59 protein-coding genes, 1 tRNA gene, 1 pseudogene and 1 riboswitch (1 of these 62 cut by a window edge) are annotated in these 56,787 nt (G+C 43.4%); of the genes and pseudogenes, 34 read left to right on the forward strand and 27 right to left on the reverse strand.

What is annotated here, in order from left to right:
- Window positions 1–850 precede the first annotated feature (850 nt).
- The 7 genes from AOC29_RS09850 to AOC29_RS09880 form a co-directional block, all read right to left on the reverse strand.
- The gene (locus AOC29_RS09850) at window positions 851–1,228 is read right to left on the reverse strand and encodes a hypothetical protein (RefSeq protein WP_215295815.1); all 378 of its coding nucleotides are present in this window, start codon (window positions 1,226–1,228) and stop codon (window positions 851–853) included.
- Window positions 1,225–1,791, reverse strand: coding sequence for a hypothetical protein (locus AOC29_RS09855; protein WP_215295816.1), 567 nt, complete (start codon window positions 1,789–1,791; stop codon window positions 1,225–1,227). The genes AOC29_RS09850 and AOC29_RS09855 overlap by 4 nt, the downstream gene beginning before the upstream one ends.
- A complete protein-coding gene (locus AOC29_RS09860; RefSeq protein ID WP_215295817.1) occupies window positions 1,788–2,210 on the reverse strand; it encodes a hypothetical protein in 423 nt (140 codons plus the stop codon). The genes AOC29_RS09855 and AOC29_RS09860 overlap by 4 nt, the downstream gene beginning before the upstream one ends.
- A gap of 39 nt (window positions 2,211–2,249) precedes the next feature.
- Window positions 2,250–2,675, reverse strand: coding sequence for a hypothetical protein (locus AOC29_RS09865; RefSeq protein ID WP_215295818.1), 426 nt, complete (start codon window positions 2,673–2,675; stop codon window positions 2,250–2,252).
- Window positions 2,676–2,682: 7 nt separating this feature from the next.
- Window positions 2,683–3,135 carry a hypothetical protein gene (locus tag AOC29_RS09870; protein ID WP_215295819.1) on the reverse strand — a complete coding sequence of 151 codons (453 nt, stop codon included), beginning with the start codon at window positions 3,133–3,135 and terminating at the stop codon, window positions 2,683–2,685.
- Entirely contained in the window at window positions 3,132–3,437 is a 306-nt protein-coding gene (locus tag AOC29_RS09875; RefSeq protein WP_215295820.1) for a hypothetical protein, read from the reverse strand. The genes AOC29_RS09870 and AOC29_RS09875 overlap by 4 nt, the downstream gene beginning before the upstream one ends.
- 336 nt (window positions 3,438–3,773) lie before the next feature.
- Window positions 3,774–3,873: riboswitch (SAM-I-IV-variant riboswitch) on the reverse strand.
- A gap of 48 nt (window positions 3,874–3,921) precedes the next feature.
- Entirely contained in the window at window positions 3,922–4,380 is a 459-nt protein-coding gene (locus tag AOC29_RS09880) for a hypothetical protein (RefSeq protein WP_215295821.1), read from the reverse strand.
- 356 nt (window positions 4,381–4,736) lie between these two features.
- Here AOC29_RS09880 and AOC29_RS09885 point away from each other — a divergent pair, with 356 nt between their 5' ends.
- Together AOC29_RS09885 and AOC29_RS09890 are read left to right on the forward strand one after the other, a co-directional pair.
- Entirely contained in the window at window positions 4,737–5,018 is a 282-nt protein-coding gene (locus tag AOC29_RS09885) for a hypothetical protein (protein ID WP_215295822.1), read from the forward strand.
- A gap of 2 nt (window positions 5,019–5,020) precedes the next feature.
- Window positions 5,021–5,374 (forward strand): hypothetical protein, encoded by a 354-nt coding sequence (locus tag AOC29_RS09890; RefSeq protein WP_215295823.1) that lies wholly within the window; start codon window positions 5,021–5,023, stop codon window positions 5,372–5,374.
- Here AOC29_RS09890 and AOC29_RS09895 read toward each other — a convergent pair.
- Together AOC29_RS09895 and AOC29_RS09900 are read right to left on the reverse strand one after the other, a co-directional pair.
- Window positions 5,359–5,940: a recombinase family protein gene (locus AOC29_RS09895; protein ID WP_215295824.1), complete on the reverse strand. Its 582-nt coding sequence runs from the start codon at window positions 5,938–5,940 to the stop codon at window positions 5,359–5,361. The two genes, AOC29_RS09890 and AOC29_RS09895, sit on opposite strands and share 16 nt — an antisense overlap.
- Before the next feature lie 222 nt (window positions 5,941–6,162).
- A tRNA-Met gene (locus AOC29_RS09900) sits at window positions 6,163–6,239 on the reverse strand.
- A gap of 190 nt (window positions 6,240–6,429) precedes the next feature.
- Here AOC29_RS09900 and AOC29_RS09905 point away from each other — a divergent pair.
- Window positions 6,430–6,819 carry a hypothetical protein gene (locus tag AOC29_RS09905; protein WP_215295825.1) on the forward strand — a complete coding sequence of 130 codons (390 nt, stop codon included), beginning with the start codon at window positions 6,430–6,432 and terminating at the stop codon, window positions 6,817–6,819.
- Window positions 6,820–6,833: 14 nt separating this feature from the next.
- Here AOC29_RS09905 and AOC29_RS09910 read toward each other — a convergent pair whose 3' ends face one another.
- Window positions 6,834–7,403 (reverse strand): SRPBCC family protein, encoded by a 570-nt coding sequence (locus AOC29_RS09910; RefSeq protein WP_251369989.1) that lies wholly within the window; start codon window positions 7,401–7,403, stop codon window positions 6,834–6,836.
- A 277-nt stretch (window positions 7,404–7,680) separates the two neighbouring features.
- Here AOC29_RS09910 and AOC29_RS09915 point away from each other — a divergent pair, with 277 nt between their 5' ends.
- Together AOC29_RS09915 and AOC29_RS09920 are read left to right on the forward strand one after the other, a co-directional pair.
- Entirely contained in the window at window positions 7,681–8,001 is a 321-nt protein-coding gene (locus tag AOC29_RS09915) for a DUF6150 family protein (protein WP_215295826.1), read from the forward strand.
- 16 nt (window positions 8,002–8,017) lie between these two features.
- Window positions 8,018–8,629, forward strand: coding sequence for an MOSC domain-containing protein (locus AOC29_RS09920; protein WP_215295827.1), 612 nt, complete (start codon window positions 8,018–8,020; stop codon window positions 8,627–8,629).
- A gap of 64 nt (window positions 8,630–8,693) precedes the next feature.
- Here the strand turns inward: AOC29_RS09920 and AOC29_RS09925 are convergent, their stop codons facing one another.
- Window positions 8,694–10,364: an MFS transporter gene (locus AOC29_RS09925; RefSeq protein WP_215295828.1), complete on the reverse strand. Its 1,671-nt coding sequence runs from the start codon at window positions 10,362–10,364 to the stop codon at window positions 8,694–8,696.
- Between the two features lie 331 nt (window positions 10,365–10,695).
- Here AOC29_RS09925 and AOC29_RS09930 point away from each other — a divergent pair, with 331 nt between their 5' ends.
- The 4 genes from AOC29_RS09930 to ggt are packed head-to-tail and all read left to right on the forward strand — an operon-like array spanning window position 10,696 to window position 15,420.
- Complete coding sequence (locus AOC29_RS09930) at window positions 10,696–11,781, forward strand: TRAP transporter substrate-binding protein (RefSeq protein ID WP_215295829.1); 1,086 nt, start codon at window positions 10,696–10,698, stop codon at window positions 11,779–11,781.
- Between the two features lie 20 nt (window positions 11,782–11,801).
- Complete coding sequence (locus tag AOC29_RS09935) at window positions 11,802–12,344, forward strand: TRAP transporter small permease subunit (RefSeq protein WP_215295830.1); 543 nt, start codon at window positions 11,802–11,804, stop codon at window positions 12,342–12,344.
- Complete coding sequence (locus AOC29_RS09940; RefSeq protein WP_215295831.1) at window positions 12,341–13,786, forward strand: TRAP transporter large permease subunit; 1,446 nt, start codon at window positions 12,341–12,343, stop codon at window positions 13,784–13,786. The genes AOC29_RS09935 and AOC29_RS09940 overlap by 4 nt, the downstream gene beginning before the upstream one ends.
- A 35-nt stretch (window positions 13,787–13,821) precedes the next feature.
- Window positions 13,822–15,420: a gamma-glutamyltransferase gene (ggt, locus tag AOC29_RS09945; protein ID WP_215295832.1), complete on the forward strand. Its 1,599-nt coding sequence runs from the start codon at window positions 13,822–13,824 to the stop codon at window positions 15,418–15,420.
- Here the strand turns inward: ggt and AOC29_RS09950 are convergent.
- Complete coding sequence (locus AOC29_RS09950) at window positions 15,407–16,036, reverse strand: trimeric intracellular cation channel family protein (protein ID WP_215295833.1); 630 nt, start codon at window positions 16,034–16,036, stop codon at window positions 15,407–15,409. The genes ggt and AOC29_RS09950 overlap by 14 nt on opposite strands.
- Window positions 16,037–16,125: 89 nt before the next feature.
- Between AOC29_RS09950 and maiA the strand changes: the two genes are divergently transcribed.
- A complete protein-coding gene (gene maiA, locus AOC29_RS09955) occupies window positions 16,126–16,794 on the forward strand; it encodes a maleylacetoacetate isomerase (protein WP_215295834.1) in 669 nt (222 codons plus the stop codon).
- Here maiA and AOC29_RS09960 read toward each other — a convergent pair.
- The 4 genes from AOC29_RS09960 to AOC29_RS09975 form a co-directional block, all read right to left on the reverse strand.
- Window positions 16,787–17,731 carry a ketopantoate reductase family protein gene (locus AOC29_RS09960; RefSeq protein ID WP_215295835.1) on the reverse strand — a complete coding sequence of 315 codons (945 nt, stop codon included), beginning with the start codon at window positions 17,729–17,731 and terminating at the stop codon, window positions 16,787–16,789. The two genes, maiA and AOC29_RS09960, sit on opposite strands and share 8 nt — an antisense overlap.
- Entirely contained in the window at window positions 17,721–18,008 is a 288-nt protein-coding gene (locus AOC29_RS09965; RefSeq protein WP_215295836.1) for a 2Fe-2S iron-sulfur cluster-binding protein, read from the reverse strand. The genes AOC29_RS09960 and AOC29_RS09965 overlap by 11 nt, the downstream gene beginning before the upstream one ends.
- Window positions 18,009–18,072: 64 nt before the next feature.
- Entirely contained in the window at window positions 18,073–19,629 is a 1,557-nt protein-coding gene (locus AOC29_RS09970; RefSeq protein ID WP_215295837.1) for a Rieske 2Fe-2S domain-containing protein, read from the reverse strand.
- A 44-nt stretch (window positions 19,630–19,673) separates the two neighbouring features.
- Window positions 19,674–20,513, reverse strand: coding sequence for a class II aldolase/adducin family protein (locus AOC29_RS09975; RefSeq protein WP_215295838.1), 840 nt, complete (start codon window positions 20,511–20,513; stop codon window positions 19,674–19,676).
- A 150-nt stretch (window positions 20,514–20,663) separates the two neighbouring features.
- Between AOC29_RS09975 and AOC29_RS09980 the strand changes: the two genes are divergently transcribed.
- Window positions 20,664–21,560, forward strand: a complete 897-nt coding sequence (locus AOC29_RS09980; RefSeq protein WP_251369990.1) for a LysR substrate-binding domain-containing protein — start codon at window positions 20,664–20,666, stop codon at window positions 21,558–21,560.
- A gap of 16 nt (window positions 21,561–21,576) precedes the next feature.
- On the opposite strand, the gene AOC29_RS09985 is transcribed toward AOC29_RS09980, so the two are convergent.
- The 3 genes and pseudogenes from AOC29_RS09985 to AOC29_RS09995 all read right to left on the reverse strand — a co-directional run.
- Window positions 21,577–22,914 carry an NAD(P)H-dependent oxidoreductase gene (locus AOC29_RS09985; protein WP_215295840.1) on the reverse strand — a complete coding sequence of 446 codons (1,338 nt, stop codon included), beginning with the start codon at window positions 22,912–22,914 and terminating at the stop codon, window positions 21,577–21,579.
- Between the two features lie 67 nt (window positions 22,915–22,981).
- On the reverse strand, window positions 22,982–25,621 hold the full coding sequence (gene mdeB / locus AOC29_RS09990; RefSeq protein WP_215295841.1) for an alpha-ketoglutarate dehydrogenase: 2,640 nt from the start codon (window positions 25,619–25,621) through the stop codon (window positions 22,982–22,984).
- 34 nt (window positions 25,622–25,655) lie between these two features.
- Window positions 25,656–26,558: pseudogene (locus AOC29_RS09995) on the reverse strand (2-oxo acid dehydrogenase subunit E2); the annotation flags it as partial.
- A 219-nt stretch (window positions 26,559–26,777) separates the two neighbouring features.
- Between AOC29_RS09995 and AOC29_RS10000 the strand changes: the two are divergent.
- Genes AOC29_RS10000 through AOC29_RS10010 form a run of 3 tightly spaced genes read left to right on the forward strand, consistent with a single transcriptional unit; the run spans window position 26,778 to window position 29,076 of the window.
- Window positions 26,778–27,242, forward strand: coding sequence for an Lrp/AsnC family transcriptional regulator (locus AOC29_RS10000; protein ID WP_215295842.1), 465 nt, complete (start codon window positions 26,778–26,780; stop codon window positions 27,240–27,242).
- A gap of 49 nt (window positions 27,243–27,291) precedes the next feature.
- Window positions 27,292–28,050: an SDR family oxidoreductase gene (locus AOC29_RS10005; protein ID WP_215295843.1), complete on the forward strand. Its 759-nt coding sequence runs from the start codon at window positions 27,292–27,294 to the stop codon at window positions 28,048–28,050.
- Between the two features lie 42 nt (window positions 28,051–28,092).
- Window positions 28,093–29,076 carry a tripartite tricarboxylate transporter substrate binding protein gene (locus AOC29_RS10010; RefSeq protein WP_215295844.1) on the forward strand — a complete coding sequence of 328 codons (984 nt, stop codon included), beginning with the start codon at window positions 28,093–28,095 and terminating at the stop codon, window positions 29,074–29,076.
- Window positions 29,077–29,084: 8 nt separating this feature from the next.
- On the opposite strand, the gene AOC29_RS10015 is transcribed toward AOC29_RS10010, so the two are convergent.
- Both AOC29_RS10015 and AOC29_RS10020 read right to left on the reverse strand, forming a co-directional pair.
- Complete coding sequence (locus AOC29_RS10015) at window positions 29,085–29,609, reverse strand: gamma carbonic anhydrase family protein (RefSeq protein WP_215295845.1); 525 nt, start codon at window positions 29,607–29,609, stop codon at window positions 29,085–29,087.
- A 65-nt stretch (window positions 29,610–29,674) separates the two neighbouring features.
- Window positions 29,675–30,877 (reverse strand): ammonium transporter, encoded by a 1,203-nt coding sequence (locus AOC29_RS10020; RefSeq protein WP_215295846.1) that lies wholly within the window; start codon window positions 30,875–30,877, stop codon window positions 29,675–29,677.
- A gap of 137 nt (window positions 30,878–31,014) precedes the next feature.
- Here AOC29_RS10020 and AOC29_RS10025 point away from each other — a divergent pair, with 137 nt between their 5' ends.
- Window positions 31,015–31,383, forward strand: a complete 369-nt coding sequence (locus tag AOC29_RS10025) for a Rap1a/Tai family immunity protein (protein ID WP_215295847.1) — start codon at window positions 31,015–31,017, stop codon at window positions 31,381–31,383.
- Window positions 31,384–31,428: 45 nt separating this feature from the next.
- Window positions 31,429–31,716, forward strand: coding sequence for a membrane lipoprotein lipid attachment site-containing protein (locus AOC29_RS10030; protein ID WP_251369991.1), 288 nt, complete (start codon window positions 31,429–31,431; stop codon window positions 31,714–31,716).
- A 56-nt stretch (window positions 31,717–31,772) separates the two neighbouring features.
- Here the strand turns inward: AOC29_RS10030 and AOC29_RS10035 are convergent, their stop codons facing one another.
- Complete coding sequence (locus tag AOC29_RS10035; RefSeq protein WP_251369992.1) at window positions 31,773–32,165, reverse strand: OsmC family protein; 393 nt, start codon at window positions 32,163–32,165, stop codon at window positions 31,773–31,775.
- Window positions 32,166–32,209: 44 nt separating this feature from the next.
- The gene (locus tag AOC29_RS10040; RefSeq protein WP_215295848.1) at window positions 32,210–32,620 is read right to left on the reverse strand and encodes a rhodanese-like domain-containing protein; all 411 of its coding nucleotides are present in this window, start codon (window positions 32,618–32,620) and stop codon (window positions 32,210–32,212) included.
- 58 nt (window positions 32,621–32,678) lie between these two features.
- Between AOC29_RS10040 and AOC29_RS10045 the strand changes: the two genes are divergently transcribed.
- The 9 genes from AOC29_RS10045 (at window position 32,679) to AOC29_RS10085 (ending at window position 42,622) form a co-directional block, all read left to right on the forward strand.
- Window positions 32,679–33,941, forward strand: coding sequence for a putative Na+/H+ antiporter (locus AOC29_RS10045; RefSeq protein ID WP_215295849.1), 1,263 nt, complete (start codon window positions 32,679–32,681; stop codon window positions 33,939–33,941).
- 66 nt (window positions 33,942–34,007) lie between these two features.
- The gene (gene miaB, locus AOC29_RS10050; RefSeq protein ID WP_215295850.1) at window positions 34,008–35,354 is read left to right on the forward strand and encodes a tRNA (N6-isopentenyl adenosine(37)-C2)-methylthiotransferase MiaB; all 1,347 of its coding nucleotides are present in this window, start codon (window positions 34,008–34,010) and stop codon (window positions 35,352–35,354) included.
- Window positions 35,344–35,823 (forward strand): rRNA maturation RNase YbeY, encoded by a 480-nt coding sequence (gene ybeY, locus AOC29_RS10055; RefSeq protein WP_215295851.1) that lies wholly within the window; start codon window positions 35,344–35,346, stop codon window positions 35,821–35,823. The genes miaB and ybeY overlap by 11 nt, the downstream gene beginning before the upstream one ends.
- Before the next feature lie 37 nt (window positions 35,824–35,860).
- Window positions 35,861–36,697, forward strand: coding sequence for an HlyC/CorC family transporter (locus tag AOC29_RS10060; protein ID WP_215295852.1), 837 nt, complete (start codon window positions 35,861–35,863; stop codon window positions 36,695–36,697).
- Window positions 36,698–36,705: 8 nt separating this feature from the next.
- The gene (lnt, locus tag AOC29_RS10065) at window positions 36,706–38,232 is read left to right on the forward strand and encodes an apolipoprotein N-acyltransferase (protein WP_215295853.1); all 1,527 of its coding nucleotides are present in this window, start codon (window positions 36,706–36,708) and stop codon (window positions 38,230–38,232) included.
- A 59-nt stretch (window positions 38,233–38,291) separates the two neighbouring features.
- Window positions 38,292–39,176: a glycine--tRNA ligase subunit alpha gene (gene glyQ, locus AOC29_RS10070; RefSeq protein ID WP_215295854.1), complete on the forward strand. Its 885-nt coding sequence runs from the start codon at window positions 38,292–38,294 to the stop codon at window positions 39,174–39,176.
- Window positions 39,173–41,311, forward strand: a complete 2,139-nt coding sequence (gene glyS / locus AOC29_RS10075) for a glycine--tRNA ligase subunit beta (RefSeq protein WP_215295855.1) — start codon at window positions 39,173–39,175, stop codon at window positions 41,309–41,311. The genes glyQ and glyS overlap by 4 nt, the downstream gene beginning before the upstream one ends.
- On the forward strand, window positions 41,308–41,880 hold the full coding sequence (gene gmhB / locus AOC29_RS10080) for a D-glycero-beta-D-manno-heptose 1,7-bisphosphate 7-phosphatase (protein WP_215295856.1): 573 nt from the start codon (window positions 41,308–41,310) through the stop codon (window positions 41,878–41,880). Before glyS ends, gmhB begins: the two co-directional genes overlap by 4 nt.
- Before the next feature lie 7 nt (window positions 41,881–41,887).
- Entirely contained in the window at window positions 41,888–42,622 is a 735-nt protein-coding gene (locus tag AOC29_RS10085) for a 1-acyl-sn-glycerol-3-phosphate acyltransferase (RefSeq protein ID WP_215295857.1), read from the forward strand.
- Between the two features lie 20 nt (window positions 42,623–42,642).
- Here the strand turns inward: AOC29_RS10085 and rsmA are convergent, their stop codons facing one another.
- The 4 genes from rsmA to AOC29_RS10105 form a co-directional block, all read right to left on the reverse strand.
- On the reverse strand, window positions 42,643–43,419 hold the full coding sequence (rsmA, locus tag AOC29_RS10090) for a 16S rRNA (adenine(1518)-N(6)/adenine(1519)-N(6))-dimethyltransferase RsmA (protein ID WP_215295858.1): 777 nt from the start codon (window positions 43,417–43,419) through the stop codon (window positions 42,643–42,645).
- Window positions 43,420–43,422: 3 nt separating this feature from the next.
- The gene (gene pdxA / locus AOC29_RS10095) at window positions 43,423–44,433 is read right to left on the reverse strand and encodes a 4-hydroxythreonine-4-phosphate dehydrogenase PdxA (RefSeq protein ID WP_215295859.1); all 1,011 of its coding nucleotides are present in this window, start codon (window positions 44,431–44,433) and stop codon (window positions 43,423–43,425) included.
- Window positions 44,405–45,751 (reverse strand): peptidylprolyl isomerase, encoded by a 1,347-nt coding sequence (locus tag AOC29_RS10100; RefSeq protein ID WP_251369993.1) that lies wholly within the window; start codon window positions 45,749–45,751, stop codon window positions 44,405–44,407. The genes pdxA and AOC29_RS10100 overlap by 29 nt, the downstream gene beginning before the upstream one ends.
- A 107-nt stretch (window positions 45,752–45,858) precedes the next feature.
- Entirely contained in the window at window positions 45,859–48,381 is a 2,523-nt protein-coding gene (locus AOC29_RS10105) for an LPS-assembly protein LptD (RefSeq protein WP_215295861.1), read from the reverse strand.
- Between the two features lie 33 nt (window positions 48,382–48,414).
- Between AOC29_RS10105 and AOC29_RS10110 the strand changes: the two genes are divergently transcribed.
- The 9 genes from AOC29_RS10110 to ruvA all read left to right on the forward strand — a co-directional run.
- Window positions 48,415–49,416: an aminoglycoside phosphotransferase family protein gene (locus AOC29_RS10110; protein WP_215295862.1), complete on the forward strand. Its 1,002-nt coding sequence runs from the start codon at window positions 48,415–48,417 to the stop codon at window positions 49,414–49,416.
- Between the two features lie 10 nt (window positions 49,417–49,426).
- A complete protein-coding gene (gene murU / locus AOC29_RS10115; RefSeq protein ID WP_215295863.1) occupies window positions 49,427–50,143 on the forward strand; it encodes an N-acetylmuramate alpha-1-phosphate uridylyltransferase MurU in 717 nt (238 codons plus the stop codon).
- Window positions 50,136–51,500, forward strand: coding sequence for an aminopeptidase P N-terminal domain-containing protein (locus AOC29_RS10120; RefSeq protein WP_215295864.1), 1,365 nt, complete (start codon window positions 50,136–50,138; stop codon window positions 51,498–51,500). The genes murU and AOC29_RS10120 overlap by 8 nt, the downstream gene beginning before the upstream one ends.
- A gap of 3 nt (window positions 51,501–51,503) precedes the next feature.
- Complete coding sequence (locus AOC29_RS10125) at window positions 51,504–52,661, forward strand: FAD-dependent monooxygenase (protein WP_215295865.1); 1,158 nt, start codon at window positions 51,504–51,506, stop codon at window positions 52,659–52,661.
- A 144-nt stretch (window positions 52,662–52,805) separates the two neighbouring features.
- Window positions 52,806–53,822, forward strand: a complete 1,017-nt coding sequence (dusB, locus tag AOC29_RS10130; RefSeq protein WP_215295866.1) for a tRNA dihydrouridine synthase DusB — start codon at window positions 52,806–52,808, stop codon at window positions 53,820–53,822.
- Between the two features lie 43 nt (window positions 53,823–53,865).
- Window positions 53,866–54,105 (forward strand): helix-turn-helix domain-containing protein, encoded by a 240-nt coding sequence (locus tag AOC29_RS10135; RefSeq protein ID WP_215295867.1) that lies wholly within the window; start codon window positions 53,866–53,868, stop codon window positions 54,103–54,105.
- Between the two features lie 29 nt (window positions 54,106–54,134).
- Window positions 54,135–55,715 carry a bifunctional phosphoribosylaminoimidazolecarboxamide formyltransferase/IMP cyclohydrolase gene (gene purH / locus AOC29_RS10140; protein ID WP_215295868.1) on the forward strand — a complete coding sequence of 527 codons (1,581 nt, stop codon included), beginning with the start codon at window positions 54,135–54,137 and terminating at the stop codon, window positions 55,713–55,715.
- A 21-nt stretch (window positions 55,716–55,736) separates the two neighbouring features.
- The gene (gene ruvC / locus AOC29_RS10145) at window positions 55,737–56,255 is read left to right on the forward strand and encodes a crossover junction endodeoxyribonuclease RuvC (protein ID WP_215295869.1); all 519 of its coding nucleotides are present in this window, start codon (window positions 55,737–55,739) and stop codon (window positions 56,253–56,255) included.
- A gap of 29 nt (window positions 56,256–56,284) precedes the next feature.
- Window positions 56,285–56,787: the 5' portion of a Holliday junction branch migration protein RuvA gene (gene ruvA / locus AOC29_RS10150; RefSeq protein ID WP_215295870.1), read on the forward strand. 79 nt of this gene lie beyond the right edge of the window; 503 of the gene's 582 nt are visible here — the first part of the coding sequence; the start codon lies at window positions 56,285–56,287; the stop codon falls past the right edge of the window.

Genomic DNA, 56,787 nt, shown 5'->3' on the forward strand with positions numbered 1-56,787 from the left:
AGTTAACAATAAATATACCGACTATTGAAAAAAGGATGACGTAGACTAAAATTGTGACAAATTCGGTTCCTGGTTGATATCCAACAATGAAAAAAAGTACCAAAAGAAATAATAACAATGCATTTGTAACTCTTTTAAAAAACATTACCCCCTCCTATTCCTCAACTCATCCTCGACAGACTCTTTAAACTCTTTCTTACGTTTCTCTGATTCCTTGAGATTGTGAATCACTTCTTTACCTGTAATTACAATCTTATCTTCAAGAAGGTCTGTTAAGGACTTCTTAGGTTGTTTAAACGTACTCACAAGACTCACTTTCTCAACCTTTTTTAATTTTCATAACTAAGAAAGTTGCTAGTGATAGCAATGGAATAAACAGATAACCCAAAATAAGTTGAAGTTTTTGTTCTCTAAACATAAATTCAGTCACCATCAACTGAAGAAACCAAACCCCACCAATTGAACCAATATAAAAGGAATAGGTAAATATTTTTGAAAAGTTCAGGTTTAGTTTTTGTAGGACAACATATAGACCAAAAAATAGTGTGTAAATTAAGAATCCGTACCCCACCAACTTGAAATCGTTATCATTAAGAAAAATTGTGTTTTGATAGTAAATACTCTTAATACAAACCCAAACAACAGATGAAAGGTAAAAAGATCCAACAGTTAAACTTAAAGTAAGAATTATAAAAAAAATAATTCTGAGTAGTTTTAAATAATTTTTTAGTAAAAATTCCATAATTTAAGTCAATCAAGAAGGTTCAATTAAGGTGCTTGGGAAATATACTTTTTTTGTATCTGGGAGATGGACTTTTAACTAGTACTTTAAGTTTCAATAAACAGTTGTTTATTGAATTAATTGACAGTTCCAAATAATAGGTCCTTGATTCCAATAAACCAATGAACCACTGATAGGATCAAACTGAATTTTCAACCCTTGATCACAAGAAGTTTCACCAAATGTCACACTATTACCTGAAACACTACAAAGTATTGGTAGATCATAAGTGGAGAACTTTAATTGACTATTTGATTTCACTGGAAACTTTTTTTGTTTTGAATCAGATGAATCAAATTTAAAAAATAATGACCGTTTAAACCCTGGTGAATAATTGGAATCATTGGTTCCGCAAATATATTCTTTTTCGGTAATTTTTGACTCAACACCACAACCAACAAGAATCAAAAAAGTTGATAGCAATACCAAAAGATTTATGTTTTTCATTTATTACTGCTCTTTTTCTCTGGTATCAACCCGTTATTCATGTACCAGAAATAATAAAACATAACATCTTGTCCATTTCTATCCGTAACTTCAGTTGGAATTTCTCTAACAGAAACTTCTTTATACGAATTACCAAATAACTTATATTCAACATTCCTATACTTGTATCCCATTCGTTCATACACAACTAAGGTATTTGACTTACTTGGTACAGGAAAAAATATAAATCCACCAAAAATATCTACCAACTTCTTCCACGAAGTACCGTTCTGTTGAAGAACTATAGTGTTCAAACCCCCAGAACCACCAACACCTTCCTGAAGAATTATTTCAACTGAATCTTTCGATGTGATGTGAACTCGACTCCATCTAATTGGTGGATTTTCACTAGGTAATTCTTTTACCCAGTCCTTATAAACCTTACTATCAGTAATATCCTTTGGTGGATCAGTTCTAACCCATTTTATATTTGATGGTGAAAGATGAAAATCGTAGTCCTGAATCTCAGAACCTTGAACAAAACTATAAAAAAATACTAAGACTAAAAGAAGTAATTTTTTCATTGTTTTACTCTTCGTGATTCTACAAACTCAAACTCAAATAAAGACTCCATATGTTGACCCACTTTATTGATGATTTCATCGTTTATAAAGATTCGTCCGTTTGTATTCACTTTTTCTAAGTACTCACCGTGATATATCAATTTTGGATAGGTATTACCATTCAGATCGTAGGTTCCATAAGTTACCGTTGGACCTGTAACCCTTTCACCAAGAACACTAATAAAAAATAGTTCCGTAAACGTGGAACCTTCGTCATTACGAAATTTCATAAGTGTCTCAAACATTGCTCTGAACTCAATAATTCTTACTTCTTCGTATGTATAACCATAACGAATACATATGTCGTTAACGTTCTTTTCACACTTTTCAGTTGAGGGTAAACCGAAACAAAGTTCAATATTTGACTTAACTTCCGTCATATAGTGTTCTAGAGTAGAGAAGGTCATTTTTAATCGTGTTTAATAGTTTTTTCTAAAACGACTGACTTTTCTAGTTTGAGAATCTGAAATCAGTAAAGCACGTAAATTTACATTTGTGTCAAAAGCAATTGATAAGAGATTTTCGTTGAGTAATTTTATTTTTTGATAAATCCCAATAATTAATGATAGAAAACCAAAGACAATCAAATATCCAATAAAAGTTAAAAATATCATTAGAAGAAAAAGTCCAAGAGGTAATTCCGAAACCTCAGTACCAATCTTGTATATAAAACCCCACTTAGGTGAGAATGGAACAAATATAAGTTTACAAAAAACAAGATAAATTAAGGAAAAGAACGACAACATATGTATCGTTCCTAAAGTAAATATTAATAAGTTAATTACTCTCTCATTAACCTCTAACATTTCATCAATTGTTGATTTTTCGTTATTTATATTTGACATTACTCACCTAATTACAGAGTTGAAATCCACCTACCCATACTTCTTTCATCTTCGAAATTACTTCCCCTACATCAACGACCCTATCGTTCATTGACGTATTTCTATCAATCATCAATCCAGTAGATTTATCTAATCCCAAGGGTTTTAAATTAGGAAAGAAATCATTGATAAGTTTATTAATTCTATATGTAGTTTCTTCAGTTAATTCGATTTTTGGATAACTCCCAGGAACACCCATCGGAGAGATATGAAAAGGTGGTGAAATTTCATATTTACCATCAATTTCTACTCGAAAATCGAACCTTTCTTTCATCACATCTGAGTCCAATTTCAGACTAAAACTTCCCTTAAATTCCTCCCAATCAAACTCAAAATCAAAAAGTGTGATGACTTTTGATGTAGACGGTGACACTACATTACCCCTCAGAAAATTATGTAAGTTATCTAACTTGTCATTCATTTTTCTGTTCTTTCGATCCATTTTGTCCAGTAGTCAACTAGACCAGCGATTTCTCTACCGTCCTTACCTTCTATATCAATTGATTGTTGTGAATAAGGTATGTCACCAACAATAGTTCCATCATCTTTGTAGTTACAGTACCCAGCGATTCCACCACATAACTTATCAAAAACAATGATTGAACAAACATCTTCCATATTTTCAAAGGGATTCTCTTTAGAAATTTCAAAGACCCAGTATCTTTTTCCCTTGTACAGAATCTTATGATTTGTAAGTTCTGGTTCTATGTATCTACTAACCATGATTACCCTCTTCTAAGACTTGATTTACTCGTTCGTGTAAATTAAATGAAGTTGACGAATAGTACAGTTTGGGATTCTGTCGAACTTGTTCATATTCTTCTCTTGAGAGATTAATACTTACTCCTCTTGACCAGTAATAGTATTTACCATCATCCTCAATCACAATCGACTTATAGTTAAATTCCTTAGTACTCGGTGGTCTCTTGGTTATTGGAGACAAATATGACGGTAGAGGTGTGATGTCAACAATACTTAAATTCATACAAATCCTTTTAGTCACTTTGGGTAGACAAGTGGAATAAATCACCAATAAAAAACCCACCAAGAAGGTGGGTCTAGTCACTCAATGTTTGTTCTATAAAGAACCTCATCGTTTTTTACCACCTTACTTGAGTCGTAGGTTGGTGTGACTGTAGTCAAACTCTTGATGTTGATTAATTGTACTGACTTTCATAACGATTTGTCAAGTTATTAATCTAATTATTCATTTAGATGATAGTTTTTTATCAAGTATTTGGAACTCATTTTTTATTGATTCACATGATTTAACTTCACTCCAAATGAAGTCTGAAATTTTATTATTTTTTTCAATGTTTTCTTTTATATCTTGTGTATACATCTTCACAAACATCATGTATTGATTATCTTGAAATGATTGACTCTGTTTTTCCTTCTTCCCTAGATACATACCAACAGAATAGAACAAATTTCCGTCTTGATAATATATTTTTGGTAATTCTTTGTTATCAGACATCGTTTCAAAAGCAGCACCCATTGTGTTGTTGAGAGCACCACATCTACTACCAACATATTGATATTCAATCGCATCAAATTGTTTTGAATTTTGTATTCTTTTAATAGAAACAGACACTGGATCTATCTTTGTTTGACAAAACACTGTTTGTGAAATTATTAAAGTAATTATGAAAAGAAAATTTTTCACTTATCTGTCTCCATTTATTTTATTTTCTGTTGTACATTAATGTTTATGAAATCTACCACTATTTTGTTACTTTCAACAATATTCATTTCTACGAGTGTTTTTAGTCAATCTGAACCTGTAAAACTCAGTAAATCAGGTATTTGTCATAAACCAGGAAGTACCTACTATCAACAGACTAAGAACTTCACTCCATTTAAGACACTAGATGAGTGTTTGAAGTCTGGTGGAAGATTACCGAAGAAATGAATAGATTATTTCTATTACTCTCAATCTCTTTTTTGACATTTTCTTGTTCAAAATTTGATTCAGACACATTCACACTTATCTGTAATGTCAATTCTGAGTGGGAAGGGACTATGGATGGTCGTAAGGGAAATGAAAAAAAGAATGAAACTATTACTTTTATTTTCAAAAATAAGAAACTTGATGGTTTTGAGTGTTTACATTGGGATAAAGAAAAGATAGTTTGTTCCGTTGATATAAACAAACCTACCCAAAAAATGACTGAATCTCTTAGTTTTGACAGATTATCAGGTGTTGTGAATTACAAAAAGTTTAACTCTCACTCACTTATAAATTTAGTCGAACAGAAGTCATATGTTGGTAAATGTGAAAAAGTAAAAGAAAATAAATTTTAATTATGAAAAAATTATCTGGTTGGATGAGAATTTGGATCGTTCTATCTTTCGTTTTTTTTATTTCATCTTATCTTTATGGTGTTAGGGATTACAACCAGAGAAATAATGAGATTTTTAATCTTTATCGTAGTTCATGTGAAATTTCTAATAAGTCTGTAAACCAATTTAAAGAATGTTGGGACTACGCAGTTGATAAAACTGATGAATCAAAAAAATCTTCAGGTGGATTACTTGAACAAACCTTAGTGTTCTCTATACTTCCACTTTCTTTTTTTTGGATTTTTGGATTTATTTCATTCAGAGTATTTAAGTGGATTAGAAAAGGTTTTGTAGAACAACCTCAAAGTACCGAGTAAACAGTACCCACTCCAATTTGAAGTTGTTTAGAGATTTGTTTGATACCCATACCCTTCTCTCTTAACAACTTCACCGCAGATTTCATTCCTTCGTTCATCTTTGTTGGACGTCCGAGTTTCTTTCCTTGACTGACCGCACGTTGTAGACCCGCAGTTACTCTTTCAGAAATCAATGAACGTTCCATTTCTGAGATACATCCAAATATCCCGAAAATCATCCTTCCTGACGAAGTAGATGTATCAATACTTTGTTGATTGAAATACAAGTCAATTTTGAGTTCATTAAGTTCATTCATAACTTCTACTAAATGACTGACTGAACGTCCCAATCTATCCACAGACCAGACTAGAACCATCTCAAACTTCCGTTGAACCCCGTCTTTCAACATCTGATCCAGTCCAGGACGATCCTGACGTCCCTTAGAACCCGATATACCGTTATCTGAGTAGATTTGTGTCACTTGGTACCCACATCTATCTGAATACTCTCTGAGAACCTGTATTTGGTTCTCTACAGTCTGTTTGGTGGTAGATACACGAACATAGATACAAACTCGTTTTGACATGATTTAAACCCTTTCTGAACCTGTTTTTGGAACGGTGGAGGGTAGGAGGTACGGAGGAAAAATCAACCAGTTCTTAGTGTGAACAAAAAGAAAAAACCCGTAGACATTGAATCTACGGGTTTCTTGTTGAGTCATGAAAAAAGTATCTAACTCACTACTTAGATACTTTTACATTTCTTTAAAATCAAATATCTCTGTAAGTCATTGATCCTAAAGGAAAAATGGTGGCGAATCAGGGATTTGAACCCCGGACCTGCGGATTATGATTCCGTCGCTCTAACCAGCTGAGCTAATTCGCCGAACTGGTGATTATAAAACAATAGAAGGGGTGCTGTCTAAATGAAGCTGACTGTGCTGATGACGCTGATTAGTTTCGCCGCTACCTTACGCAAACCTCATCTAACCTCTATTTAAAAGCGATCGGGACCTAAAAGTAGCGGGGGGGGGGAAGAAATCACTTATAGTTATAAAAAATATAAAGGGGTTGTTGTGAAACTATTGGTAACACTAATCTTTGTTAGCGCACTAGTTGCTTGTTCGCAAAAACCTGACAACCTCATGCTAAGCTGTTACGGCGCCGTTATTAAGACGGAAGCTAAAAAAGAAATTGTTACACCTCAGGTGACGCGAACCTACAAGATTAAAGATTACAAAATCGATAATTATGAGTGTACCCAGCAATCCAACATCATTAGCTGCAATTTGATCAAAGAGTCCAACGGGGCAAGGCAGCGTAAACGTATTATTTACAATACAAGTACGCATTCATTTGCCGAAATTGATGCCACTTGGTCTATTGGTGAAAAGATAAACCCTAACGAACGCACTATTGCTCGAGCAGAATTTATTGGTAGATGCGAAAAGCCGATCCTGAATTAAAAGAATGACGTAGCTTAGTTACAAGCAAAGTATTCAGTAAACTTCGCTTGCGCTGCTCTTTGTGCCATCAATTCGAATCGGCTACGAATACTATTTCTCACGAAATACTCAATCACCAGGGATGGAATGATGGAGTGCGGCTCCACAATCGCTTCATACCTAAAAAGCGTCTTATCTCTTCCCTCGCTAAGCCTCCAAGACCCTCGATATTGTTTGTTATCACCGCTTAGCTGCTCAAAAGTAATCAGTTTATTTGGGGTCTCTGTGTATTCCATGAGTGATTTCATTTCAACCGGAAAAAAGAGTATCTGCTCTCTAATTAACCTTTGAACACGTACCTTATTACGAGTCCGCGATATCACTTTCGATTCAACAATCCCAGGAATACTCTTGGCCCCCTCATAGTCAGTAATAAAAGCATAGGCAGCACAGATATCGATTGGCACTGCATAACTAGCTTGAATTTTGAAGTAGCCATCTTCTGAAATGACACTTACTTGCACATCATATGGATTCGCATTTTCTTGTGCATGACTATGCAGTGCGCTGATAAATAAGAATAGGCAAACAATCCATTTCATCATTTAATTGTCATACCAAATTGTAAAGGCAGGATTTTGACCTGACATGTTCTCTCTTGACTTAGATATTGAGGGTGCCTAGATGCTCCGCTGTTCATATGACAAGTTTATGAATCTAGTCAATAGCTGTCATATTCGATCCTCAAAAATAAGAGTGCATTATGAGGCTTAAAGTGCAATGAGTTTGCTCTAAAGAATCGATCTTGGCACCCTTTTTCTAAGAAATAGCTCAGTTACTCTAATCTGCAGCTACGCTTCTAAGAAATCGTAATATAGATGCATGAAAAGAGATTTCCAAAAACGGCTTGTCTTAGTGTTCTTGAGTGTTTTGATGCCTCTTGGCGCTTCTGCAGCCCAAATCTTCATTGCTAACTATCCATCAGAAGCCAACGCTAAGGTCTTTGTTACAAAGTACCCGTCTGAAGCGAACTGCATTGTCTACGTAACCCAATACTCCAGCGACAAGGAACCAGGGGTATGGTTTTATACAAAGTATAAAAGTGATGCGCGAGCCACTATCTATTACACCCAATACAAATCTGATGCCGACCTTATTGTGTATTTTACGAAATACACAAGTGATGCACGCTGCCGTTACTAACAAAGAAACTTAAAGTATGAAACTCATTTCAATTTCAGCAGGAAAAGTTTTGCCTTTATTCGGCAATCACCACCCCGATTACAAATCAGTCGCTTCGGCAATTCATAAGAAGAGTATTAGTAATTTACAAAATCCCATTTCAGTTGAAATTACTACTCTTGGAGTACAGAGTGATGAGCAGGCTGACTTGAATGTGCATGGTGGCATTGAAAAAGCCATCTATGTTTATCCTGCAGAGCATTATGCTTTTTGGAACGAATTACTCAGTCGTGAAACTAAAAAAGAAGTTGCTCTCCAGCATGGAGCTATCGGAGAAAACTTCACTATCGAAGGTTTGCTCGAGAGCGAGGTCTACGTTGGCGATACATTACTGATTGGCGATCTAGAATTTTCTGTAGTCAAACTGCGTGAACCCTGCTTTAAGTTCAATGCAGCAGTGGGCTATAAAGGTGCTAGTAAAGCGATGCTCCAGTCGGGCTTTAGTGGCTGGTATCTCAGAGTCATCAAGACTGGCATCTTGGCTGCCGGAGCACAGATTACTCTTGTTCCTGGAGCAAGAGATATTTCAATTGCTCAACAAAATCAAAAGTTACTAAACAATCGCAATCAAAAAGATTTGTGGGAATAAAAAAGCCCGATCATTTTGTGATCGGGCTTTTAGATACTACAAACTAAAGATGCTTTACATCTAATTAGTCACGTGCATAGATATCTACATCTTTGGTTTCTTTAACAAAAAGTACACCGATTACCAATGTCATCGTAGCGATGATGATTGGATACCAGAGACCGTAGTAAATATTACCGTTCTGCGCAACCAAGGCGAAGGAGATCGTTGGCAACAAGCCACCGAACCAACCGTTACCAATGTGGTATGGCAAGGACATCGAGGTGTAGCGAATACGAGTTGGGAACATCTCAACGAGCATCGCTGCGATTGGGCCATAAACCATGGTTACCAAAATCACCAAAAATACTAACAAGGCCAATACCGCAACATGGTTAACCTCAGCTGGGTTAGCTTTAGCAGGGTAGCCGGCAGCATTCAATGCATCACGAATTTCTTTCTTGAACTCTGCATCTTTGGCCTTTGCATCTGCTGGAGCCATGCCCTTGGAGGAGTAGCCAGTGATTTCAGTATCACCAATCTTCACAATCGCTGTACTACCAGCAGCACCGGCAAAGGTGGTATAGCTAGCAGAGTTTGAAGCCATCACTTGTTTTGCAATATCGCAAGAGCTTGTGAACTTCGCAGTGCCGGTTGGGTTGAACTGGAAGGTACATTCAGTTGGATCAACCGTAATAGAAGCTGGTGCAGTTGCCATTGCCTTCTCTAACTGTGGGTTGGAGAAGTGAGTCAAGGCATTAAATACTGAAACTGGCGTATTTGGAATGTAAGTAATGATCGCCAATAACAAGCCGCCCATGATGATCACTTTACGGCCAATCTTGTCAGACAAGGCGCCAAATACTACGAAGAATGGTGTGCCGATAACCAACGAAGCAGCAATCAACAAGTTCGCAGTTTTAGCATCTACCTTCATCACTTGGGTGAGGTAGAACAAAGCATAGAACTGGCCTGTGTACCAAACCACTGCTTGACCTGCAACTAGACCAAACAATGCCAAGATCACAATCTTCAAGTTCTTCCATTGACCAAATGATTCTGTCAAAGGTGCTTTAGACAACTTACCTTCATCTTTCATCTTCTTGAAAGCTGGTGATTCATTCATGGACAAACGAATCCATACAGAAATTGCCAACAAAGCGATAGAAGCAATGAAAGGAACGCGCCAGCCCCAAACCTCAAAGTCTGGACCAGTGAATTCACGTGTAAACAAAATCACAAGCAAGGAGAGGAACAAACCCAGAGTAGCGGTTGTCTGAATCCAAGCTGTATATGCACCGCGCTTACCATGAGGGGCATGCTCTGCAACATAAGTAGCAGCACCACCGTACTCACCACCTAAGGCCAAACCTTGCAGCATACGCAATGCAATCAAGATGACTGGGGCAGCAACACCGATAGATGCATAGTTAGGCAGAATACCCACGATGAAGGTTGCGCCACCCATAAGCATAATAGTGACCAAGAAGGTGTACTTACGGCCAATCAAATCGCCTAAGCGGCCAAACACCAATGCGCCAAATGGACGCACGATGAAACCAGCGGCAAAAGCTAACAAGGCAAAAATGAAGGCAGAGCCAGCATCTAATCCTGAGAAGAACTGCTTGGCAATAACGGCAGCCAAAGAACCGTAAAGGTAAAAGTCATACCACTCAAAAACCGTACCTAAGGAGGAAGCAAAAATAACTTTGCGCTCTGCAGCGGTCATTGGGGCTGCTTTAGTTGATGTTGACATCAGTAGCTCCTAACTATTTATAGAAATAAAAAAACAACTCGTCGATTATCCTTAAAAAAATTCAAAGAAATCCAACACTTAGGGTAATTACTCATGAAATTCAGTCGGGGTATTCCCGAAAACTGCATATTTAATGCAATACACTTAATCCATGATGACATCATGGATTTGCACTATTTCATAGCAAGTTGCCCAATCAAGGTGCATATTCGAAAAACCAAGTGCAGCACCCAGAATTTGTCTAATTGCACTTCGATTTAATAGTCTCTGAAGTTATTAAAAAGGCATAGCTCAATATGCCGCCAAAAATATTACATAAGGAGCATTTCAAATGAAAAGACGTGACTTTCTAGGTAAAACAGCAATCGGCGCTGCTGCTGGAGTATTGGCTGCACCCGCCATTGCACAATCTATGCCAGAAGTGAAGTGGCGCTGCGCCTCTAGCTTTCCTAAAAGCCTAGACACCATTTACGGTGGTGGTGAATTTATCTCCAAGCGAGTAGCCGCACTGACCGATGGCAAATTCCAAATTCGTATTTTTGGTGCAGGTGAAATCGTCCCAGCCTTCGGTACGGTTGATGCCGTACAACAGGGCACCGTGGAATGTACTCATACTGCCGGCTACTACTTTGTAGGCAAAAACAAAACGTTCGCTTTTGATACGACCGTTCCATTTGGTATGAATCAGCGCCAACAAAATGCTTGGATGTATTGGGGTGGTGGCTTAAAACTCCAACGCGAGTTCTTGCGTGACTACAACATTATTTCTTTTCCAGCAGGTAACACCGGTACTCAAATGGGTGGATGGTTTAAAAAACCAGTGAAGACTGTTGCTGACTTAAAAGGTCTGAAGATGCGTATTGCTGGTCTCGGTGGCGAAGTGATGTCCCGCTTAGGCGCAATTCCACAACAGATTGCCGGTGGCGATATTTATCCAGCGCTTGAAAAGGGTGTGATTGATGCGGCTGAGTGGGTTGGTCCTTACGACGATGAAAAACTAGGCTTTTACAAAATTGCTCCTTACTACTACTACCCAGGATGGTGGGAAGCTTGTTCGATGTACTCCATGTATGTCAACATCAAAGAATGGGAAAAGTTACCTAAGCAATATCAAGAAGCTTTGGCCTCAGCATGTGCGGAGTGCAACATTGACATGATGGCCGAGTACGACTACAAAAACCCAATCGCTTTGCAAAGCTTAATTAAGAATGGTGTGAAGCTGCAATCTTATTCAACAGACATTATGAAAGCGGCATCCAATGCGGCATTCGAAATGTATGAAGAAGAAGCAGCCAAGAATCCATCATTCAAGAAGATTTACGAACCTTGGAAAAAATTCCGCAACGATCAAATGCTGTGGAATAAGGTTGCTGAGCAAACACTCATGAGCTTCATGTTGACTAATCCAGTCAAATAAGGACTTATTGAGAATCTGATATGCCAAAACAATTTTTAGTTTTTGCAAGTTTCGTTGATCGTTTAAATGACCGTTTTGGTGTATTAGCGAGTTGGATGGTATTGATAGCTGTACTGGTCAGCACAGGAAATGCGCTGATTCGGTATGGCTTCAATGTCAGCTCCAATGGCTGGCTTGAAGCGCAGTGGTATTTATTCGCCGGTATGGTGATGTTTGGTGCTGCAACAACTTTTCGTCTCAATGAACACGTGCGAGTAGACGTGCTCTATGCAATGTACCCTAACAAATTTCGACTCTGGTTAGACTTTTGGGGTGGCATTGTTTTCTTCTTACCGGTAACAATCATCATTGGTTACTACTCTTGGGAATTTTTTATTACCTCGGTAATTCAAAATGAAACCTCGAGCAATCCTGGTGGTTTGATTCGTTGGCCAGTGCGTGGCGTGATTACTTTGGGCTTTTTCTTATTAACACTCCAAGGTATCTCAGAAATTATCAAACGCTACGCTGCCATTATTGGCATGATTCAAATCGATCCTAAGTACGAAAGACCGCTCCAATGATTAGCCATGAATTGATGGCCCCCATCATGTTTGGGGGCTTGATTGTATTTTTATTGCTTGGATATCCAGCCGCCTTTTCGCTTGGCGCTGTTGGCTTATTCTTTTCTTTTATCGGCATCGAAATGGGCATGTTTCAGCCCACTTTCTTGCAAGCGCTACCAGACCGAGTCTTTGGCATTCTCTCGAATGACTTATTACTCTCCATTCCCTTCTTCACCTTCATGGGTGCAATTCTGGAGAAGTGCGGGTTAGCAGAAGACATGCTCGAAGGTTTGGGTCAATTGTTTGGCCCAATCCGTGGTGGTCTAGCGTATGCCGTCATCATTGTTGGTGCGATTCTGGGTGCGATTACTGGGACTGTTGCTGCATCAGTAATTGCGATGGGCTTAATCTCTCTGCCAATCATGCTGCGCTACGGTTATAACCCGCGTGTTGCAACGGGTGTGATTGCAGCCTCTGGAACCATTACTCAACTTATCCCACCATCACTCGTATTGATTGTGTTGGCTGACCAGTTAGGTAAGTCGGTTGGCGATATGTATGCCGGCGCCATTGGACCTTCCATCATTCAAGTAGTGCTGTTCTGTTTGTTTATTTTCTTTTTATCTATTTTTAGACCGCAAGATGTGCCAGCACTTCCACCTGAAGCGCGTCCAAAAATTGACTGGAAATTATTCAAGCGAATCTTGTGGGGCATTGTTCCCTCAATCGCACTCATCTTCTTAGTATTGGGAACCATCTTGATGGGTCTGGCTACGCCTACTGAAGGCGGAGCCATGGGGTCTGTAGGAGCTTTAGTTCTCGCTGCCATGAATAAGCGCCTAGAGAAACCGCTAGTCTGGGAGGCAATGACTTCCACGATGCGCATCAATGCCATGGTGATCTTCATTCTGATTGGCTCTACGGTATTTGGCTTAGCATTCCGCGGCGTTGATGGGGACCTCTGGATTGAGAATCTCTTATCAGGTCTACCAGGCGGTCAAGTAGGCTTCTTGATTGTGGTGAACTTGTTTGTCTTCTTCTTAGCCTTCTTCCTAGACTATTTTGAAATCGCCTTCATCATCATTCCATTATTGGCTCCAGTTGCAGAAAAGCTTGGCATTGACCTAATTTGGTTTGGCGTACTTCTCGGCGCCAATATGCAGACCTCATTCATGCATCCTCCATTTGGCTTCGCGCTGTTTTACCTGCGAGGGGTAGCACCAAAATCACTCAAGAGCTCTGATATTTACTATGGGGCCCTGCCTTGGGTTGGTTTGCAACTGATTCTGGTAGCCATCATCATCTTCATCCCAGAAACAGTGACCTACTTTGTTGATAAGCCAGCTGCCGTCTTTGATGCCAATGGTCCCTCCGTTGATCCATTGGCTGGCGTAGAACAAAATGAGATCACAGTAGACTCTAGTTCAGAGATCGAGCGACAATTGCGAGAAAATAAATAATATAAAAGCAGTAGAAAAAATAGAGGGGTTTTGCAATGCAAGCAAAGTGGGGCATTCAGGGGATGGCGGTAGCGCCGCACTCCCTCGCTTCTGAATCAGCTTTAGCAGTTCTTCGTGAAGGTGGTAATGCATTAGAGGCAATGGTAGCTGCAGCAGCAACCATTGCTGTTGTCTACCCACATATGAATTCCATTGGTGGCGACTCTTTTTGGGTGATCCATTCACCAGGCAAAGCCATGGGCAGTATTGATGCCTGTGGTGCGGCAGCTGGCTTAGCAAGCAAGCAGTGGTATGCGGAGCGTGGCATTACCAAAGCGATTCCTTTTCGTGGGCCAGTAGCAGCAAACACCGTTGCCGGCACCATCTCTGGTTGGGGTGCTGCGCACAAACTCTCAAAACAAGGTCTTGGCGGAAAGATCCCTTTATCGCGTCTGCTAGCGGATGCGATTCATTACGCTGAAGCAGGCGTACCAGTAACTTATAGCCAATCAAACCTAACTGCTAAAAAGCGTGAAGAGCTCAATCCCATTCCAGGATTTGCTAAAACATTTTTAGTGAATGGCAAAGCGCCAGCTGTGGGCAGTATCTTTAAACAAGCGCGCCTAGCTAAAACCTTACGGCAAATTGCCACCAAAGGAACAGATGATTTTTACCGTGGCGATCTTGCAGATTTGTTAGGCAAAGAACTCACTGATATTGGTAGCCCCCTACGTTTAAGCGATCTACATCGTCATCGCGCCAAACTCATTGATCCGCTGGAACTTAAACACAGCCTGGGTAATGTCTACAATATGGTACCGCCTACCCAAGGTGTTGTGTCACTCATGATCATCGGCATCTTGGATCAACTCAATCTCAAGCGCTTCAAGGTCGATAGCACTGAATATGTTCATCATTGCGTTGAAGCGACTAAGCAAGCGTTTAAGATTCGAGATCAGTTTGTCACTGACCCCGCTTACATGACAAAAAATGCGCAGTCTTTTTTATCGCCAGCATTTCTGAAAAAGTTAGCTAAAAATATAGATCCAAACAAAGCTTTACCCTGGGGTCAAGGCAAGGGACCAGCCGACACAATCTGGATGGGCGTGATTGATGGTGACGGTAACTGCGTCTCTTTCATTCAAAGCATTTATCACGAGTTTGGCGCTGGCATTGTGTTGCCTCAGTCAGGAGTGAATTGGCAAAACCGAGGTTGCAGTTTCTCTTTAGATCCCAAGACGCTCAATCATCTCGAACCCTATCGCAAACCTTTTCACACACTCAATCCTGCGATGGCTCTATTTAAAGATGGCCGCTCGATGGTCTATGGAACGATGGGTGGAGATGGTCAACCGCAAACTCAATGTGCCGTATTTACTCGCACAGCAACGTATGGACTGGATCCACAAGATGCGATTAGTCGTCCACGCTGGCTACTAGGTAGAACTTGGGGCCAAACTAGCGATAGCCTAAAATTAGAATCTCGCTTTAGCCCATGGGTTGCAAAAGAATTACATGCGATGGGTCATGAAATTGAAATGCTTGATGCTTTTGATGAAACCGTAGGTCACGCAGGTTGCATCATTCGCGAACCATCTGGCACTCTCCGCGGGGGCTGGGATCCTCGCAGCGACGGTGCCGTTAGCGCGTTTTAGTAATCCATATTTTGGGTACGCGCAGATCCCAATAAATAGCGGCTGCGCGTAAACCAAAGATTCCCAACATACAAAGTACGGAACCCTCAATCGCATACTGAGGTATGAAGTTCAATACCAGCACATAGGCACAACAACCCAGTGTTACCGGAATCGCATAGAGCTCATGAGACATGATCAGTGTTTTTCTACCGGCCAATACGTCGCGTATTAAGCCACCGCCAATTGCCGTAATCACCCCCAAGATGACAGGCGCAACAGGCAAGCCAAAATCCATACCCCAGGCCTTGTCTGCCCCCTGAATCGCAAATAGGGCAGCACCAAAACCATCGATATACAACATCCAGCGATATATCTGTGGTTGGGTAAAAAAAGACTCAGCAAAAAATGTCAATACGCTCGCACCCAATGCAAGCCAAACATAAATCTGTCCTTCAGACCAAAAGATGGGGGCTTCCAAGATAATGTCTCGAATAGTCCCCCCGCCTATTGCAGTGATCAAACCAAGTACTAAAACACCAAAAAGATCAACTCCACGATCGGCTATAGCCAATACGCCAGTGACCGCAAAGGCCATGGTTGCAATGATGCCAATCCAAAAATGAATTTCGTACATAAGAAATAGTCTAAAGCAAATGAAAGACCCTTCTCGCCAATTTGCCTCATGAATATACTGTTAGCCATGAATACAACGAAAGCATCTCCATGAAACCCCAGCTCTATAGCTATTGGCGTAGCTCTGCTGCCTTCCGTGTTCGTATCGCATTGAATATCAAAGGTGTGGACTATGAAGTGCTGCCAGTACACCTAAATAAAAATGGTGGCGAGCAACTATCTGAGGTATATGCAAGTAAAAACCCCAATCGCCTTGTACCCTTATTTGATGATGGAAAAAATAGCATCCATCAATCACTTGCCATCATTGAGTACCTTGATGAAGTTGCGCCTCAACCGGCTTTGCTACCAAGTTCACCGATCGATCGCGCTTGGGTACGTTCCTTGGCGATGGATATCGCTATTGATATTCACCCCATTAGTAATTTACGAGTACTACGCTACTTAATTAAACAAGTTGGCGCCAGTAATGAAGTAAAGGATGCCTGGTATCAACATTGGATCAAGTTAGGGCTTGCCAGCGTTGAAAAACAATTATGTAATGATCCACGCCTTGGGCGTTTTGCTTTTGGTGATCAACCTGGCCTGATTGATATTTGTTTAGTGCCGCAAATATTTAATGCCTTAAGCACCAAGATAGATATGAGCCCATACCCTACTCTCATGAAAATCTTCCATGAGTGCATGAATTTACCTGCGTTTATAGATGCTTCATGGGAGAAACAAATTGATGCAGAAGGGCCAAACCCCTCTATTTGATTGGTGATTCCATCATCTTGACTAAGGCATGAACAGATTCGTTATACGGCGTCGTAATTCCATGCTGCTTACCTAGCTCGACAATATAGCCATTTAAGAAATCAATCTCTGTCATTTTTCCTCTAGCCAGATCCTGGGCAGTTGAGGAAACCTGAGTAGCCATAGTGCTAGCAATAGAAGCATTTGCCGCAAGTGCCTCTGACATCGTGATATTGACATCTTCAAGCTCAGCAATCGCAAGAAACTCTTTGGTAATTTCTTCAATCAGTTTCACAATGCCAGGAGACTTCACCATCTCCCCATAAGTAATCTGACCAACCCCAGAAATCGCATTGAAAGAACAGTTCACCAAAAACTTGAGCCACATATCTCTTTTAATCTGCGGCGCAATCGAACACGGAACCTTTGCCCCTTCAAATAACTTACAAATCTCTAGAAGCCCTTGATCGCCTTGAGGAACGGTGTTTGATGGATCACCAATCAGCAACTCACCTCTACCATGATGTTTCATAGTTCTTTGATCAATCATCCCTGCAGCAACATAGACCACCGCCGCATAAACCGGATTCACAAAGATATTGGTGGCAATATCAATATTGGCCACCCCATTTTGCAAACTGAGGATTACTGCCTTACTTGGCAAAATTGATTTAATTTCTGCAAGCGTGCGTTCTGTATCGAGCGACTTCACACTGAGTAAAACTAAATCGGCATCACTCAGAATAGCAAGATCAGAGCTTGCTTTGACCGCAATCGTTTCATGAAATGCTTTGCAATCCATCTGCAAGCCAGATTCATTGAGGGCCGTGGCACGCTCAGGCCTGGCTATAAAAGTAACATCATGATGTGCACGGGCTAACATGCCACCAAAGTAACACCCTACTGCACCCGCACCTAAGACGTATATTTTTTGATTACTTTGTGTTTTATAAATCAAGGACCAGTGTTCCGATTTTGATATGAGAGATACAGGGAGTTAAGTACTCCTGATGCTCGGCATCACTCAAAATACAATCTCCGTGCTCTACATCACCACTGATATATCTTGTCTTACATGTACCACATAAACCTGATTGGCAAGAAGTCGGTATCTCAATGCCTGATCTTGCCAAAGCATCGATAATAGACTCGTCTCGCGTGACATTTATTTTTTGGCCAGTACTCTGAACCTCAATCACTAGCCCTTCAGAGTCCGTGCTGGAAATTTTATTCACTTTTTTGTCTCACTCCACATCAAGAATGGGCTACGATTGCAGCCCATCTCTTCTGATCTATAGATTAATGCTTAAACTGTGCTTTGGCAGTTTGCTCAAGCTCTTCCATTTTTTGCTTCACAAAGTCAGAGCGCTCTTTACCCTTGTACTGCTCGCTTTCGGTGAGAATGGCAATCACACTCTTTGCAACAAAGCGTCTTTGCGCTACTTCTTCTTCAGTCGTGGCGCCAATTGGCAACTCAAATACATTACCTGAGCAATAACTATTGGGTGCACCATTCAACTCCTTTAACCACTCAGCAAAGGCTTCTGCGCTTGCCGCTGGATTAGAGCCGCGAACGGCATCACGCAACATCTTCCTAAATAAATAAGGGCCTGCATCAAACTTTGTTGGATTCTCAAGCGCATGAATAGCGATTGGTCTCTGACTAATGATGGCCTCGTAATCACCAGGCGCATATTGAGCCATCTTGTAATTAGATCGCGCCCTATGGTCTGCTGGAATATCTACAATATCGTTAATCGTGTGATTGCCAAAACGCTCAGCCCTTCTCAAGGCAACTTGGCCATCCAAAAAGTCGATTGATTCATATCCGACCAGCTCTTTTTGTCCGATACCGCGAGTATCAATACCAGGGCCCATCACGCGCCAGCCAATCATCTTGCTATTAAAGTCGTCGACTGGAACTGTCCAACGGATGATATGGAAACGACTAAATAATTTTTTATTGGAGCCATCTTCAGAGGTATAGGCATGCAAGCTCAGATTTGGTAATACCTGGTGCTGAACGCGAATAAATAATTTGTCGTTATTAACACGACGCGCACCTGAACAAGCTAAGCCTCTGCCACCATGAATGGGCACAAACTGCATATCAGGGTGTACTTCCATCGTTGGGGAGCCCACTTCGTCAAATGTTGTACCTTGAAAATGGCCACCAACTACATTCTTAGCAGCATGCAATTCTGCTGTATGGAAATTATCGGCAGCATTGTCTTGCACTTGTAACCAATTACAGTGCTGGAAGTTGCTATAGGGCACCAGTTCATCCCCGGGGGCTACCGTGAAATCAGACTCCCACTCTGGAAATGGTGGCTCTTTATCGGGAGGCCCCATATATGCAAATACCAAACCATTTCTTTCAAATGCTTTGTAAGCACCTTGCTGAATCGAGCAAGCATATTTTTCTGCTTCAGCTTCCTCGCCCTTAGGGAAGGGTGCATTCAAACAAGTACCGTCCACATCAAACACCATACCGTGATAGCAGCACTTAATACCGTGTTCTTGAATTTGCCCATATTCAAGTGAAGCACCACGATGCACGCAATGGGCATGCAATACACCCACGCTTCCGCTACCATCACGAAACGCCACTAACTCTTCACCTAAGATGGTTAAAAATTTTGGAGTGTCAGTCAATTCAATTGACATGCATACCGGATGCCAAAAACCACGCATATACTCACCCATGGGTGTACCGGGACCAACTTCTGTAAGCTCGGGATCATGCCCTGGAACTTTATTGGTGTAGTAGCCACCATAAGGAACTAATTTCTTAGGCGTTGCAGATCCTGCGGATGCGCCGACCTTTTTCTCCGCTTGTTCCTGTTTACTTGTCATTACTGAGACTCCTGTTGTAACTAGCTATATCTAAAACTGTTCAATTAATCAAACATATCTGGCTGGTTTTCTTTTAGATAACCCCAGATTGGCTGGAAATGTAACCAACCAATATATTCGCTGCCCACGTGTTCACGGCTGTAGCGTGCAGTTTCTGGCGATAGCAACACAGGCTTAACACCTGTAGCCTCAACCATCATCTGCTGCTTACAACAACGCTCTAAAGCGATAAACCAGAACGCTGCAGCTTCAATACTATGACGACTTACTGTTAACAAGCCATGATTACGGTGAATAATCGCTTTCACTTTTTTCAAAGAACCTGCTACGTTGTAGCCAGAATTATCCTCAACTGCTACTTGACCAGCCTGTTCCGCTAAAACCATATGGTCTTCAAAGAATGCTGCGGCATCTTGAGAGATTGGATCCAATGGTTTACCTAGTGCCGCAAAGGCTGTGCCATAGACTGTATGTGCATGACACATAGCCACGATATCGGGATGTTTTTCATGAACTGCTGCGTGCAATACAAATCCAGCACGATTCAATGCATGCTTACCCTCCAAAATATTGCCTTCATGGTCTGCCAAGATTAAGTTAGACACTTTTACTTGATCAAAATGCACTGCCATTGGATTCGTCCAGTACAGATTTGGATGTTCCGGATCACGCACAGTTAAATGTCCTGCAAATCCATAATCAAACTTTTCTAAGGCGAATGCTCGGCAAGCAGCAACCAATCGCTCCTTGAGATGCTGACGTTCCTCAGCAAAACTATTGAATTTTGCTTGGTAGGGAAAAATCTGGGATTTGTCTTCAGGTTGATAAATAGACTCTCTGTCGCCCAAGTCCAATTTACGTTCTTTCTCCATTACCTCAGCCATGTGAATTCCTTTTTCTGTAATTGAAGCGAATTTGGTGTTTTGAGAACACTCAAACTATAACCAAGCCGTAATCATCGGCTTTCCCGAGGGTTTTGACAAACGATAACCATTCATGAATAGATGAATGAAAATCATGTATATTCTATTTACATGAGAAAAATACCAAATTATGTACTTTTGCGAGCTTTTGAAGCGGCTGCACGCCTCGAAAGCTTTACTTTGGCTGCTCATGAGCTACATCTCACTCAGTCAGCCATTAGCCATCAAATTAAAGAGCTTGAAGACTATTTTGGTAAGCCGCTATTTTTGCGAAAGAACCGTAAAGTTGAGCCGACAGCTGAAGGGCGGCGTTTATTAGATTCACTCTCCAGAGTATTTGATGTCATTGAAGCAGCATGCAATGAAGTAACGCTTGCTCCAAATTCACAAGTTCTTGCCTTGCACTGCTCACCCAGTTTTGCAGCCAAGTGGCTCAGCCCAAGACTGCCAGAGTTCATTAAAGACAATCCTGATATCACTATTCGACTCACTTCCGGAGCTGAGCCCATTGACCTTTTGCGCAATCAAGAAATTGATATTGCCATCTCTTATCAATCGACTCATGAAGGCCCAGGAATTACTTCCCTATCTTTAGGAGAAGAAAACATTGCGCCACTATGTTCCCCTGAATTAATTGACCCAAGAATTCCAGTAGAAGAATTGATGAGTAAATTAACCTTGATTGAGTCTTCACTTAATCACCATACCTGGGAGCAATGGTTTGAGATTAATCATCTCAAAAACCCATCGACACGGAAGATGTCATTTGATCGTGCAGCCCTTTCTGTATCGGCTGCAGTAGATGGCATCGGTGCCGTGCTTGAGAGTGTGCGCTTTGCCGAAAGAGAACTATCGCGTGGAGAGCTTGTGGAACTGGGCAAAGGTATCTTTTTACCGACTACCGATAGAACCCATTTTTTATCCTATCGGTCAAATACTAAAAACAGTCAAAAAATTAAAGTCTTCAAAGACTGGATATGCATTAAGGCTGGTGTTGCTACAAGCTAAAGTAATGGCTCATTTATTAGCTAAACACTTTTTCCATTTCACGACGAAATTGAATGGCTTGCTTAGTGGCATCGTAATCTACATCACTCCAGCACACTGGCTTTCCTACTGGAATATCTTTATTCAACACCATGTTGTGAGCCAAACCAATAGGTAGAGCTCCGAGCTTTAATGAATCTGAGGCAGTCATCAGTTTTCCGTAGACAGTGAAGCCACCCTCTCCATCCAACTTCTCGCCCGCTTTGAGCGTACGCTTAGCGGTAGCCACTACATCACCCTTCCAATCGCCAGTCGCTCCAGTAGCCTCTCCACGTAACGCAATACTGGCTACTGAAATACCCAACTCCAGACCGATCAAGTGATAAGGCTTATACATCGCTGCATATTTACCGGTGTTATCTGTTTTTAGGCCGTATTGTGAGAAGCAATCAATCACATATTGACTGGGCGCTTCAAACACTGCAAAAACACCCCAACGTAAATCCCTAAATACCGGACGCCCATCTCTCTCAACTGAAGATACCACCTCAACAGTTCCTTTTTGAGTCAGGATCCCACCTTCGGAAATCGGTCGGAAAATATGTGGCAAGTCGTCTACTCCGCAAGGTGGAAACTCTAATCCATTGCTTGGCGGATTTAAGTCGCAAGCGTTTGATACTGCAGCCATTTCCAGCGCAGATTTTGTGCCATCCAAAAAAGAATTGAACATTTGCGCATTGAAGTCACCGCCAGCAACTTGCTCCTCAGAAAATCCATAGTGACCCCAAACGGTATCGGGTGTGGACTGATGATAGACAGGTAAATATTTAGTGCCTTTACCTGCACACACCACTTCTAAGCCAATCGTTCTTGCCCAATCCACCAGCTCCGCAATAAGAGCAGGCTGATCTCCAGAAGCCATCGAGTAAATCACGCCCGCCTCTGCTGCTTTGCGTGCCAGTAATGGTCCCGCTAAAACATCTGCTTCTACATTGACCATAATGATGTGCTTACAATGATCAAAACAAAGTAGGGCATGTCGAATACCAGCAGCAGGGCTGCCTGTAGAGTCGATCACAATATCAATGTGCTCACTAGCGATCATTTTTTCTGCATCATCAGTCACAAAAGTGGCGCCCGACTTAGCAGCATCTTGCAATGATGTAGCGCTATAGCGAGGTGCATCCCAGCCTACCCTAGCCAGCGATTCTTTGGCGCGCGCAGGAGAAAGGTCAGCCACCGCAACCAAATGAATGCCTGGAGTACGCGGTACTTGCGAGAGATACATGGAGCCAAATTTACCAGCGCCAATGATGCCTACACGCACGGGGTTATTGTTAGCAGCGCGTGCTTTGAGCTTTTGAATCAGGGACATCTAAAAATCTCCAGTAAATTCAGTAATCAAAAATAGTGAAGTCATCATAAGGCATCAAGAGTAAATATTATTTTTTCAATGATGCTTGCGCTACCTTATAAATGCTATTTGCATTGACGCCGAAATACTCACGTAAGGCAGCTCTTGTATCACTTCTACCGAAACCATCCGTACCGAGCGTGATGTAACTTCTATCTTCTGGAATATAGGCACGTATGCTTTCTGGTAAAGCATGGACATAGTCAGTTGCCGCAATAATTGGGCCGTGACCTTGTGCTAGAACCTGGCTAATAAATGCCTGCTCAACATCAGCCTCACCTGAAAGTCTTGCTTGCTCTTTTGCCTTACCATCCCTTGCTAACTCACTCCAACTAGTCACGCTAAATACATCAACATGGATTCCAGAATGAACAAGCATCTCTGCCGCTTTTAATACCTCGGTCATGATGGCACCGGAACCTAGCAAACTCACATAAGAATTACCATCACCCCTGGCGGCCTTCATTGTCTTGAACTTATAGCACCCACGAATAACGCCCTCAGTTACTTTCTCAGGCAAATCAGGTTGGGCGTAGTTCTCATTCATAAGGGTGATGTAATAAAACAAATCTTTTTGATCAACTAGCATGTCCCGCATACCTTGATCCACAATCACCGCCAACTCGCCAGCAAAAGCAGGATCATATGCCTTGCAATTCGGAATGGTTGCAGCAACGAGTTGGCTACTACCATCTTGGTGCTGTAGGCCTTCGCCACCTAATGTTGTTCTACCAGAGGTTGCGCCCAACAAAAATCCTCTAGCGCGTTGATCTGCTGCTGCCCAAATGGCGTCGCCAATTCTCTGAAAGCCAAACATCGAGTAATAAATATAAAAAGGCAACATTGCAATTCCGTGGACGCTATAGCTAGTTGCTGCAGCAGTCCAGCTTGCAATGGCTCCCGCCTCACTAATACCCTCTTCCAAAATTTGTCCATCCAATGCCTCGCGATAACTAAGCACGGAACCAATATCTTCTGGTTCATAGCGTTGGCCAACACTGGAGTAAATACCAACCTGCTTAAATAGATTGGCCATACCAAATGTGCGCGCTTCATCTGCAACAATGGGTACCACTCTAGGTCCCAACTGTTTATCTTTTAGCAAATTTCCAAGCATGCGCACAAAAGCCATCGTTGTGGACATCTCTTTATCTTCAGCCTTGATGGCAAAAGCTGCATATGAAGTGATATCAGGCACATTGAGCTTGTCGCATTCTGAATAGCGCTTAGGTAGATGTCCGCCAAGCTGATTGCGCTGATCTTTTAGATATTTGAGCTCCTCGCTATTCTCATCAGGCCTAAAGAAAGTGAGGTTAGTAGCCTGTTCATCGGTCAATGGTAAGTTAAAGCGATTGCGATATTCGATCAAAGCCTCATCATCTAACTTTTTCTGGCTATGGGTAGTCATTTTTCCTTGACCAGCATTACCCATACCATACCCTTTTTTAGTATGGGCCAAGATCACGGTAGGTTGACCTACATGGTTGGCAGCGGCTTGATAGGCTGCATGGATTTTGACTAAATCATGACCGCCTCTTTTCAGTCGATCGATTTGCTCATCCGTCATTCCTTGAGCAAGGCGTGCTAATTCTTCATTTTGTCCAAAGAAATTTTTGCGGTTAAAGCTGCCATCCTTTGCTGCAAATGTTTGCATTTGTCCATCGACAGTTTGTGCAAAAGCCTTGACTAGCGCTCCGGTAGTATCTCTTGCAAAAAGCCCATCCCAATCACTACCCCAAACTAATTTGATAACGTTCCAACCAGAACCTCTAAACAGTTTTTCGAGCTCATCAATAATTCTGCCGTTGCCACGTACTGGGCCATCCAAACGTTGTAGATTGCAATTGACCACCCAAACTAAGTTATCCAGCTTTTCTCTAGAGGCTAATGTGAGAGCACTCATACTTTCTGGCTCATCCATCTCGCCATCACCAAATACACCCCAGACTTTTCTAGTTGAGCAATCTAGTAATTTACGATCACTGAGGTAGCGCATAAAACGCGCATGATAAATCGAGCTAATCGGACCAATCCCCATTGAGCCTGTTGGAAACTGCCAAAAATCTGGCATTAACCAAGGATGTGGATAGCTTGATAAACCTCTTGCTCCTGATTCAGGCGCAGTAATCTCGCGTCTGTAATGGGCAAGATCATTTTCAGTAAGTCGTCCCTCTAAATAGGCGCGGGCATACACTCCTGGAGCACTATGTGGCTGAAAGAAAACCAAGTCTCCACGCTCAGTAGCATCACCGCCCTCAGTCCTTGCGCGGAAAAAATGATTAAACCCAACCTCAAACAAATCTGCTGCACTAGCATAGCTTGCAATGTGACCACCCAATTCACCATAGGCTTCATTTGCTTTCGCGACCATTGCCAGCGCATTCCACCGCATGAGTGAAGCCAGCTTTTCTTCAATCGCAAGATCTCCTGGAAAAGGAGGCTGCTGATCCACAGGGATCGAGTTGATATAAGGTGTGACTAAATCAGGCACCCAATTAATTTGATTTTTATTAGCCAGCTTTACTAAATTATCCAGAATGAATTTAGCCCGCGCACTATCGCCTGAAGCGAGCAAATCCATAAAGGCCTCATTCCACTCCGCGGTTTCTGCAGGATCAGTGTCGATGTGCTCTAGATTTAAATATTTTTTGATATCGGGAGCGTTCATGAAAAATTCCTCTGTAACTTTTTATGTTCTAAATTCATAACATCACCTTACGAAAATCACCCAATAATTGGGTGAGATGGGTAGTGAAGTGCGTTGCTAAGGCGCCGTCAATGACGCGATGATCAGCGGTCATGGACAGCGGGCAGATCAAACGTGGAACAAATTGCGAACCATCCCACACAGGCTTTATGGCGGACTTATTCACCGCTAAAATAGCTACTTCGGGTGCATTCACAATGGGAGCGCAGTAGGTACCACCAATACCGCCCAATGAAGAGATCGTAAAAGAAGCGCCCTGCATCTGATCCGGCTTTAGCTTTCCTTCTCGAGCCAGCAGGGCTAACCCAGCAGTCTCTTTGGCGATCTCGCGAATGCCTTTCTGATCGGCATTACGAATCACGGGTACGACGAGACCGCCTGCGGTATCTACTGCAAAGCCGATATGGAAATACTTTTTCAAAATAAGATCTTCGCCATCAAGCGAAGAATTCAATGTGGGGTACTGCTTGAGAGCAGCAACTACGGCTTTGATTAAGAATGCCAACAAAGTAATTTTTACTTCATCTTTTTGATTCTCTTTATTTAATGCGGCACGAAACTCTTCCAAATCAGTAATGTCAGCATCATCGTGATAGGTTACTGCCGGAATCATGACCCAATTACGCGCTAGATTGGCAGCTGAAACTTTCTGAATGCGACTGCGAGCTTGGCGTTCTATTTCTCCAAACTTTGTAAAGTCTACTTTTGGCCAAGGCAGAAGATTAAAACCTGCAATGCCATGACTCACTTGAGAAGGAACACTCTCTCTTGCCAACATGGAGTGCTTGATAAATTGCTGAACATCTTCTTTGGTAACTCGACCTCTTTGGCCACTACCGCGAACTTGCCCAATATCGACACCAAATTCACGTGCAAATTTTCTGGTGGATGGGCCGGCCCAAAACTCGGGCCCAGCAGCGGCTTGATCCCTTTCAATTTGTAGCAAATTCTCAACTCCAGGAAACGCAATCTCAATACCCACAACCCCTCCAACCATTCACGGGTGTTTCAATGACTTAATTGTGTTGGATTACAGGCAAAATAGGATGCCAATAATGAGCTATAAATCCTAATTTTCAGCATAATATGCTGATATTAGTAATTTTTGAGGAATTTTATGAAGCTAGACCCCATAGATATCAGAATCTTGAACGAGCTCCAGAATGATAGCTCCCATAGCAATGTGGAGCTAGCTAAGCGGGTTCACTTATCCCCATCACCGTGCCTCATGCGCGTCAAAGCATTGAAAGATAAAGGTGTCATCAGAAACTATGTTGCGCTGGCAGACCCCAAGGCTTTAGGGCTTGGCTTAAATGTCTTTATTTCTATTAGCCTGAAAGAGCAGTCTAAAGAAGCGTTGGCTGCATTTGAACAACGCATTTCTGAACACGATGAGGTTATGGAATGCTATCTGATGACTGGTGATAGTGACTATCTTATCCGGGTGGCAGTAGCTGATATGGGTGCATTGGAAAAATTTATCCTGGAGCAATTAACGCCTATCCCTGGGATTGAAAAAATTCGCTCTAGCTTTGCCTTAAAACAAGTACGCTATAAAACTGCCTTACCATTACCAAAGTAAAAGTAGGGCAATATAGAATTTATCTGAGACACTATTAAGAAAGAAAGTAATGCCACAAAAAAATAAAGTAGCACTCGTCACTGGAGCAGGAGTAGGCATTGGAAGGGCAGCAGCTAAAGCGCTTCTTAAAGGAGGCTATCAGGTCGTTCTCACTGGGCGCAATCTAGAGAAACTAGAAAAGGCAATTATCGATATTGGCGGAACAAACGAAAACTGCCTTGCGATCACTTGCGATGTTGGACAGCCTGACCAAGTCAAGAAATTATTCGCCGCTCTAAAAAAACGCTTTGGACGCATTGACGTGCTTTTTAATAATGCAGGTATTGGCGCCCCAGCAATTCCGATGGAAGACTTGACATATGAGCAGTGGATGAATGTGGTGAATTCAAATCTCTGCGGCGCATTCTTGTGTTCTCAAGAAGCAATTCGGATGATGAAAGCGCAATCGCCTCAAGGTGGCAGAATTATTAATAATGGCTCAATCTCCGCACATGCACCAAGACCAATGTCAGCGCCCTATACAGCCACTAAACATGCGATTAGCGGCTTAACAAAAACAATTTCGCTTGATGGCCGCCCATTTAATATTGCTTGCGGTCAAATTGATATTGGCAATGCAGCAACCGAAATGACTGAGCGTATGGCTGCCGGAATCATGCAGGCCGATCAATCAATTAAAGTTGAGCCGCGCATGGATGTTGACCATGTTGGAGAAGCTGTTCTACACATGGCCCAACTTCCACTAGAGAGCAATATTCTCTCAATGACAATCATGGCTACCAACATGCCTTTTGTTGGCAGAGGTTAATTAAATTACCGTGGCTCAAATGATCATTAGCAGGGATAAGTCATGAAAAACTCGCATCGTCGTAAGGTACTTTCCCTGGTAATTGCTGCCACACTCTTACCCAGTTTTCATGCTATCTCTGCCCCAGATAATGATTATCCAAATCGCTCGATAAAACTGGTTATCCCCTTCCCTGCGGGAGGTAGCACTGATGCAATGGCGCGTAATCTCGGCCCAGCCCTCGGAAAAGTACTCGGGCAATTGATTGTAATCGAGAATAAATCTGGCGCCTCCGGTACAGTTGGCGCAGATTTTGTTGCAAAAGCTGCACCTGATGGATACACGCTACTGATGGGAACCTTACATCTCACGATTGCTCAATCCGTTTTCCCAAAACTCAATTACCGTATTGATAAGGATTTGATTCCGATTGGAACGGTAGGAATGATTCCCAATGTTGTAGTGGTAAATGCATCCATTCCAGCAAATAACATCAAAGAATTAGTTGCCCTAAGCAAAGTAAATTCCGATAAATATGATTACGCTTCAGTTGGACCGGGGTCTGCACATCACCTTATTGGAGAGATGTTCAAAATTAAAACGGGCGCCAGCTTAACTCATATACCGTATCGCGGTAGTGCTCCTGCTGTAGTTGATTTGCTTGGCGGTCAAATATCGGTCATGTTTGATACGATTCCATCCGCCCTGCCTCATATCAAGGATGGAAAAACAAAAGCATTGGCCGTGACAACTGCAAAACGTTCTAGCACCCTACCAAATGTGCCCACCTTAATTGAGTCTGGAATAGCAATCGACGTGGGCACTTGGAATGGATTAATGGCGCCCGCAGGCACCGATCAAGCAATCACCGATAAACTCAATCGAGCAATTGTGACGGTGCTAAGTGACCCAGAGATGCGCAAACAATTGCAAGCACTTGGCATTGAACCAATGCCAAGCACCCCAGCCGAACTGAAGGTACGCATCAGCAAAGAAATTGTTGACTACAGTAATTTGGCTAAAGAACTAAAGCTCAGCGTTGAATAGTTCAAAACTTAATCAATTTTTTTGAGCGTCTTAATATAACGCTGTGCATTTTTTACATAGCGTCCAGCGATTTCGCCGATACTTGTAATTTGCTCTGGCGTGAGGACTTTCACTGCTTTAGCAGGAGAGCCAATAATCATCGAGCCATCTGGAAATTCTTTACCTTCAGTAACTAAGGCACCAGCACCAACCAAACAATGCTTACCAATCTTGGCGCCATTCAAAATTACTGCGCCAATTCCAATTAGGCTGCCATCACCAATACTGCAGCCATGGAGCATCACTTGGTGACCCACAGTCACATTCTTGCCAATCAAGAGAGGATAGCCAGGATCTGTATGAAGTACTGATGCATCTTGCACATTACTGCCTTCACCAACTTGAATCAGATCGTTATCGCCGCGGATCACAACTTTGGGCCAAATATTAGCGCTTTGATGAAGCTCAACCCTACCAATCACTTCCGCGCTCTCAGCAACCCAAGCACCTTCCGCTAATTGAGGGGCATTTCCGTCTAGTTCATATATAGCCATGACTCATTATAGGTATGAATCAGGCTATATATAAAAGACTAAAGCTATCACTTGCTGCAAAAGAATTACCAGTTCGGCTCACGATCCGGAGTAGAAGAAATACGATGCACACTTAAGTCAGCCCCCTCAAATTCTTCCTCCTGTGACATCCGAATTCCAAGGACAGCTTTTAAGGTTCCATAAACTAAGATGCCACCGATCACAGCGATACCAACCCCTAAGACACTGCCAATCAGCTGACCCGTAAAAGTTACTCCGCCAATTCCACCCAATGCCTTGGCACCAAAGATGCCAGCAGCCAGACCACCCCACAAGCCACATAATCCATGCAAAGGCCAGACGCCGAGTACGTCATCAATCTTCCAGCGGTTTTGTACCAAGGTAAACATATAGACAAACAAGGCGCCTGCAACTAGGCCAACCACTAAAGCACCAACCGGATGCATTAAGTCGGATCCGGCACATACTGCTACCAAACCTGCAAGAGGTCCGTTATAGGTAAAGCCAGGATCGTTGCGTCCAACTACCCATGCAGCAAGGGTGCCGCCGACCATTGCCATCAAAGAGTTCATAGCAACTAAACCACTGATTTTGTCGATTGTTTGCGCACTCATCACATTAAAACCAAACCAACCTACCGCCAAAATCCAAGCACCCAATGCCAAGAAAGGAATACTAGATGGTGGATGTGCGGAGATTTGACCCTCTTTGGTATAGCGACCACGTCGCGCGCCCAAGAGAACTACTGCCGGCAAAGCGATCCAACCACCAACTGCGTGGACTACAACAGAGCCAGCAAAGTCGTGGAACTCCTCACCGGTCAAGCCTTTGATCCAAGCCTGAATACCGTAGTGCTGATTCCAAGCAATACCCTCAAAGAAGGGATACACAAAACCCACCAATACAAATGTTGCGATTAGCTGTGGATTAAATTTAGCGCGCTCAGCAATACCGCCTGAAATAATTGCTGGAATTGCAGCAGCAAAAGTTAATAAGAAGAAAAACTTTACCAACTCATAACCATTTTTCTCAGCTAGTAATTCAGCGCCGGAGAAAAAGCTCACACCGTATGCAATGCTGTAGCCAATAAAAAAGTAAGCGATGGTCGAAACAGCAAAGTCGACCAAAATTTTTACTAAAGCGTTCACTTGATTCTTCTTACGAACCGTTCCGAGTTCTAAGAAGGCAAAGCCAGCATGCATGGCAAGAACCATGATCGCGCCGAGCAAAATAAACAAAGCATCAGTACCTGATTTCAAAATTTCCATGTGATTTTCCCCTTCTATTTTTTGCATCATTATGGGGAACAAAAAAATCTAAATAGGTGCAAATTGCACTTATTTAGTGCATAAATTAGGTATATTTATGGTTTATGATGGTTTTACATACACTCAAGGGAGAACCCATGAAGAAAGTCCTCGTTTTTTTAGCTGCTTTTGCGGCATTTTCTGGCCTAGTACAAGCTCAATCTAACGCCAACGTAAAGTTACTGAGTACCCAAGAACTTATAAACGTTTGCAAATTACCTGCTAGCCCAGAATCCCGTAGCTTCTGTATTGGCTACTCCACCGCAATTTATGACACTTACCTGGCTACACGTCATCCACAACGCGCACAACCTTTTATTTGCTTGAAGCAACCTGCTCCATCACGCGATGAAGTGATTGCTGATTTCGTCAAATTTGGACAAGAGCATCAACAAACTGCTGATAAACCAGCAGCAGGCGTGTTCTTGGGCTTTTTAGCTGCACGCTTTCCATGCGCCAAAAAATAATCCGAGCACTCTTCAATTAAAAATTAATTTAAAGGATCTGTTGATATGAAAAAAATTATCGCGATTACTGTAGCAACTCTCGTAATTGCCGGTTGTTCAAATATGAGCAACACTGAACAACGCACCCTATCCGGCGCAAGTATTGGTGCAGCTGCTGGTGCAGTTGGCACCGCTATTTTCCACGGCAATCCGATCTGGGGTGCAGTTGGTGGTGCAGCTGTTGGCGCTGCATCTGGTTATGTTTATGACGCTTATAAGAAAGAACAAGCATCTGAATATAACTCTGGATACAATGCTGGTAAAAATAATAAGCCGGCTAATGCGCCTAACTAACTTCGTTATCTAGCTATCGCCTTAGCAACTTCAAGGCACACACTGCCCAGCTTGTATTAATTTACCAGCTGGGTTTTTATTTGGATATCGCCAGCCAAGGCCTTATGAATTGGGCATTTATTAGCGATCTCTATTAATCGTTCTTTTTCTTCTGCGCTCAGATTGCCTTGCAACTGGATGTCGCGAATCAATATTTCAACATCATCTACTCGCTCAATATCGACTGTCACAATCGCATTCTCTAAATTCATCGACTTTCGCGTTGAATACATTTTGAGTGTCATGCTCGTGCAGGCAGCCAAAGCGGCACCTAAATACTCATGGGGGGTAGGGCCAGTTTCATTGCCACCATGAGTCACGTAAGCATCAGATAAAAAATGCAAGTCGCCGGTAGTCAATTTTTGTTGCAACGGGCCATCGCCAAACTGGGATACTACTTTTCTCATCATCTCTCCAAATTGATTAACTGAATATTGATTTTTTAAAAAATGATTTAACTTGTATGGGGTTTGCTGATCTTCTCGACAGTAGGTAACCCAGCTTTCTTCCAAGAACTAAATCCGCCCTCCAGATGGCACACATTGGGTACGCCCATTTTTTGCAAAGTCTCGGTCGCTAAGGCTGAGCGCCAGGCAGAAGCACAATATAAAACCAGTCGTTTGCCTTCGCCAAAAATAGGCTTGTAATAAGGGCTATCGGGGTCAACCCAAAATTCCAACATTCCCCGTGGAGCATGCAAAGCATTGGGAATCATGCCCTCTCGCTCGAGCTCTCTTACATCACGAATATCCACAAATACCGTATCGGAATCCGACAATAATTCTTGCGCCTGATCCAAAGGAACTGTTTCAATTTGCGCCATAGCGCTATTAATCAGAGCCTGATATCCAATCTTTAATTTCACCAAAATCTCCTAAAGTGCCAATGTTTTGTATTGCTTGGTCACCTGCTAACATTCTCCTATGAACTTTACTCTCACAGAACTTGGTGCAAGTATTATTTTTGCAATCGCAGTCTTGCACACCTTTTGTACTAGTTATTTTGAATCTCTCGCTAAAACCATCCCGAAACATGCTGGTCTTTGGCATCTCCTGGGCGAGGTAGAAATTGTCTTCGGCTTTTGGGCTGCCGTTCTCATTATCTACATATCTTTTATCGATCATTTAGGCGCTGCAAAAACCTATTTAGATCAACGTAACTTTACAGAGCCGTTGTTTGTCTTTGCCATCATGATTGTGGCTGGCAGTAAACCCATTTTGTATTTTTCGACACAACTCTTGCATACCATTGCCAAAGGTATGCAAGTCTTACTACGCACTCGTAGCGCTCCAACCCTTTATTTTCTGACTCTAGGGATCACGCCGCTCTTGGGCTCTCTCATTACTGAGCCGGCAGCGATGACCTTGGCAGCTTTTTTGCTGCGCGATTTGGTATACCGCCACCAGTGCTCGAAGGCCTTGCTGTTTGGGACCCTAGGGGTACTGTTTGTGAACATTTCGATTGGTGGAACACTGACTAACTTTGCTGCGCCACCAGTACTCATGGTTGCCTCAACCTGGGGTTGGAGTTCTGCATTCATGTTCACGCATTTTGGTTTTGAATCTTGTGTTGCGATTTTTATCAACGCTCTTGGCGCAACACTCTTATTTCAGAAACAACTAATTGAACCAAACGAGTCTCATAAACCTATCAAGATTCCAGTTGTCGTCATTACGATGCACCTACTCTTTTTACTAGGCGTAGTCGTATTTGCACACGATCCTATTATTTTTATGTGGCTCTTATTATTTTTTATTGGCTTCACTACAGCCTATCCAAAACATCAAAGCCCACTCATTATCAAAGAAGCGCTCCTAGTTGGATTTTTCTTGGCGGGATTGGTTGTCTTAGGGGCTCTTCAAGGATGGTGGTTACAACCCATTCTGGAAATGATGAGCCCTACAGCAGTGTTTTATGGAAGCCTAGCCTTAACTGCGATTACCGATAACGCGGCATTAACTTACTTAGGTTCACTAGTGACAGGTACCTCACTCGAATTCAAATTAGCCTTAGTAGGGGGTGCTGTTGCTGGCGGCGGTCTCACAGTCATTGCCAATGCCCCAAATCCAGCGGGTATTGCGATATTGCGCAGTTACTTTCCGGGGGGCGCCGTTTCAGCACTTTATTTACTGCTTGCTGCGTTACCACCCACATTAGTCGCTATTGCAGCATTTCGCCTCTTATAGGTAAAGCAAAGCACTTCCACAGTAAAATCTGAGCTTCGCCCCCAGTTATAAACCTGAGAACGGCATATGAAAAAGCTCTATATCAAAACCTTTGGCTGTCAAATGAACGAGTACGACTCGGGCAAGATGGCAGACCTCCTGCATGCTGATGAAGGCATGGTCATGACAGACTCTCCTGAAGATGCAGATGTCGTGCTCTTAAATACCTGTTCGATTCGAGAAAAAGCGGAAGACAAAGTCTTTTCTGATCTCGGTCGCTTACGCGAGCTTAAAAAAACAAAGCCTGAATTGCTCATCGGAGTTGGCGGTTGCGTAGCTAGCCAAGAAGGTCAACAAATTGTGAGTCGCGCACCCTATGTTGATGTGGTGTTTGGTCCGCAAACTTTACATCGATTAACTGACCTGATTGCGCAACGTCGTAAAACCGGTATTTCTCAGGTGGATATTTCTTTTCCAGAGATAGAAAAGTTTGATCATCTCCCTGCCTCGCGTCAGACTCGGGGCTCTGCCTACGTATCTATAATGGAAGGCTGCTCAAAGTATTGCAGCTATTGTGTCGTTCCCTATACCCGTGGAGAAGAAGTTTCTAGACCATTCGATGATGTACTTGCCGAAGTCGCTGGACTTGCGAGCAAGGGCGTTAAAGAGATTGTCTTGCTTGGCCAAAACGTCAATGCTTATCTTGGCAGAATGGGTCACACAGAAGAGATTGCTGACTTTGCCCTTTTAGTTGAATATATTGCAGAGATTCCTGGAGTTGAACGAATTCGCTTTACTACCAGCCACCCAAAAGAATTTACACAGCGCTTGATTGATGTTTACGCCAAGGTGCCAAAGCTTGTAAGCCACTTACACCTACCAGTGCAACATGCTTCAGACACGATCTTATCCGCAATGAAGCGCGGCTATACAGCCTTGGAATTCAAAAGCATTATTCGAAAAATGCGTGCTGTTCGCCCTGACCTCACTTTATCTAGCGATTTTATCGTGGGGTTTCCAGGGGAAACGGATGCAGACTTTGAGAAGCTTTTAAAGATGGTTCGAGAACTCGAATTTGATAACAGCTTTTGCTTCATCTTTAGCCCAAGGCCTGGCACCCCGGCAGCGAACTTAACTGATGACACTCCTTATGAGGTCAAGCTCAAACGTTTACAAACACTGCTTGCTGTGATCGAAGGCCAAGCTCATCAGATTAGTCAAAAAATGTTGGGCAATACTGAAAAAGTATTAATCGAAGGATTGGCGAAGGACGGGGTCAATTTGCAAGGCCGCGCAGAAAATAATCGGGTAATTCACTTTACCGCCCCCAAGCAAGAGATAGGGTCTTTGATTGGTCAAATGGTGGATATTCAAATTACTGAAGTCCTCAACTACACTTTAAGAGGTGAACTGGTAGAAGCTCATGCAAACTAATACCAAATTAAAAACTTCCAAGCTCGATATAGAGATTCAGTATGCAAGCCCAGCAATTGAATCTGCCTTGGTGAAAGTGGTATCTTCTGCAATCATTAAAAAATGGGTCAAGATCACTACGAATAGCTTGGGACTACTAACACTGCGGTTTGTGAATACTGCGGAAGGTAAAAAACTGAACGCTGCATATCGTCAAAAAGATTACGCAACCAATGTACTGACTTTTCCCTACGAGTGCTCTAAAAATAGTGTTGCAGCGGATATTATTTTTTGCCTGCCAGTGATCCAGAAAGAGGCTAAAGCACAAGAAAAAACATTGAAAGCGCACTTAGCGCATTTAGTAGTTCATGGCTGCCTTCATGCTCAGGGGTTCGATCATGAGGCAGAAAAGGACGCCAATAAGATGGAGGCTATAGAAATTAGCCTTCTTAAAAAATTGGGTTTTCCGAACCCTTATTTAGCGACCTAATTTTTACTCCGACATCTTTCTAAGCTATTCTTGTAATATGCCTGACCCCAAATCCCTCTTAGATCGCCTGGCTGATTTTTTATCCCCTCAGCCAACTAGCCCTAGCCAACGCCGTCAAGAACTCATTGAAACGCTGCGCGAAGCACAAACTGAAGGCTTAATTGATGCCGATGCTCTCTCCATGATTGAGGGTGTATTTCAGGTGGGTCAATTGTGTGCGCGAGATATCTTGGTCCCGCGCGCCCAAATCGACTGGGTCGATATCAGTCAACCCTTACCTGAAATTGTAAGGATCGCAATTGAAGCAGCTCACTCTCGTTTTCCTGTTTTTGAAGGATCCCGTGACAATGTCATTGGCATCTTGTTAGCCAAAGATTTATTACGTCATTCCACTGAAAAAGATTTTCAGGTGCGTGATTGGTTGCGCCCTGCAGTATTTATTCCCGAATCTAAGCGTTTGAGTGTTCTATTGCGCGACTTCAAAGACAATCGAAATCACTTAGCTGTTGTAGTAGATGAATACAGCGGGATTGCAGGCATCATCACGATCGAAGATGTACTAGAGCAAATTGTTGGTGATATTGAAGATGAGCACGATATCGACGAAGAGGCCGATAATATTATCTCCTTAGATAATGGTGATATTCGCGTTAAAGGTATTACCGAACTTGAGCAACTGAATGAAGCCCTTGGCACGCACTTTGCTGAAGAAGATATCGAAACTGTTGCAGGCCTGGTGATTCAGCACTTAGGGCGCGTTCCCAAGATAGGCGAACTGATTGAGATGAATGACATTGAATTCGAAGTTCAGCGCGCCGATCCACGGCAAATTCATATCCTACTAGCGCGACAAAAAGCTAAAAAAGCAGACTAAGGACTGGCTTGGTTGATCAGCAATCTTCTAAGCGCAAGAATGCAGTAGCACTGCTGATACTGTTCGTATTGGGCGGATTACTTGCTGGATCTGCAGAACTACCCTATGGCGGCTGGATTCAAATCCCCCTCCTCAGCGTGATTTGGTGGCAATTAAGAGCGCAAGAATCTGAATCGCTGAAGAAATTTTTTGTGCATGGCTTTGCTTTTGGTCTCGGCTACTTCGTAGTGGGTTTGTGGTGGCTTTACATTAGCCTGCATGATGTCGGCGGCATGAACTCGCTACTTTCTTGTATGGCTGTGTTTTTGCTTGCGGCCTATGTAGCCCTCTATTTTTCTGCTGCCAGCCTATCGATTCGTATTTTCAAAGACTCCAGTGTGCTGGGATTTTTCTTAGCATCGAGCTGGGTGATCAGCGAGTATCTGCGCGGTGAAATATTTACTGGCTTTCCTTGGATGGGGCTAGCTGAGAGTCAAGTCAATGGCCCATTTGCTTCGATTGCGCCTTATTTAGGCGGGCTGGGATGTACTTTTTTAACTGTATATACCTCCTGGCAATTACTACGATTCAAAAAAGCTTTTTTCATGAGCACAGCATCAATAGCTTTACTTACTTTGATCACCAGCCTGTCTAGTCTATGGAGTTTTACTCAGCCGACTGGCGAACACATTACGGTTCAGTTGATACAAGGAAACTTTGCGCAAAGTTTGATTTTTCGACCAGAGGGTGTGCTAAAGCAGATTCAGTTTTATGAAAACTCTATATACCAATCACGCGCGCAACTGATTGTTGCTCCTGAGACTGCATTTCCGTGGCCAGAAAATAATCTGCCAGCCCATCTCATTGAAAACTTACAGAACTTTTCTAATCAAACGGGCAGTAATTTACTTTTTGGAGTGATTGGAAGAAATCCAATCCCCAATGATGGTAGAGAATATTCGAATCGTGCTTTAGGTCTTTCACCCGAATCAAAACCTTATCGCTATGACAAAGATCATCTAGTCCCCTTTGGTGAATTCATTCCCCCTGGCTTTCGCTGGTTTGTAAATGCCTTTAGTGTTCCCTTAAGTGATTTCGCCAGAGGCGGAAATGATCAAGCTCATTTCACTATTGCTCGCAAAGACCAAGCTGCACTGCATGCCGCAATCACAATTTGCTACGAAGATGTCTTTGGTGGCGAGCTTGCAAGTCGTATCCGCAATAATTCTGAGCCTACGAATCTCTTAATCAACTTAACCAACCTTGCATGGTTTGGTAAATCTCAAGCGCCTGCCCAACAATTAAGACTATCGCAATTACGCTCTCTCGAAACGGGGTTACCTGCTCTACGAGCGACAAACACCGGCATCAGCTCCGTGTTAGGTCCTGATGGCAAAGTACTGCAATCACTTCCAGAATTTACCCAAGCAAGCTTAAGCACCCAAGTTCAAGCCTATGCTGGAAAAACACCTTTTGTTGTTTGGGGAAATTTCCCAATTTTGAGCATTTCTTGCCTCCTCTTGATCTGGGCCTTTATTCGCCATAGACGTTTTTAGTCTTTTTTAACTCTGCGGCGCCCTAGCCATGTAAAATCAATGGCTTAGCCAGGTTAAACATGCTTACTTTTCAGCAAATCATTCTCAAACTTCAGGATTATTGGGACCAACAAGGTTGTGCCCTATTACAACCCATTGACCTTGAGGTCGGCGCAGGCACATCCCATACCGCCACTTTCCTCAGAGCCATTGGTCCAGAACCCTGGAAAGCTGCCTATGTTCAGCCATCGCGCAGACCTAAAGATGGTCGTTATGGCGAGAACCCAAATCGCTTGCAACACTACTATCAATATCAAGTTGTTCTTAAGCCAGCCCCAGAAAATATTCTTGAGCTCTACTTGGGATCCCTATCTGCCCTTGGTCTTGATCTGAAAGAAAATGACATTCGCTTTGTAGAAGATGATTGGGAAAACCCAACGCTAGGTGCGTGGGGTTTGGGCTGGGAAGTTTGGCTCAATGGCATGGAAGTAACGCAATTCACCTATTTTCAGCAAGTAGGCGGCTTAGATTGCAAGCCCGTCTTAGGCGAAATCACTTATGGTATCGAGCGCCTGGCAATGTACATTCAAAATTGCTCAAACGTGTATGACCTTGTATGGGCTGAAGGCATCTCTTATGGCGATGTTTATCACCAGAATGAAGTAGAGCAGTCTTGCTATAACTTTGAGCACTCCAATACCGATCTGCTGTTTGCAAACTTCAGTAATTATGAAAGTGAAGCAAAGCGCTTGATGGAAGTACCCTTAGCATTACCTGCTTATGAGATGGTGCTGAAAGCAGCGCATACCTTCAACCTCTTGGATGCAAGGGGTGCCATCTCTGTTACGGAACGTGCTGCCTATATCGGTCGCATTCGAAATCTATCCCGCGCAGTTGCGCAAGCCTATTTTGAATCCCGAGAAAAACTTGGCTTTCCTATGTGTCAACACCAGTCTAAAGTATGAGCACCTCACATTCAAACTCTCAATCGGCTAACTTATTGATTGAAGTCTTTACAGAAGAATTGCCACCAAAATCCTTACGTCGTTTGGGCGAGGCTTTCAGTGACGGTATTTTTGCTCACCTAAAATCCGCCAATCTAACAACGGACGACTCCGCTGTTACAAGCTTTGCTACTCCGCGTCGTTTAGCAGTTCAGATTAGCCATGTGCTTAGTCAGGCAGAAGACTATCCAATAAGAGAGAAGCTGCTTCCCACCAGCATTGCTTATGACCCTGAGGGTAAAGCAACCCCTCCGCTACTTAAAAAATTAGCGGCACTTGGATATACAGATATTGATCTAGCCACTTTAGAAAAATCAGGTGAAGGTAAGAATGAGGCTCTTTACCTTAACGTGATAGCCAAGGGTGCAGCACTTGAAAAAACGGCACAAACTGCGCTTGAGCAAACACTCAGTAAATTACCGATTGCCAAAATGATGCACTACCAAGTGCAACAAAAAAATGGCGAATTAGCAGATGTTCAATTTGCTCGCCCGGCCCATAGCATGATTGCCTTGCATGGCAACACTGTTCTCAAAATACATGGTCTAGGTATTGAGGCTAACAATCAAACTGAGGGTCACCGTTTCTTAGCTCCGGGCACTCTCAGTATTAGTGCTGCAGATCAATATGAAAAAGATCTTGAAAGTAAAGCTAAGGTTATCCCAAGCTTCAATAAACGCCGCAGCCAAATTGAAGTTGCTCTTTTGAAAGCTGCTGGTGAAGATCTAGTCTTAATGCCTGATAGTCTGCTAGATGAAGTCACCGCCCTCGTTGAATGGCCAGCTATTTATGAATGCCGATTTGACCAAGAGTTCTTAGAGGTTCCTCAGGAATGCTTGATCCTCACCATGCAGACCAATCAAAAATACTTTGCCCTGATAGATAAGCAAGGTAAATTGCGCAATCGCTTTTTGATTGTCTCCAACATTGAAACGACTACACCAGAGGCTATCATCTCTGGTAATGAACGCGTTGTTCGTCCTCGCCTTTCTGATGCACGCTTTTTCTTCCAGCAAGATCAAAAACGCTCATTAGCTTCTCGGGTTGCTGATTTAGGCAAGGTGGTTTATCACAATCAGTTAGGTAATCAACTCGATCGCACTAAGCGCGTTCAAGGTATTGCTACTGGTATCGCCAAAAAAATAAGCGCTGATGAGAAGCTAGCTAGTCGCGCAGCTGAAATCGCTAAGACAGACTTACTCACCGATATGGTTGGTGAGTTCCCGGAACTCCAAGGCATCATGGGACGTTACTATGCAACGCATGATGGCGAAAATACTGATGTGGCAGCTGCTTGTAGCGAGCACTATATGCCACGCTTTGCAGGTGATGCACTTCCCCTGACACAGACTGGCACGATTCTTGCGATTGCGGATAAATTAGAAACCCTGGTTGGTATTTGGGGTGTAGGTTTAGCGCCAACTGGCGATAAAGACCCATATGCATTGCGTCGTCATGCACTAGGTATTTGCCGCTTGCTCTTAGAGAAGAATCTTGCCTTAAGCCTACCGGATATCATTGAGCTCGCACGCTCACAGTTTTCTCAGAAAGATGTGCAAGAGAAAGCCAAAGCAGCGGATATTTATGAATTCATCATCGATCGCCTACGCGCATACTTGCGCGACCAATCAGTTGCTGGGAAACCATTTACTAGCGCAGAAATTGATGCTGTTCTAAGTCAATCACCAGCTCAGATTAATGATCTGATTGAGCGCTTAAGTGCACTTCGTGAATTTAATGCTCTACCGCAGGCGGCGCAATTAGCTGCTGCCAATAAACGCATCAGCAATATTCTCAAAAAAACCACCACAGATATTGCTGCAAACTGCTCAAATAAGCTCTTGCAAATTCCAGCTGAGATTAATCTGCATCAAGCATTAGAGGCCATAACACCAGCCCTGAATGCGGCCTATGAAAAGCGCCAATTTGTAGAGCTCTTAAAAGCACTTGTCGCTTTAAGTAAGCCGATTGATCAGTTCTTTGCAGATGTGATGGTGATGGATCCCAATCCCGAGCTGCGCGATAACCGCTTGGCGCTCCTGCAACAACTTCACCAGAAAATGAATCTCGTTGCCGATCTCGGCAAACTAGCATGAGCACTAGCTCTTCGAAACTCATTATTCTCGATCGCGACGGTGTGATTAATGAAGATCGTGACGATTACGTTAAATCTGTAAATGAGTGGGTACCACTTCCCGGCAGCCTCGAGGCTATTGCCCTACTCAATCAAGCAGGCTATCAAATTGCAGTTGCGACCAACCAATCTGGATTAGCAAGAGGTTATTTTGCGATTACCGATTTGCATGCGATGCATAGCAAAATGGAAAAACTGCTGCAATCTTTGGGCGGAAGCATCGACAGCATTTTCTTTTGCCCACACACCGATGCCCATGGATGCGATTGCCGCAAGCCAGCGCCTGGCCTCATGAAAGAGATTGCCCTGCGCTATAAAAGAGCGAGTAGCAATCAACCTTTATTGGGCGTTCCTATTGTGGGCGATTCCTTGCGAGATCTTCAGGCAGGAATTGCATTGGGTGCATCACCCCATTTAGTTCTCACAGGCAAGGGGCAAAAGACGCTTGCAACAGGTGGTTTACCTGAAGGCACTCAAATTCATGCTGATTTGATGGCTTTTGCAACTACACTGCTAGAAAACCAAGTCTAGGATATTTATGGTCTTTGTTCGCTCAACCCTATTTGCCCTGTTTTTACTGATCTTCACCCCAATTTGGGCAGTGCTTTGCATGTTGGCATTTCCTTTGTTGAGTCCTGAAAATCGCTATCGCTTTATTGGACTCTGGAACAAGGTTGTGATTTGGTTACTTTGGCATCTCTGTGATATTCATTATGAAATTCGCGGCATGGAACATATGCATGCAGTACTGGATCAGCCAGTAGTGATCCTTAGCAAACACCAATCTGCCTACGAGACTATTGCTTATATTGCCTTGCTTCCCAAACAGCTTTGTTTTGTATTCAAGCGAGAATTGCTTTGGATCCCATTTTTTGGCTGGGCCTTAGCTTTACTCAAGATGATTCATATCAATCGTGCCAATAAACAAACGGCGGCTCTATCTGTCGCAAGCCAAGGACGTAAACGCCTTAGCGAAGGTAAATGGATCATGCTATTTCCAGAGGGCACTCGAACTCCAAGAGGCTCAACCAAGCCCTATCGCAAAGGTGGGGCTCGGCTAGCTAGCGCAACCGGAGCATTGGTTATTCCTATTGCTCACAATGCCGGTAGCTGCTGGCCCAAGAATAGCTTTCTAAAAAAACCCGGTACTGTGATTTTTTCAATTGGTTCGGCAATTACTTCCGAAGGCAAGTCTGGGGAGCAGTTACAACAAGAAGTTGAAGGTTGGATTGAAACTGAAATGCGCACCATTGATCCGAGCGTATATAAATAATCTACTTATACCGGCCTCATTTAAGCGGCTAAGAGCTTAGCCCACTCTATATAGCGATTAACTGAAATATCTTGAGCCCTAGCTTTGAGCTCTCCTTCGCTTAATTTCAAGCGATCAGCAAAAGCGTGAAGATTTGTGCGCAACATTTTTCTTCTCTGCGCAAAAGCTGCTGCCACTACTTGCTCCAGCACATTCCATTGAGATAGAGTCAAGTCGAAATTTTTTCTAGGAATCATCCGCACCACGGCAGAATTGACTTTAGGCGCTGGGTCAAATGCCTCGGGCGGGACTTCCAATACTAATTCCATGTGGTAGCGAGCCTGCAGCATCACAGAAAGCCTACTAAAGTCAGAACTACCGGCATGAGCAACCATTCTCTCGACGACTTCTGCTTGCAGCATAAAAACCTGCTCGTCGATATGCGCTGCCGCTGACACCAAATGAAAAAGTAGTGGTGAAGAAATGTTATAGGGCAAATTACCCACTACCTTGCATAGGCCTTTTTTTCCTGAATGATTCTGAGACCATTCAATAAAATTAAATTTGAGCGCATCACCTTCTATGACCCTTAAACCCTTGAGATTTTCTTGATTCCAATAGGCTACTAAGTCTCGATCTATCTCTAATAAATCCAGTTGGTTGAGATTACTCAGTAAAGGTCTAGTTAAAGCGCCTAAGCCAGGCCCAATCTCAATCACATGCATATCTGGGCTGGGATGAATTAAAGCTACTATGGAATAAATAATGCCTTGATCTTGTAAGAAATTCTGGCCAAATCGTTTACGCGCCCGATGCATGAATCAACTTTTTTCTTTTTGATTAATCGCCAACTGATAAGCCAACCGCAGGGCTTCCAACATAGAGCCTGACTCTGCAATACCTTTGCCGGCAATATCTAAAGCCGTGCCATGATCCACTGAAGTGCGAATAATAGGCAAACCTAATGTGACATTGACGCCACTACCAAAGGTAACGAATTTAAATGGCGCCAAACCTTGATCGTGGTACATCGCAATAAAGGCATCAACACTTTCTAAGGATGCAGGATCAAACATAGTGTCACCAGGATAAGGACCAGAAGCATCAATACCAAGTCTTTGGGCAGATTCAATTGCAGGGCCGATGACATCGATTTCTTCGCGACCCAAATAACCTGACTCACCAGCATGCGGGTTCAACCCTGCAACACGTATAACCGGACTCGAAATACTAAACTTTGTACGTAAATCATGTTGGACTATCTGGATTGTTTCAAGCACGAGCTCTTGGGTTAATGCGGCAGAGACCGCTTGCAATGGCAGATGGGTAGTCGCAAGCGCTACTCGCAAGTCTCTAGGCTCCTTCAAATTGAAGAAGCTCTTAGGAAGGGTGGCACAAAGCATCATCACCACATGCTGCGCCTTACAACGCCCTGCTAAATATTCGGTATGACCTGTAAATGGCGTGCCTGCCAAATTAATCACACTCTTTTGAATGGGTGCAGTAACCATAGCATCGAAACGCCCACTTAAGCATCCATCAATAGCCTCATTCAAAGTATTGATCACGTATTGAGCATTCTGTGGATTTAAAACGCCTTGAATAACGGGTGCTGATAATGGAACGCTCTGAATTTTTAAACGCCCAGATAAATCAATGGGGCCTTGAGAGGCTAACTTTAGCAAGTCAGCATCACCCAATAAGGTAATTGCTGCACTAGGCTGTTCGATCAAAAACTGCTGTGCGGCCGCTACAGAAACTTCGGGCCCAACACCGATTGGCTCGCCGGTGGTTGCGACTAAATTAACGTGGGTTACTGTTTGCGGAATCATCTATATTTAAGATTTTTACAGTTGCCGTGTCTCTTAATTGGCGCAACCAATCCTGATAAGCTTGCTCAAATTTTCTTTCCCGAATTGCAGCGCGAGCAAATTGCCGCTGCTTTTCAACAGTCAACTGGGCTTCGCGTCGTTCCAAGACTTGAATGAGATGCCAGCCAAATTCAGTCTTCACTGGGTTACTCACTTCGCCAATCTGCAAACGATTCATCGCTTGCTCAAACTCCGGAACCAAGTCTCCAGGCCCCATCCAACCTAGATCTCCACCATTTGGGGCAGAACCATCCTCTGAAAACTTTTTAGCCAACTCACTAAAATCTACAGTCTTTGCACGAACTTGATCACGATACCCAGCAAGACGTCGTTCTGCATCTTGATCGGTTAAACCAGCACGATTACGCAATAAGATATGTCGCGACAATGTTTGTGTAATAGGAATATTTTGCGGCGAGCTAGTTGAGACCTCCTGTGGGGCTACTTGCTGCTGTGGATTTGCGCTGACGACTGCAGCCCGACGATCCAATACTTTTAGCACATGGTATCCCGCAGGGCTTTTAACCACTCCATTGGCGACTTGGCCGCCACCAGTATTTCGAATCGCCTCATAAAATAGTTGAGGCAACCTATCGGGAGTTCGGTAACCTAAATCCTGAAACTTAATTTTAGGATTGTCTTTAGCCGCCATGGCGCCTAATTGCAAAAAATCTATGTCTCCTTTGGCATCGCGCAATAACTGCTCAGCCTTCTTTTTTGCCTCAGCCTGAGCGCCAACGCCCGCTGAAGCATCAACTGGAATAAAAATCTGTGCCACATCAATTTCTTCTGCTTCGCTTTTAGCAGCAGGGGTTGAGCGGGGCGCTCCACCACCAACAGCACGGGTTCTCTCACCAATGAAATTATCAATTTCAGCATCAGAGATTTTAATCTTCCCCTCTACTTCACGTTCACGATATCGGCTAACGATAATATCGTCACGTAACATCTGTTTATATTTCTCAAATGAGGTACCGGATGCAACTACCTTCTCTTTAAATTCTGCATAACTAAGTTTATTTTTTGCAGCAATATCACCAATAATTTTATCGAGCTCTTTGTTAGTGACAACGACACCCTCTTGCTCGGCATTTTGCAGCTGAATTTTTTCAATAATGAGGCGCTCAAGAATAATTTTACGTATTGATCCATCATCAGGCAACTTGGCGCCCTGCTTTTTAAGGGCTGTAATACGATCATCAATTTCCTTGCGAGTGACATAACCAGTATTGACGACGGCAGCTACGCCATCAATATTTCGGATTTTGCTATCCGCCAATATATTTGCTTTTGATGCGTCTTGAGCACTAGCAATCCCTCCAATAAGAGATATCCCAAAAAAAATCACCGGGTAAATAAAAGGTTTCAACCTAATTCTGCAAAGCGTCATTGATAATTCTCATATATGGATGGTGGGATGGGCTTTGAAGTTGGCATGTATCCAGGAACATTTAACTTCATAATATCAACTGGATTACTTCCGGCGCTAGCAAAGCCCCTAAATTCGATCTGGAAGAGGATTTGAGTGGTTGTGGTGGTCGATGTATTCAAGGCTTGGGAATAAGCTCCACGGAAAGTCCAGCAATCCCGCGTCCACTCCAAACCCACCAAAGTATTTAAGGTTCTGGTTGTTAAGGCATCATAACCCCAACGCCCCAAGACTGAAACTTCGCGCGTCACTGGCCATTGGCCAGAAAAATTGTATTGATCGGTAGTGGTTGCTGAAGGGGTCGCAACCTGATTATTTTGTGTCGATGCCTGGATAGGTGGCGTCCACACATTACGATAGCCAAAATTGAAGCTTCGCCCCGGAGTAGGCCGCCAACTTGCTCCAACCGTAGTTTGTACAAAGCGATTTAGTTGCGTATTGTATTGACCAAACATATCAGCGCTAAAGTTCCCCAGCAATCTAACTGACGCTGAACCCAAGGTATCAGAATAAGTTGTTGGATTGGCAATGTTGCCATTCAAGCCAACTTTCTGTCCCGTAAATTGCTGCTTTTGTGCCAGTGTCACATTAGCGCGCTCAGCACCGGAATAGGCTTCAATCATGCGACTGGTTAAACCCAATGTCGCCGCATTATAATCTGCAACACGGTCATTACCAATAAAGGTATTAGCTGTGAAAATTTGCGAAACACCGAAACCTGCATCAGCAGTATCGAAGACTGGCGTATTAGCCTGACTTTGATATGGAGTAAAAGCATAAAACGCTCTTGGCTCCATGGTCAGCAACATATCGCGTCCGAAAAAACTTTTTAACTCAGAAGCTTCCCTCTCCAACGCCAATCCTGAATCTAAACTAAAGGTTGGAATCGTAAATCCCTGCGCATTAGGAACGCTTCCTGATACATAAGGTGTGGCGTTATAAGTATTAGATTGAAAACTCACAGTGGGCGTAATGTGATAACCGGGGGTGATCTGTGGCAGGGCTAGCGACCCCTTCAATACCATTCTGTCTGCCTGGGTATAAGCGCCTGGAGGAGGCGCATTAAAGTTGCTTCCCAAAGCATAAGCAAAGCGGGTGTAGTCAGTCGATAATGTTGTTTTTGGCCCAGATGGTAGAGCCAAATACTTTCCGCTTGCATCTGATAATACTGGGCTTAATTGACTGTTATAAGCAGCAGTAATATTGGGCAATATATTGTATGGAGCCTGTACTAAATTATTGGGATCTGGTTGCAGTGTTTGAAAACTAGCTGCTTTAGCACCAACCGTCCAATTACTTAATTCACCAGTTAACTGTTTGGTAGTGCCAAGCTCTTGACGAAACTGACTGGTAACTTGCCCAGCAATACTTTGCGAAAAGTCAGTTGGATATAAACTATCAGAGACTCTAGCCATGTTTGCATATCCACTCCATGAGCCTGGCAACGGAGCACCTCCGGGCCCAACACCACCCAAAAATACCTGTCTTTGTTGCCAATCGTATTTCCAACGATTAGTACCCGTCTGTTTGTCATAAGGTAAATATTCTCCCGTTGCTATGCCTGAATATTCCCTATCCAAGAAGCGGTAAGAAGCGCCCAACATAAATCCGCGGTGATTCATTTCGCGAGGTAATAATAATAGGTCGCGATTAGGCGCGATATTGACATAATAAGGCTGAGTAATATCTAAACCATTATTTTTGCTGTAACCAACAACCGGGGCTAGCAAGCCCGAACGACGCTGACCACCTGTTGGCGCAGTAAAGTAAGGTAAATAAGCAATTGGTACGTCGAAGAAACGCATCACTCCATGTGTACCAACCATTTCTTTTTGTTCGTTGTCAATCTCCAAAGTACTTGCCGTGAAATACCAATCCATATTCTCTGGAGTACACGTAGTGTAAGTGGCCTTATCAAAAACAAAAATGTCAGTATTTTCAATTATTAATTTTTTTGCTGTGCCACTTCCACGAGTATCTCTAATCTCATAGGCAGGAGTGTCCATGGAGCCCTCGCGGGCATCAACTCTAAATTGTCCCTTAGGCCCTTTAAAGGAAGTATTGCCTTTGGATAACTCTGCATTACCAAGCAAGTCTGCAATATCAGTATCTGGGTTGTAGGTGATTTCGTCGGCTTTTAGAACGGCGCCATTACGACGCATTTGCGCGCGTCCTTTCAGATGCATGTCGCGCTCAACCACACCATCAATCACATCACTAGAAGTAAAGGTAAGTGCTTCCCCATCGGCAATTGACTTGCCTACTCGCAATTGATCATCTAGCTTGAGAACAGTCACATTTCCACGATCTGGTAAGAGCGTGAAATTTTGTGTCGCTTGTGAAACCGGGGGCAGCGCAGCAGGAGCTTGTGCTCTTGTCGGAAGCGCAACTTGAAGCAATATCGCCCCCAACATTACGCGCAGGGTGATGGCTAAAAAAAGAGGGGCGCAAAGGCCGGCGCGACGGCGATAATGACTCATGGATCCAGACCCGCCTTATTATACGAATCGACCATGACTGACGTTCGCTTATATACCCTTCGAAGCTGGCTAAAAGCCCTCCAGCCTAGCTGGCAATTAGATCTGGATACCTTAGCACCGGCCTCGGCGGATGCCAGCTTTCGGCGCTATTTTCGGGTTAAGTCGAAAAACTCAAACTTTGCCAGCCTAATCATTATGGATGCCCCTCCCCAGCACGAGCCCTTGGATGCCTTTATCAAGGTTGATTTTTTACTCTCCGAGGCAGGTCTAAATGTGCCTAAAATTTTGGAACAAAACACTGCTGAAGGCTTTCTTCTCCTAGGCGATCTTGGTAATAAAACATACCTGAGCGAACTAAGCGATAAAACAGCAAACCACCTTTATCAGGGTGCAACAGAAGCATTAGTGAAAATGCAGTTAGCAAGTAAGCCAGACGTTCTACCAAACTATGACCAAGCACTCTTGCAACGTGAATTAGATTTATTTCCAGAGTGGTATTTGAATAAACATCTTGGCATTAAATTAACAGGGCCACAACAAGGACAACTCGAGAAAATATTCGAGCTCATCCTTGAGAATAATCTTGCGCAAGCTAAGGTCTATGTACATCGCGATTATCATTCTCGCAACCTTATGGTGACTGAAGAAAATAATCCTGGCGTGTTAGATTTTCAAGATGCGGTGTATGGACCCATTACTTATGATGCCGCTTCTTTATGGCGCGATGCCTACATTGCTTGGCCAGAAGAACGAGTCATCGATTGGGTGATTAAATTTTGGGAAGAGGGTCGTAAAGCTGGCCTACCAATGCCGGATGACTTCGGGCAGTTCTATCGCGACTTTGAATGGATGGGTTTGCAACGTCATCTCAAAGTTCTTGGAATCTTTGCAAGACTCTTTCATCGTGATGGTAAAGACGGTTATCTCAAAGATATTCCTTTGGTATTGGAATATGCGATTGCCACCGCAAATCGTTATATTGAGCTAAAACCATTGGCACGGATTTTAGAATCTACGCGTACCCATAAAGAATAAGTAGCAAATCATGTCTAAGAGCAATCTTCTTCCTTGCTTTTTATTAGCCGCTGGTAGAGGCGAGCGTATGCGCCCTTTAACAGATAATTTACCTAAGCCTTTGCTCACCATTAAAAATAAATCATTGCTTGCGTGGCATCTAGAAGCACTAGCAAATGCGGGGATTGAAAAGGTGGTGATCAATCACGCATGGTTGGGTGAAAAGATTGAAGTCTCCTTAGGCGATGGGCATCAATTTGGCCTTAATATCCAATACTCACCGGAAGGCACTGCTTTAGAAACCGCGGGCGGCATAGTCAAGGCGCTACCCATCCTTCAAGCTGAAGATTATTTTTTGGTGATCAATGGGGATGTATTTAGTCCGAACTTACCAGTGAGCAAAATTTTGGGGATAGCTTCTAAGTTAAGAAATGGCTCCAACAAAATCTTAGCTCACCTCCTCCTAGTGCCAAACCCCAGTCACCATCCTGATGGTGACTTTTATCTTAAAGAGGCACAGGTAAACCCTCAGGATCCTGGAGGAGCTGAAAAGTTGACCTTTTCAGGTATTGGCATCTACCACAAAGATCTCTTTAAGGATCTAGAAATGGGTATCTCAGCTAAGCTGGCGCCCCTCCTCAAAGCTGCCATGGCGCAAAATCAAGTGTCTGGTGAAAAATATGTCGGTCCGTGGCACGATGTAGGTACGCCACAACGCTTACAAGAGCTCAACGCAGCATATGAATAAAACCGATATTTATCAGCTTCGCAGAAATGCTTTAGCAAAACATATTTTTACTAAAACCGGTGGTGGCATTGCTGTCATTGCAACTGCGCCAGAGCTCGCACGTAATCGCGATAGCGACTTTCCTTATCGTCATGACAGTGATTTTTACTATCTCACAGGATTTGAAGAGCCCGGCGCAACCTTAGTAATGAAAGTTGCTAGCAGTGGAAAAAGTTATCAACTCGAGTCACATTTATTTTGTAGGCCCAAAGATCTCGAACGAGAAATTTGGGATGGCATTCGTTTAGGACCAGAAGCTGCGCCAGAAATACTGGGCATCGAGTTTGCGCATAGTAACCAAGAGCTTGATCAAAAGCTTGGTGAGTTATTAGCAGATCATGATGCTGTTTATGTGCGATTAGCCGAAAGTGCGGAGGCAGATCGACGTATACGCCACTGGATGAAACAAGTAAGAGGGCAAGCTCGCAGTGGCATCAACCCACCATCAGAATTTCATGATATTGAGACACTGATTCATGAAATGCGCTTATTTAAAGATGTTCATGAAATCGAGATCATGCGGCGTGCTGCTGCGATCTCTGCAAGAGCACATATCCGTGCGATGCAAGCCTGTAAACCAGGGATGCGGGAGTATCAACTCGAAGCTGAATTAATTCATGAATTCCGCAACAGTGGCTCACAAAGTGTTGCCTACAACAGTATTGTTGCTGGTGGCGCCAACGCTTGCATCCTTCACTATCGCGCGAGCTCTACTGAATTACTAAGCGGTGAACTTTGTCTCATTGATGCTGGTTGCGAGTTAGATGGCTATGCATCGGATATCACGCGCACATTTCCAGTCAATGGAAAATTTACCGGCCCACAACGTGCGCTCTATGACATTACCCTTGCGGCACAAGAAGCAGCCATTGCAGTAACAAAACCGGGGAATACTTTCATGCAACCCCATGAAGCAGCACTCAAAGTGCTTACCCAAGGCTTACTCGATGAAAAACTTCTCAAACTTACAGAATTAGGTTCTTTGGAAAACGCCATTGAAACTGCCGCCTACCGCCGCTTCTATATGCATCGCACTTCCCATTGGCTGGGTATGGATGTTCATGACGTAGGTTCTTATCGCGAGTCAATGCCTAGCTCGCAAGAAGAAAAACCTTGGCGCATTCTAAAAAGTGGCATGGTCATCACCATCGAACCTGGCTTATATGTCAGACCTGCGGACGATATCGATCAAGCGTTTTGGAATATTGGCATCCGCATTGAAGATGATGCTGTCATCACTGAATCAGGTTGTGAATTGATTTCTCGTGGCGCACCAGTTAAAGCTGATGAAATCGAAGCGCTCATGAAAAATAACTAAAGAATGAGTCCCAAAGACTGCGACATCTTGATTCATGGGGGCGGGCCTGTTGGGCTTGCCTGCGCTGCATGGATTTTACAAAAGTTTCCCGAAGCAAAACTGACGCTACTAGACCGTAATCCTGCCGATGACGCAGAGCTTGTAGCTGCTGATAGTAGGGGTATTGCCCTTTCACATGGTAGCAAGCTCCTACTAGATACGATCCATGCATGGCCATCAGATTGTGCTGATATCCATCGTGTACATGTCTCGCAAGCAGGTCGCTTTGGTCGCGCACTCATGACACGCGAAGAGCTTCGTCAGGATGCACTTGGTCACATTATTCGTTATCGTGATATTCACATTACGCTTCGCCAAGCCTTAAGAAATATTCAGGTAAAGAGCCCGAATTTTATTTGGCAACATATTGATAGCAATGTTGAGCATGACTATATCAATGCTCAGTGCGTAGTCCACGCCGAAGGCGGACTCTTTAAAAAACAAGATTGGGTGGAATCTGGTCGAGACTATGGGCAATCAGCCTTAGTAGGATTAGTTGAAGTAGAAAATGCCATACCTTATCAAGCCTGGGAGCGCTTTACTGCCGAAGGACCGCTGGCAGTATTACCGAGTCACTACGGGCCCAACATTCTTAATCTCGTTTGGTGTGGCTCACCAGAATCCTCACATCAACGTTTGCAATTTAGTGATGCTGAATTTTTAACATCCTTACAAAATGAATTTGGCTCACGCATTGGCCGTTTTCTCAAAATTCAAGATCGTCGTTTATATGAACTTGGCCTGAACTATCGCAAACAAATTACTAAAGACCATGAAGTATGGATTGGCAATGCAGCTCAAGCTTTGCATCCTGTTGCAGGTCAAGGCTTGAACTTAGGTTTACGAGATGCTTACTTATTAGCGGAAAAATTGGCGGGGCTATTTTCCAGCGCGCTTGATCAGCAAACAGCAGTGCAGATTCAAAATACTTTGGAAAGTTATGCACAAAGTCGTAAAGCCGATAGAACCACAACGATTGGTTTGACAGACTTGATGGCAAGAGTATTCACCTCAAATCTCGCCCCCGTAGTTGTCGCTCGAGGATTGGCATTATCAGCCCTTCAGTGGCTTCCACCAGTCAAAACAGCCTTGGCTCGCCAGATGATGTTTGGCAGGCGCTAAGGGGCTTCAAAAGCCTTCAAACTCCAAACATTCAGTAGTTCATCTGAAGCAAGTAATCTGCCTAAAAAATAGGCAGATTTTGGTCTGACTGTGCTAAAGTGTCATGCTTTCCGCAAAATACTCACCGAGTCGCCCCCGCAATAGATGAAGATTGGCCCTCATACCCTCGCAAATAGACTCTTTGTCGCGCCCATGGCAGGAGTAACAGATCGTCCATTCAGACAGCTTTGCAAGCAATTAGGTGCTGGGTATGCCGTCTCAGAAATGGTGGCTTCTAATGCCCTTTTGTGGAAAAGCGAAAAAACCCAACGTCGTGCCAATCACATTGGCGAATTCAAACCGATTGCAGTCCAAATTGCTGGTGCAGATCCCGCAATGATGGCTGCAGCAGCAAAAATGAATGTAGACCATGGTGCGCAAATTATCGACATCAATATGGGCTGCCCAGCAAAGAAAGTTTGTAACGTTGCTGCAGGCTCGGCACTACTCCGTGATGAACCACTTGTACAACAAATATTAGAAGCGGTTGTTAATGCAGTCGGCGTTGGCCCAGATGCAGTACCAGTGACTTTAAAAATTCGGACTGGCTGGGATCGTGAGCATAAAAATGCAATCGAGATTGCACGCCTTGCTGAAAATTCTGGCATCTCCATGCTTACCGTTCATGGCCGTACGCGTGCCGACCTTTATCTAGGTGAAGCAGAATATGAAACAATCACCGCCGTTAAAAACAGTGTGGATATTCCTGTGGTTGCGAATGGCGATATCAATAGCCCAGAAAAAGCTGTATTTGTTTTAGAAAGCACTGGTGCCGATGCCATCATGATTGGTCGTGCCGCACAAGGGCGCCCCTGGATCTTTCGTGAAATCAATCATTACTTAGAGACTGGTGGCAAGCTACCCACTCCAGAGATTAAAGAAATTCAGAAAATCATGAATGCCCATCTTTTAGATCACTATGAGTTCTACGGTGAACACATTGGCCTGCGCACAGCCCGCAAGCATATCGGCTGGTATTGCAAAGGTTTGCGAGACTCACATGCTTTTCGTCAGCGCATGAATACTGCAGATGATTGCAAAACCCAATTACAAATGGTCAATGATTATTTTGATGAAATGAAATCTCATTCTGACCGCCTACTCTTTTTAGAAGCAGCCTAATTTTTCGACTTTAAGCACCAAATTCATATATCAATTCATATTTATGACCAATAAACACCCGATCACCGAATGCATTGAAACACAATTACAGGTTTACTTAAATGACCTCAAGGGTACGCCACCAAACGGCATCTATCAAATGGTATTGGCTGTGGTAGAAAAACCAATGCTTGAACTCGTTATGCAACATGCCAAACAAAATCAATCTTTAGCTGCTCAGTACCTTGGCATCAACCGCAATACCCTGCATAAGAAATTAGTTGAACATCAGCTCATTAAATAAACAGTTATTTATTAAACCTTCCAAAACTTATGATCCGTACAGCGCTTCTCTCCGTATCCGATAAAAATGGCATTGTGTCTTTCGCTAAAGCTCTTCATGAGCAAGGAATCAAACTCATTTCTACCGGCGGTACAGCAAAGCTATTAGCCGAAAATAATCTGCCCGTAGTCGAAGTATCTTCTTTAACTCAATTTCCTGAAATGCTAGATGGCCGTGTAAAAACACTCCACCCAATGGTGCATGGTGGCTTATTGGCTCGCAGAGACTTTCCTGAGCACATGGCGGCCCTGAAGAAGCATGGCATCGACACAATCGATATGCTCGTAATCAATCTCTACCCCTTCAATGAGACAGTGGCAAAGGAAAGCTGCAACTTCGAGGATGCAGTTGAGAACATCGACATTGGTGGCCCTGCGATGTTACGTGCAGCAGCAAAAAATCATCAAGATGTCACCGTCTTAATTTCACCAGAAGATTACGCGCCAGTTTTGGCCGAAATGAAAGCTAACAACAATACAGTTTCATATAAGACAAACTTAGCATTGGCTAAAAAAGTATTTGCACATACTGCTCAATACGATGGTGCCATTGCCAATTATCTGTCCGCATTGGGCGATGACCTAGATCACAAAGCCCGCTCTGCTTATCCAAAAACGTTGCACCTGGCTTTTGAAAAAGTACAAGAGATGCGTTATGGCGAAAACCCACATCAATCTGCTGCGTTCTACAAAGATATTTACCCAGTAGCTGGCGCTCTTGCAAGCTATCAGCAGTTGCAAGGCAAAGAGCTTTCTTACAACAATATCGCTGATGCTGACTCTGCTTGGGAGTGTGTCAAAAGCTTTTCTGGTAATGCTGACGGCGCAGCAGCCTGCGTCATCATTAAGCATGCCAATCCCTGTGGCGTAGCTGTTGGCGCAACAGCACTAGAGGCCTATCAAAAAGCTTTTAAAACAGATCCGAGTTCAGCTTTTGGTGGAATTATTGCCTTTAACGTGCTCTGCGACGGCGCTGCTGCTGAGGCTATTTCCAAGCAATTTGTCGAAGTATTAATTGCTCCAAGCTTTAGCGATGAAGCGAAAGCCATTTTTGCAGTCAAGCAAAATGTACGTCTTCTGGAAATTCCACTCGGCACTGCATTTAATCATTTTGATTTCAAGCGTGTTGGCGGTGGTTTACTAGTTCAATCGCCAGATGCAAAGAATGTTCTTCAAAGTGAGATGCGCGTTGTTAGCCAAAGACAGCCAACCCCAAGCGAAATGAATGACATGATGTTTGCATGGCGAGTAGCCAAGTTCGTCAAATCCAATGCCATTGTGTATTGCGCTAATGGCATGACCCTCGGCATTGGCGCAGGCCAAATGAGCCGGGTTGACTCTGCACGTATGGCTAGCATTAAAGCTGAAAACGCAGGCTTAAGCCTAAAAGGCTCAGCAGTCGCCAGTGACGCCTTCTTTCCATTTCGCGATGGTCTGGATGTGGTTGTTAATGGCGGCGCGAGCTGTGCGATTCAACCAGGAGGCAGTATGCGTGATGATGAAATCATTTCTGCAGCAAATGAACATGGCATTGCCATGATCTTTACTGGCACTCGTCACTTCCGTCATTAAGCAAGGGAAGAAAAAATACGCATGCGTTGGATTGGAATCGACCCGGGTTTGCGTACTACTGGCTTTGGTGTCATCGATGTTGACGGCCAAAAACTGACCTATATAGCCTCTGGAACGATTGAAAGTGGTGATCCTGCCAAGGGCTTGCCTGAGCGCTTAGGCGCCCTCTATGCTGGCCTTAAAGAAGTTCTAGAAACCTATCGCCCAGAGTCTGCTGCAATTGAAGAAGTCTTTTTAAACGTTAATCCACGTTCAACTTTGATGTTAGGTCAAGCGAGAGGTGCTGTTATTGCCGCACTCGTTGCAGAAAAGCTCCCCGTTGCCGAATACAGTGCCCTTCGCGTTAAGCAAGCCATTGTTGGAACAGGTCGCGCAGCCAAGCCTCAAGTACAAGAGATGGTGAAACGTCTCCTCAGATTAAATCGTGCACCAGGGACTGATGCTTCTGATGCATTGGGCGTCGCCATCTGCGCGGCCCATCACGCTCAAATACCAAAAGCTATTACTGCGGCATTAACTTCCAAGAAACGCAGTAAGTAAAAATACACTTCACAGGTTAAGATCTCTACATGATTGGTCGTATTCAAGGAATCCTCGTTTCAATTCATCCACCTCGCCTCTTGGTCGATTGCCAAGGCATTGGTTATGAAGTGGATGTGCCCATGAGTACCTTGTATCAATTACCCCAAGCAGGTCAAAAAATCACCCTTCTCACTCACTTCCAAGTGCGTGAGGATGCGCAGCAACTCTTTGGTTTTGCTACGGAGACAGAGCGCGAAGCATTTCGACAGCTCATTAAGATCAGCGGTGTTGGCTCTAGAACTGCATTAGCGGTTCTCTCTGGCATGAGTGTGAACGAGTTGGCTCAAGCAATCGCTCTTCAAGAAGCTGGACGTCTGACCCAAGTTCCCGGGATTGGTAAAAAGACTGCTGAGCGTCTTTGCCTAGAACTGAAAGGTAAGCTTGCCCCAGACTTAGGAATTACTACCGGCAAACCTCAAGTATTAGATGCCAATAGTGAAGTGCTACAAGCACTGCTTGCTTTAGGCTATTCAGAAAAAGAAGCGCTCTT

It is taken from the genome of Polynucleobacter sp. JS-JIR-5-A7 (genome assembly GCF_018687935.1).
Lineage (GTDB): Bacteria > Pseudomonadota > Gammaproteobacteria > Burkholderiales > Burkholderiaceae > Polynucleobacter.

Excerpts from the sequence above, each read along its gene's own strand:
- AOC29_RS09850 (WP_215295815.1), bottom strand. The coding sequence starts at position 1,228 with ATGAAAAACATAAATCTTTTGGTATTGCTATCAACTTTTTTGATTCTT.
- AOC29_RS09855 (WP_215295816.1), bottom strand. The coding sequence starts at position 1,791 with ATGAAAAAATTACTTCTTTTAGTCTTAGTATTTTTTTATAGTTTTGTT.
- AOC29_RS09860 (WP_215295817.1), bottom strand. The coding sequence starts at position 2,210 with ATGACGGAAGTTAAGTCAAATATTGAACTTTGTTTCGGTTTACCCTCA.
- AOC29_RS09865 (WP_215295818.1), bottom strand. The coding sequence starts at position 2,675 with ATGTCAAATATAAATAACGAAAAATCAACAATTGATGAAATGTTAGAG.
- AOC29_RS09870 (WP_215295819.1), bottom strand. The coding sequence starts at position 3,135 with ATGAATGACAAGTTAGATAACTTACATAATTTTCTGAGGGGTAATGTA.
- AOC29_RS09875 (WP_215295820.1), bottom strand. The coding sequence starts at position 3,437 with ATGGTTAGTAGATACATAGAACCAGAACTTACAAATCATAAGATTCTG.
- AOC29_RS09885 (WP_215295822.1), top strand. The coding sequence starts at position 4,737 with ATGGATGGTCGTAAGGGAAATGAAAAAAAGAATGAAACTATTACTTTT.
- AOC29_RS09890 (WP_215295823.1), top strand. The coding sequence starts at position 5,021 with ATGAAAAAATTATCTGGTTGGATGAGAATTTGGATCGTTCTATCTTTC.
- AOC29_RS09895 (WP_215295824.1), bottom strand. The coding sequence starts at position 5,940 with ATGTCAAAACGAGTTTGTATCTATGTTCGTGTATCTACCACCAAACAG.
- AOC29_RS09910 (WP_251369989.1), bottom strand. The coding sequence starts at position 7,403 with ATGATGAAATGGATTGTTTGCCTATTCTTATTTATCAGCGCACTGCAT.
- AOC29_RS09915 (WP_215295826.1), top strand. The coding sequence starts at position 7,681 with ATGAAAAGAGATTTCCAAAAACGGCTTGTCTTAGTGTTCTTGAGTGTT.
- AOC29_RS09920 (WP_215295827.1), top strand. The coding sequence starts at position 8,018 with ATGAAACTCATTTCAATTTCAGCAGGAAAAGTTTTGCCTTTATTCGGC.
- AOC29_RS09925 (WP_215295828.1), bottom strand. The coding sequence starts at position 10,364 with ATGTCAACATCAACTAAAGCAGCCCCAATGACCGCTGCAGAGCGCAAA.
- AOC29_RS09930 (WP_215295829.1), top strand. The coding sequence starts at position 10,696 with ATGAAAAGACGTGACTTTCTAGGTAAAACAGCAATCGGCGCTGCTGCT.
- AOC29_RS09935 (WP_215295830.1), top strand. The coding sequence starts at position 11,802 with ATGCCAAAACAATTTTTAGTTTTTGCAAGTTTCGTTGATCGTTTAAAT.
- AOC29_RS09940 (WP_215295831.1), top strand. The coding sequence starts at position 12,341 with ATGATTAGCCATGAATTGATGGCCCCCATCATGTTTGGGGGCTTGATT.
- ggt (WP_215295832.1), top strand. The coding sequence starts at position 13,822 with ATGCAAGCAAAGTGGGGCATTCAGGGGATGGCGGTAGCGCCGCACTCC.
- AOC29_RS09950 (WP_215295833.1), bottom strand. The coding sequence starts at position 16,036 with ATGTACGAAATTCATTTTTGGATTGGCATCATTGCAACCATGGCCTTT.
- maiA (WP_215295834.1), top strand. The coding sequence starts at position 16,126 with ATGAAACCCCAGCTCTATAGCTATTGGCGTAGCTCTGCTGCCTTCCGT.
- AOC29_RS09970 (WP_215295837.1), bottom strand. The coding sequence starts at position 19,629 with ATGACAAGTAAACAGGAACAAGCGGAGAAAAAGGTCGGCGCATCCGCA.
- AOC29_RS09975 (WP_215295838.1), bottom strand. The coding sequence starts at position 20,513 with ATGGCTGAGGTAATGGAGAAAGAACGTAAATTGGACTTGGGCGACAGA.
- AOC29_RS09980 (WP_251369990.1), top strand. The coding sequence starts at position 20,664 with ATGAGAAAAATACCAAATTATGTACTTTTGCGAGCTTTTGAAGCGGCT.
- AOC29_RS09985 (WP_215295840.1), bottom strand. The coding sequence starts at position 22,914 with ATGTCCCTGATTCAAAAGCTCAAAGCACGCGCTGCTAACAATAACCCC.
- mdeB (WP_215295841.1), bottom strand. The coding sequence starts at position 25,621 with ATGAACGCTCCCGATATCAAAAAATATTTAAATCTAGAGCACATCGAC.
- AOC29_RS10000 (WP_215295842.1), top strand. The coding sequence starts at position 26,778 with ATGAAGCTAGACCCCATAGATATCAGAATCTTGAACGAGCTCCAGAAT.
- AOC29_RS10005 (WP_215295843.1), top strand. The coding sequence starts at position 27,292 with ATGCCACAAAAAAATAAAGTAGCACTCGTCACTGGAGCAGGAGTAGGC.
- AOC29_RS10010 (WP_215295844.1), top strand. The coding sequence starts at position 28,093 with ATGAAAAACTCGCATCGTCGTAAGGTACTTTCCCTGGTAATTGCTGCC.
- AOC29_RS10015 (WP_215295845.1), bottom strand. The coding sequence starts at position 29,609 with ATGGCTATATATGAACTAGACGGAAATGCCCCTCAATTAGCGGAAGGT.
- AOC29_RS10020 (WP_215295846.1), bottom strand. The coding sequence starts at position 30,877 with ATGGAAATTTTGAAATCAGGTACTGATGCTTTGTTTATTTTGCTCGGC.
- AOC29_RS10025 (WP_215295847.1), top strand. The coding sequence starts at position 31,015 with ATGAAGAAAGTCCTCGTTTTTTTAGCTGCTTTTGCGGCATTTTCTGGC.
- AOC29_RS10030 (WP_251369991.1), top strand. The coding sequence starts at position 31,429 with ATGAAAAAAATTATCGCGATTACTGTAGCAACTCTCGTAATTGCCGGT.
- AOC29_RS10035 (WP_251369992.1), bottom strand. The coding sequence starts at position 32,165 with ATGATGAGAAAAGTAGTATCCCAGTTTGGCGATGGCCCGTTGCAACAA.
- AOC29_RS10045 (WP_215295849.1), top strand. The coding sequence starts at position 32,679 with ATGAACTTTACTCTCACAGAACTTGGTGCAAGTATTATTTTTGCAATC.
- miaB (WP_215295850.1), top strand. The coding sequence starts at position 34,008 with ATGAAAAAGCTCTATATCAAAACCTTTGGCTGTCAAATGAACGAGTAC.
- ybeY (WP_215295851.1), top strand. The coding sequence starts at position 35,344 with ATGCAAACTAATACCAAATTAAAAACTTCCAAGCTCGATATAGAGATT.
- AOC29_RS10060 (WP_215295852.1), top strand. The coding sequence starts at position 35,861 with ATGCCTGACCCCAAATCCCTCTTAGATCGCCTGGCTGATTTTTTATCC.
- glyQ (WP_215295854.1), top strand. The coding sequence starts at position 38,292 with ATGCTTACTTTTCAGCAAATCATTCTCAAACTTCAGGATTATTGGGAC.
- glyS (WP_215295855.1), top strand. The coding sequence starts at position 39,173 with ATGAGCACCTCACATTCAAACTCTCAATCGGCTAACTTATTGATTGAA.
- gmhB (WP_215295856.1), top strand. The coding sequence starts at position 41,308 with ATGAGCACTAGCTCTTCGAAACTCATTATTCTCGATCGCGACGGTGTG.
- AOC29_RS10085 (WP_215295857.1), top strand. The coding sequence starts at position 41,888 with ATGGTCTTTGTTCGCTCAACCCTATTTGCCCTGTTTTTACTGATCTTC.
- rsmA (WP_215295858.1), bottom strand. The coding sequence starts at position 43,419 with ATGCATCGGGCGCGTAAACGATTTGGCCAGAATTTCTTACAAGATCAA.
- pdxA (WP_215295859.1), bottom strand. The coding sequence starts at position 44,433 with ATGATTCCGCAAACAGTAACCCACGTTAATTTAGTCGCAACCACCGGC.
- AOC29_RS10105 (WP_215295861.1), bottom strand. The coding sequence starts at position 48,381 with ATGAGTCATTATCGCCGTCGCGCCGGCCTTTGCGCCCCTCTTTTTTTA.
- AOC29_RS10110 (WP_215295862.1), top strand. The coding sequence starts at position 48,415 with ATGACTGACGTTCGCTTATATACCCTTCGAAGCTGGCTAAAAGCCCTC.
- murU (WP_215295863.1), top strand. The coding sequence starts at position 49,427 with ATGTCTAAGAGCAATCTTCTTCCTTGCTTTTTATTAGCCGCTGGTAGA.
- AOC29_RS10120 (WP_215295864.1), top strand. The coding sequence starts at position 50,136 with ATGAATAAAACCGATATTTATCAGCTTCGCAGAAATGCTTTAGCAAAA.
- AOC29_RS10125 (WP_215295865.1), top strand. The coding sequence starts at position 51,504 with ATGAGTCCCAAAGACTGCGACATCTTGATTCATGGGGGCGGGCCTGTT.
- dusB (WP_215295866.1), top strand. The coding sequence starts at position 52,806 with ATGAAGATTGGCCCTCATACCCTCGCAAATAGACTCTTTGTCGCGCCC.
- AOC29_RS10135 (WP_215295867.1), top strand. The coding sequence starts at position 53,866 with ATGACCAATAAACACCCGATCACCGAATGCATTGAAACACAATTACAG.
- purH (WP_215295868.1), top strand. The coding sequence starts at position 54,135 with ATGATCCGTACAGCGCTTCTCTCCGTATCCGATAAAAATGGCATTGTG.
- ruvC (WP_215295869.1), top strand. The coding sequence starts at position 55,737 with ATGCGTTGGATTGGAATCGACCCGGGTTTGCGTACTACTGGCTTTGGT.